Here is a 56,105-nt window from a genome sequence, read left to right as displayed (position 1 = left end):
CGGGCATCTCGCAGACGACGCCCTCGGCCTTCTTGCCGAGCCCCCTCGGCGCCGGCGAGCGCGATTTCCGCGGCTCGGTGGAGTCGCAGGGCCGGTTCTACATCAACCCGCGCTGGCGTACGGGCTGGGACCTCGTCGGCGTCACCGACAAGTGGTTCCTCGACAATTACCGGATCCGCAACCAGAACATCACCACGGACTATTTCCGTGAGGCGACCTCGACGGCGTACCTGATCGGCCAGGGCGACCGCTCGTGGTTCGAGGCGCGGGGCTACTACTTCAAGGGCCTGTCGAGCTTCGACTGGCAGAAGCAGCAGCCGATCGTCGCCCCGGTCATCGACTACGACAAGCGGGTCAACGGTCCCTCGGAGATCGGCGGCGAGGTGCGCTTCCAGGCGAACATCACCAGCCTGACCCGCGAGACCACGCAGTACCAGGGCCTGCCACGGACCTCGAGCTACCTGTTCTCGCCGAGCGTCAACGGCGTCAGCTTCCCGCTCTACCAGACCTGCACGGTCTTCCAGCGCGGCCTCTGCGCGATCGACGGGCTCGCCGGCACCAACACCCGCGCCTCCGCGGAACTGTCCTGGCGCCGCAGCTTCATCGACGACTGGGGCCAGAAGTTCACGCCGTTCGCGTATCTGCGCACCGACGCGTTCTTCACCAATCCGAGCTTCTCCGGCTACCAGAACGATCTCGCGCCGCAGGTGGCGAAGATCGACGACGGCTTCGCCGGCCGGGTCATGCCGGCGATCGGCCTCGATTACCGCTACCCGTTCGTCGCCAATTTCGGCGCGCTCGGCGTCCACACCCTGGAGCCGATCGGCCAGATCATCGCGCGCCCGTCGGAGACCCGGATCGGCCGCCTGCCGAACGAGGACGCGCAGAGCCTCGTCTTCGACGACACGTCGCTGTTCGAATGGGACAAATTCTCGGGCTACGACCGGGTCGAAGGCGGCGTGCGCACCAATCTCGGCGGCCAGTACTCCGTCGTGACCCCGTCGGGCTGGTACGCGAACGTGCTGTTCGGCGAGTCGATCCAGCTCGCGGGCGTCAACTCGTTCCGTCGCGGCGACATCGCCAATACCGGCCTGGATTCCGGGCTCGAGACGCAGCGATCGGACTTCGTCGGCCGGTTCCAGGTCTCGCCGAACCAGAACATCACGTTCATCAGCCGTGCCCGGTTCAACCAGGCCGACTTCCACGTGGCGCGGTTCGAGACCGGCGTCACGGCACGGTTCGCGCCGTTCGCGCCGCTGACGCTGTCGGCCTTCTATTCCTACTACGAGGCGCAGCCGCTGCTCGGCTACAGCCATTACCGTGAAGGCGTCACGGCGTCCGCGACCTACAACATCACGCCGAACTGGTTCGTGTCGGGCTCGCTGCTCGTCGACCTCACGCACTACCTGGACGTGCGCAACACCTATACGGATGCCCTGAGCTCCTATCTGGCGAACCCGATCGGAACCGTGCCGATCTACCAGAACCCGGGGCGCTTCTATCTCTCGGGGGCGAGCTTCGGCGGCGGCTATCAGGACGAATGCACCACCGTCTCGCTGAACTACATCAATTCCCCGATCGCGACGGCCACCGGCGTCCGCGAGCGCAACCAGACCGTCCTGCTGCGGGTCGAACTCAAGACGCTGGGTGAGGCGGATCTGCGCCAGAACGTCGGCACCGCCACCACCGCGGACGGCATCGCCTCGGTGCGGTAAAGTCCCGCTCTCCGCGTCTGTGGGCCTCGGGAGCCACTATCCGTGGACCCGCGCTCCCCGGCGGCTCGGACCCGTGGCGCCGAGGATGCGCCCGCGGCCCGCCGGCGCTATAGACCGCCCATGCCGCCCCTCGCCCTCACCCTCGGAGATCCTGCCGGCATCGGTCCGGAGCTGGCGCTCAGCGCGTGGCTCGGACGGGGCGGCACGGAGCCGCTGCCGCCGTTCTTCCTCGTGGCCGATCCGGACTTCGTCGAGCGCCTCGCCCACCGCCTCGGCCGCCCCGTTCCGGTGGCCGAGGTCGATCCCGAGACCGCCGCCGAGGTGTTCCCGCGCGCCCTCCCGGTGGTGTCGCTGCCGAGCGGCGCCCGCGTCGCCGCCGAGCCGGGCGTGCCCGATTCCGTCAATGCCGGCGCGACCATCGAGTCGATTACGGCGGCGGTGGCGTTCGTGAAGGCCGGACGCGCGAGCGCGGTGGTCACCAACCCCATCGCCAAGTTCGTGCTGACCCGGACGGGGTTCGCCCATCCGGGCCACACCGAGTTCCTGGCCGCCCTCTCGGTCCCGCCCGGCCAGACGCCGCCCAGGCCTGTGATGATGATCTGGAGCCCGGAGCTCTCGGTGGTTCCGGTGACGATCCACGTGCCGCTGAAGGACGTGCCGGCTCTCCTCACCCAGGACCTCGTCGAGGAGACCGCCTTGATCGTCGCCCGGGACCTGCGCGACCGGTTCGGTCTGCCGGAGCCGCGCCTCGTCCTCGCGGGCCTCAACCCGCATGCGGGCGAGGCTGGGACGATCGGCCATGAAGACCGCGACGTCCTCGCCCCCGCGGTGGCGCGGCTGCGGGCACAGGGCATCGACATCCGCGGGCCGCTCCCGGCCGACACCCTGTTCCACGCCCGCGCCCGGACCACCTACGACGTCGCCCTCGCGCCCACGCACGATCAGGCCCTGATCCCGATAAAGACCATCGCGTTCGACGACGGCGTGAACGTCACCCTTGGCCTGCCCTTCGTGCGGACCTCACCGGACCACGGCACGGCCTTCGATATCGCCGGTCAGGGCATCGCCCGGCCCGACAGCCTCGTGGCGGCTTTGCGCCTCGCCGATCGGCTGGCCGCCAACGCGGCGCTGCGAAGCAGTCCGTTGGGCGGTGCCGAAATCATCCCGTTCAGCGTCTATGCCGGGCGGCCGCGATCCCCGGGCGCCCACCACTTCGACGCCGAGGACGAGCTGTGAGAGAGCCATCATGAGCGCAGGGGACGGTCTTCCGCCGCTGCGCGACGTCGTTGCCCGCCACGGCCTGGAGCCGAAGAAGGCGCTCGGCCAGAACTTCCTGTACGACCTCAACCTGACCGGGCGGATCGCCCGGGCAGCGGGTCCCCTCGCGGGTGTGACCGTGGTGGAGGTCGGCCCCGGTCCGGGCGGCCTGACGCGCGCGCTCCTCGCCGAGGGCGCCGCCCGCGTCGTGGCGATCGAGCGCGACCCGCGCGCCCTGCCGGCGCTCGCCGAGATCGCCGCCCATTATCCGGGACGCCTCGAGGTGGTCGACGCCGACGCCCTCGCCTTCGATCCGCGGCCGCTGGTGGGCGATGGGCCCGCCCGGATCGTCGCCAACCTGCCCTACAATGTCGGCACGGCGCTGCTCACCGGCTGGCTCGACGGTGAAGCCTGGCCGCCCTGGTGGGATCAGGCCGTGCTGATGTTCCAGCGGGAAGTCGCCGAGCGCATCGTCGCCAGCCCCGAGGAGCGGGCCGATTACGGCCGGCTCGGCGTGCTCTGCGGCTGGCGGACCGAGGCCGAGATCCTGTTCGACGTCAGCCCTTCGGCGTTCGTGCCGCCACCGAAGGTGACGTCGAGCGTGGTGCGGCTTGTGCCGCGGGCGGAGCCTTTGCCCTGCCGCGCCGGTGCGCTGGAAGCCGTCACCCGCGCGGCCTTCGGCCAACGCCGGAAGATGCTGCGTCAGAGCCTCAAGGCCTTGACGCCCGAGCCCGGCATCCTGCTGGCCGCGGCCGGGCTTGTCGAGACGGCGCGGGCCGAGGAAATCCCGGTGGCAGGCTTCGTCGATCTGGCGAACCGGTGGGACGCGCACAGAAAAGCCGGCACCGCGGGGGCGGCGCCGGCTTGAAAGCCTGCACGGCGGCTCCGGCCCGGAGGCCGGAGCGCGGCGCAATCAGCGGGTCTGCTGGATCGCCGAGAGCACCCAGCCGCGCCCGGGCTGGCGCAGGAAGGTCCAGAGCTCCGTCGCCTCGGACGTATCCGTCGAGACGACTCGTCCGCTGGCCCGCTCCACCATCACGTCCTTGAGGGCGTAGCGCATCGCCACGGTGGCGTAGTCGGTGCGATCCTCACCCCAGGCTTCCGCAAGGTCGCCCTGCAGCAGCTTCACGTCCGAGATCGTGTTCACCACACCGCGGGCCGCGTTGTTGCGCAGCTCCTCATCGAAGTAGCCGACCATCTCGGGCGTCGACAGGTTGCCCAGCGTCACCCGATCCTCGCGGGAATAGGCATCCTGAACGTCGCCGAGCAGCCGCTCGAACGCCTGATAGTCGGCCGGGCCGATCTGGACCGGGCGTGTCTGCGGCGGCCGCTGGCCACCGCCGAACATGCCGGCGGCGGGACCAGCCGGAGCAGCGCCCATCGGGCCGCGCGCGCCGGGCTCGTCGTTGAGCGACGAGCGGGCATAGGGGGCACCGGCGCCGGCCGGCTCGTTCCGGCGGCGGAAGAAGCGCAGTGCCAGCATCACCACGAGCACGACGAGCCCGACCTGGAACAGGAGGCCGATCATCGAGGCGAGGCCACCGAGGCCGCCGAAGAAGCCGCCGCCGAGGAGTGCGCCGATCAGGCCGGCACCCAGCAGGCCCGCGAAGAAGCCGCCGCCGAACCGCCGGCCGGGCGCGGCCGGAGCCTGCATGCCGGGGCTGCCCATGCCGGGGGACGGCGCGGTCTGCGAACGCTGCATGGTCATGCCGCCGCCCGGGGCCGTCGGCGTGGCCGAGGGGGCCGTGTAGGTGCGCGAGCCACGGGATCCGAACGATCCGCCGCCGCCCGGACGGGCTTCCGCGACGGGCGCCGCGACGGTCAGCGCAGCGGCCAGCGCCAGGAGGGCGGCCACACGCCGGCGGCGCGAAATCTCAGTAAACATGTACACGCCTCAGAGGACGAGAACCGAAGAGCGCGGAGCGCCAGTGACGATATGGGAACGGCCCGGCTCGGGTTTTAGTCCTGCCCGACGGCGCCGGGATGACGTTTTCCACGGGATCTCCCCCCGTCCATGGACGCGGTGAACGGCGATCCGGTCGAGCCGGGCACGCCGAACGCCCGCTGCCCGGGGTTGCGTTGCGCCGCGCGTCGGACCCGGCGGCTCAGTGGAGAGTGCGCTCGGGAGCCGCCGGAAAGACGAGGCGCACCTGGGTCCCCTCCCCGCTGCGGCTGTCGAGGGTGATGGTGCCGTTCTGGCGCTTCATCAGCCCATGCACGATCGCGAGGCCCGCGCCGCGCCCCGCCTCGTGACTGGTCTGAAACGGCGCCAGGGCCCGGGTGAGCATCTCGGGCGACATGCCCAGCCCCGTATCCCCGACCGCGATCCCGACGCTGCCGAGGCCCGGCTGCTGCAAGGACCGGTCGCCGGGATCGATCCGGAAGGTCGACAGCGTCAGTGTTCCCCCGGACGGCATGGCCTCGCAGGCGTTGGCGACGAGATGCCGCAGGGCGAATTCGATCTGCGTCGGATTGCTGATCGCCCGGGGCAGGCCCGGCGTCGCCGCGACGGTGAGACGGATGCCGGGCGGCAGATCGGGCTCGAGGCGGCCTGCGAGATCCGCCACGATCGCGTCGAGGTCCACCGCGCGGACGTCGGGCGCGATGCGTCGGGAGTACGCCAGCAGGTGCCGGGTCAGGATCGCCGCCCGCTCGGTGGCGTCGGCTGAGCGGGCGATCGCCCGCTGGATGAACGGCTCCTGCCGGTCTCCGAGGCGACGTTTCAGCCCGTCAATGTAGCCGATCAGGATCTGCAGGAAGTTGTTGAACTCGTGCGCCACGCTGTTGGTCAGCAGCCCCAGTGCCTCGCGCTGGCGGGAGAGGGCGAGCGCCCCCTCGGCCTCGCGGCGCGCCGTGACGTCGAGGATCTGGCCGATGCGGTTGCGGGTGCCGGGAAGCGGCGCCGTGTCCAGATGGGCCCAGAAGGTGGTCCCGTCCGCGCGTGCGGCCAGGAATTCCTGACTCGCGGGGCCGGCGGGATCGAGCGCCGTCGTGCGATGGGCCAGCATGAGGTCCAGACCCTGCGCGGCGAGCCGCTCGGCCGGATACCCGGCGAGATGCTCCAGGGCCGGGTTGGCGTGGAGGACACGGCCCTGCGGATCGAGCAGGAGGCTGGGCGTCGGCAGCGCGTCGAGGAGCGAGCGGGCCTCGCCGCCGAGCGGCTCCCCCGTGCCCGCACTGTGATCCGTCCCGGGCTGCACCATGCTGCGTTCGCGCTCAGCGGATGCGGAAGGTCCGCGACGGGCCAGCGATAGCGATGAACGGCGTCATGGCCAAGCGCCGGCCGCCGTGAGCACCGTCTACTGGCGCACCCACATGACCCGCGCCATCCAGGCGATCTCGCCGAGATTCAGGACCCGGTCCTCGTGTTCGGGGTTCAGGGAGGCCAGCTCCACGGTCCGGGCCGTGCGCCGCTTCAGCTCCTTGGCCAGGACCTCGCCGCCATGCAGGCGGACCACGACGCGGTCGCCCTTGCGGACGCTGGCCGTGGGCGACACGATCAGCACGTCGCCGTCCCGGAACAGCGGCAGCATGGAATCGCCCTGGATCTCCAGCGCGAAGGCCCGCTCCTCGCCGAGATCCGGAAACTCGATCTCCTCCCAGCCCGCGCCGCCGGTGGGCATGCCCTCGTCGGTGAACAGGCGTCCGGCGCCGGCCTGCGTCAGGCCGATCAGCGGAACCATGGTGCGGGCGGGAATCTCCCGCGCCTCGATGAGCCGCAGGAACTCGTCGAGGCTCGATCCTGTCGCAGCCAGGACCTTGGACACCGATTCCGTGGAGGGCCAGCGCTTGCGGCCGTCGGCGCCCACGCGCTTCGAGCGGTTGAAGCTCGTGGCGTCGAGGCCGGCGCGGCGGGCGAGCCCGGAGGCCGAGTAGCCGTGGCGCTCGGCGAGCCGGTCGATGGCGTTCCAGATCTGCTCGTGCGACAGCATCGCGGACTCGGAGGCTCACCCTCAGCGGGCCGGCACCCCCGTCTCACCAGCCGGGATCCGGCTGCCTCGGGGGCACGGAGACGGTTTGTCCGCCGGGTCCGTTCAAAACCCGCCGGGTACGCGCGGAGATACTTGACAATTTACTTTCCGGATCCGCTCTGCCGGTCCGGACAGGGCTGTGTGACGTCCAGCCTAGTTGTAGGAAAGTAGAACTACGGGCGTCAGATTGCAATCGCTCCTCGAATCGGCAGAGCGCATCGGTGTTGCCGCCGGCGCCCGGCGCCTCTATCGACGCGTCGGTTCCGGGGAGCTTCGATGCCGCTCATCTACAAGATCTGTCCGCGTGCCCTGTGGCGCGAGGCCGAGGCCGCGGGCCAATTCACGGGGGCGCCGATCGACCGCCAGGACGGCTTCATCCATTTCTCGACGGCCGCCCAGGTCGCCGAGACGGCCGCCCGACACTTCGCCGGACAGGACGACCTGCTCCTCGTTGCGGTCGAGGCCGAGGCGCTCGGCGACGGCCTGCGCTACGAGGCCTCCCGGGGGGGCGATCTGTTCCCGCACCTCTACGGTCCGCTGCCGCTCTCGGCCGTGGTCGCGGTGGACGAAATGCCGCTGGACGGCGACGGGCGGCACGCATTTCCGGCCGGGATCCTGCCGGCATGATCGACGCCGCCTTCCCGCTCGTCCGGCCGCTCCTCCATCGCCTTGACGCGGAGCGCGCGCACGACCTGACGCTGCGCGCCCTGGCGCTCCTTCCGGCGGCTGGCCCGCCGACGGAAGACCCGCGGCTCGCCGTCGACCTGCTCGGGCGCCGCTTCCCCAACCCGGTCGGCCTCGCCGCCGGCTTCGACAAGGGCGCGCGCGTTCCCGACGCGTTGCTGAGCCTCGGCTTCGGCTTCGTCGAGGTGGGCGGGGTGGTGCCGCGGCCGCAGCCCGGCAACCCGCGGCCGCGGGTGTTCCGCCTGACCGCCGACCGGGCGGTGATCAACCGCTTCGGCCTCAACAGCGAGGGGGTGTCGGTGGTGGCCGGCCGGTTGCGTGTCCGGAAAGGCCGCTCCGGGATCGTCGGCGTCAACATCGGCGCCAACAAGGAGTCCACCGACCGCCTCGCCGACTACGCGGCCTGCACTGCCGCCCTCGCGCCGCTGGTCGATTTCGTCACCGTCAATGTCTCCTCGCCCAACACCCCGGGCCTGCGCGACCTCCAGGGCGAGGCCTTCCTCGACGAACTGCTCGCCCGGACGGTCGAGGCCCGCGACGCGGCGGGTGCCGACGCGGCGATCCTCCTGAAGATCGCCCCCGACATGGCGTTGGACGCCCTCGACGCGGTCTGCGCAACGGCGCAACGGCGCGGCGTCCAGGCCCTCGTCGTGTCCAACACCACCGTGGCCCGTCCGGCGAGCCTCCGCGAGCAGGGGCTCGCCCGGGAGACCGGCGGGCTGTCGGGCCGGCCGCTCTTCGGCCCGGCGACCCGGATGCTGGCCCAGACGCGCCTGCGGGTCGGAGACACGATTCCGCTGATCGGCGTCGGCGGCGTGGATTCGGCGGAGGCCGCCTGGGCCAAGATCCGGGCCGGGGCCAGTCTCGTGCAGCTCTACTCCGCGCTCGTGTACGAGGGCCCGGGACTGGTCGGGCGCATCAAGGCGGGCCTGCTGGCGCAGATGGACCGGGCCGGCGTCACCAGCCTCGCCACGGTGGTCGGACGGGACGCCGCGGAACTCGCCCGCACCGCGTGAGAGGGGACGCGCCAGTTTAGAAAGGCTTTGCGGAGTGGGAGCTTAGCCTGTGCCCCATGCATGAGGGGCCTGCGCCCGCACGCCATTGTGAGGGACCTGGAGAGCCGCTTATCTCGCGTCTGCGAGACACGTCGCGTCAGCCAATCCAGGACGGTTCATGGCCCAATCTGAAGGGTCTTCCAAGCGCTCATCCGCCGCCGGCGGCTGGGGTGCTCTGAAGAGCTGCGGCAAGCACCTGCTCGGCAGCCGCGCGCCCCTCACCGGCGCCCGCGCGCTGTTGAAGGCCAACCAGCCCGACGGGTTCGACTGCCCCGGCTGCGCCTGGGGCGACCCGGAGCACGGCTCGTCCTTCGAGTTCTGCGAGAACGGCGTGAAGGCGGTCTCCTGGGAGGCCACCGACAAGCGCACGAAGCCGTCCTTCTTCGCCAAGCACACGCTGACCGAGCTGCGGGACTGGAGCGACTACGCCCTCGAGGGCCAGGGCCGCCTGACGCATCCGATGCGCTACGACGCGGCGAGCGACCGCTACCTCCCGGTGAGCTGGGACGCGGCCTTCGCGGAGATCGGCGCGACCCTGCGCGGGCTCGACCATCCGGACCAGGCCGAGTTCTACACCTCGGGCCGCGCCTCCAACGAGGCCGCCTACCTGTACCAGCTCTTCGCCCGGGCCTACGGGACCAACAATTTCCCCGACTGCTCGAACATGTGCCACGAGGCGAGCGGCGTGGCGCTGATCGATGCGATCGGCATCGGCAAGGGCACGGTCCTGCTGGAGGATTTCGAGAAGGCGGACGCGATCTTCTGCGTCGGCCAGAATCCCGGGACCAACCATCCGCGGATGCTCGGCGACCTGCGCCGGGCGGCCGAGCGCGGCGCCCAGGTCGTGGTGCTCAACCCGGTGCGCGAGCGCGGCCTGGAGCGGTTCGCCGATCCGCAGAACACCGTCGAGATGCTCCGCGGCTCGAGCCGCCCCATCGCCAGCCACTATCTGCAGCCGCGCTCGGGCGGCGACATGGCGGCCTTCCGGGGCATCGCCAAGATCGTGTTCGCCCGCGACGCCGAGGCCCTGGCGGCCGGCCGGCCGTCGCTCCTCGACCAGGCCTTCCTGGAGCACCACACCGCCGGTCTCGACGCCTATCGGTCGGCCGTTGAGGCGACCTCCTGGGACGCGATCCTCGACCAGTCCGGCCTCACGATGGACGAGATCGCCGCCATGGCGGACGTCTATCTCGGCGCGCAGCGGGTCATCGCCACCTGGGCGATGGGCGTGACCCAGCATCGGCACTCGGTGGCGACGATCCGGGAGATCGCCAACCTCCTGTTCCTGCGCGGCCATATCGGCCGCCCCGGCGCGGGCCTGTGCCCGGTCCGGGGCCACTCGAACGTTCAGGGCGACCGCACGGTCGGCATCAACGAGCGCCCCTCCGCGTCCTTCCTGGACGCCCTGGAGCAGCATTTCGGCCTCGCCATGCCGCGCCGGCACGGCCACAACGTGCTCGCGGCGATCCGCGCCATGCGGGACGGCACGTCCAAGGCCTTCATCGGGCTCGGCGGCAACTTCCTGCGGGCGACGCCCGACACGCCGGTGGTGGCGCAGGCGCTGGCGTCGTGCCGGCTCACCGTCCACATCGCCACGAAACTCAACCACGCCCATCTGGTGCCCGGCGCGGTCGGCTACCTGCTGCCCTGCCTCGGCCGCACCGAGATCGACCGGACCGAAGAGGGCAAGATCCAGATCGTGACCGTCGAAGATTCGATGAGCATGGTCCACGGGTCGGGCGGCATCAACAAGCCGGCCTCGAAGGAGCTGCGGTCCGAGATCGCCATCATCGCCGGGATGGCGCAGGCGACTCTCGGCGCCTCCGCCATCGACTGGGCCGGCTTCGCCGCGGATTACGACCGGATCCGCGAGGCGATCGCCGCCACGATCCCGGGCTTCACCGGCTACAACACCCGCGTGCGCAAGCCCCGCGGCTTCATGCTGCGCAACCTCGCCGCCGAGCGGGTATTCGAGACGGCCACCGGCCGGGCCAATTTCTCGGCGGATGCCCTTCCGGCCGAAACCGAACATCAGGCCGCCCGGAAGGCCCGCGACACGTTCGTGCTGCAGACGTTCCGCAGCCACGACCAGTACAACACCACGATCTACGGGATGGATGACCGCTACCGCGGCGTCTACGGCGAGCGCCGCGTCCTGTTCGCCCATCCGGACGACCTCGCGGCGATCCGCGACCGGCTCGGCGAGCGCGTCGACATCGTGGGCACGCACGACGACGGCATCACCCGCCGCGCGGAGAATTTCCGCCTCGTGCCCTTCGACATGCCGCGGGGATCGCTGGCCGGCTACTATCCGGAGCTGAACGTGCTGGTGCCCCTCTCGACCTTCGGCGAGAAGAGCGACACGCCGACCTCCAAATCCGTGCTGGTGACCCTGCAGGCGCCCGTGGCCGCGTGAGCCAGGGCCCCGACGAGGCGGCGTTCGTCGCCGCCCTCGACCGGGTTTCGGCCGCTCATCCCGGCCTCGACCCGCTGTCGGCGGGTCTCCTGGCGGCGCTGGATCTCGGCCTGCCGGGCGACAGCCGCGCCTTCGCCCGCACCTTCGGGGTGGAGCACGCCCTCGTGCTGCGGTCGCTGGTCGGCCTGGAGGAGGCGGGGCTCGTCGTGGTCACGGCGCGCGACGGGCGCACCCAGCGGACGCGCTACGAATCCGCCGGGTGCGCCACGTGATGACCGAGAGCGGACCCGTCATCACGAGGGTCGCGCGATGACCCAGGCCCGCGCGACACGGCAGAGGGTGGCGCTGCGGGCTGGAAGACGGTTCAGAACCCCTTCGCCTTGATCGCCTCGGCCCAGGTGACCGCCCGGCGGTTCACGCCGAGGTGCTGCCGCTCGTAGAGCCGACCCTCCAGCTTGATCGCGCCGCGCTTGGCATATTCCGGGCGCTCGAACGCCTCGATCACCAGCTTGGCCCGGCGCACCTCCTCCTCGGTGGGGGCGAAGGACGTGTTGGCGGGCTCCAGCTGCGTCGGGTGGATCAGCGTCTTGCCGTCGAAGCCCAGGTCGCGGGCCTGACGGCACTCTTCGCGACAGCCTTCGGTATCGGCGATGTCGTTGTACACGCCATCGAGGATGGCCAAGCCCTCCGACCGGGCCGCGGCCAGCGCCATCATCATCCAGGGCAGCATCGGCACGCGGCCGGGCACGATCTTGGCCCAGGTGTCCTTGGCGAGGTCGTTGGTGCCCAGCACAAGGCAAGTCAGGCGGTTGCGCGGATCGCGCTTGGCCCGTGCGATCTCCTGGATGTTGAGGATCGAGGCCGGCGTCTCGATCATCGCCCAGATCGCGATGCCCTCCGGGGCGTCGAGGGATTCGAGCCGGTCGGCGATGCTCTCTAGCACCGCCGGCGACGAGACCTTCGGCATCAGGATCGCGTCGGGCTTGGCTTCGATGGCGGCGTGGAGATCCGCCTCACCCCAGGGGGTCTGCGGGGCGTTGACCCGGATGATCAGCTCGCGGCTGCCGTAAGCGCCGCTCTTCACGGCTGCGCAGACCTGCTCCCGGGCGATCTCCTTTTCCTCCGGACCGACGGCATCCTCGAGGTCAAGAATGATGCTGTCCACCGGCAGGGTCTTGGCCTTGTCGAGCGCCCGCTGGTTCGAGCCGGGCATGTAGAGCACGCTCCGGCGCAGGCGCAGATCGGTCGTCGTGGCCATCGGCTTCTCCCTCCTGGGCCGTCGCGCGGCCTCCTGTCGTTGCACTGCACCCTAAAGCACGAAACCGGCCGCGCCACACCCTGACGATCGGGGCCGGTGAGTTCCCGGGCGGTTTGATACCGCGGCCTCTCTGCGCAGATCGAAGCCGCGGTTTGGTCATGTTCCGCCGCTTAAAGGCCGGACGAAACCAATTCTTGGAACCCGGAAACTCGACGATGCGCAAAGTCTTGGTCACCCTGGCCTTGCTCGGGACATTGGCGGCACCCGAGGCGGCCCGGGCCCAGAGCCGGACCACCCTCGGCGTCGGCTCCGGCGCGGTCGCGGGGGCGCTGGTCGGCGGGCCGATCGGTGCCGTCGCGGGCGCCGTGGTCGGCGGCTTCGTGGGGAACTCGACGGAGCGCGGGCGCCGCCATGTCCGCCGGGGCCGCCGCTACGGCTCCGCGGCGCCGCGCCGGTCCTACCCGCGTCGGGCGGAGGCCGTCATGCCGCGCACCACGGGCACCGTCGCCCGCGCCGCGCCGTCCGCCCAGCCCACCACCTGGAAGGATCCGCGCTAGCAGGCCGCTCGCCTCGCACGGACGCGGAATCCGCCTAGGCCGCCTGTTCGCGTGCGGAGGACGCAGACTCCCGGAACGTGTCCCGGGCGAGGCCCGGGAAGGCGATCGCCTGTCCGAGGCCCCGGGCGCCCAGGAAGCCCACGAAGGCGAGCCACAGCCCGGTATTGCCGAGGCCCAGGCTCTCGACCAGCACGAGGATCGCGCAATAGGCGGCGAGCGCGCACGCCATCAGGTTGCGCATCGCCCGGGTCCAGGTCGCGCCGATGTAGATCCCGTCATACGCGAAGGGCGCAGCGGCGGCGAGCGGCGCCAGGGCCGCGAGGACGAGGTAGGAGCGCGCCGCCTCGCGCACCGGCCCGTTCGTCGTCACGGCATCGATGAAGGCCGCGCCGCCCGCCAGCGACAGCAGGCTGACCGCGAGCCCGAAGCCGAGGCACCAGCGCAGGCACAGGGTGGCGGCCGCATCGAACGCGTCCGCGTCCCGGGCGCCCACCGCCTGGCCGCAGAGGGTCTCGGCCGCCGTGGCGAAGCCGTCGAGGAAGAACCCGCCGATCAGGAAGAGATTCCACAGGACCGAGTTCGCCGCCAGCACCACGTCGCCCTGCCGGGCGCCCAGCGCCGAGAACAGCACGATGCCGGTGATCAGGGCGAGCGTCCGCAGGATCACGTCGCCGTTGACGCTGAGCGTCCGGCGGAGCGCCGTGGCGTCGCGGAGATCGCGCAGCGGCACCCGGAACGGCCGCGCGCCGAGGCGCGCCAGGAGGACCAGCCCGAGGCCGAGCCCGAGCGCCTCGGCGCCCAGCGTTGCCAGCGCCGCCCCGGCGAGCCCGAGGCCGAAGCCCAGGACCAGGGTGAGCGTCAGCGCGACATTGGTCAGGTTGATCGCGACCTGCAGCAGCAGGCCGAGATCGGTGCGCCCGCGCCCCAGGACCGAGCCGAGCACGCCGTAGCTCGCCAGCACGAAGGGCGCGGACAGGATGCGGATGTGGAAATAGGTCGCAAGGCCCGCAATCACGGCCTCGCTCGCCCCGCTGATCCGGAAGGCGAGCTGGGCGAGCGGTTCCTGCAGGACCACCAGGACCAGGCCGATCAGGGCGCCCGCCGCCAGCGCCCGGGCCAGGATGCGATCGACCTCGGGCTCGTCTTGTCCGCCGACCGCCTGCGCGGTCAGGCCGGCGGTCGCCATGCGAAGCGCCCCGAACGACCAGAAGATCGCGTCGAAGATCACCGCGCCGAGGGCGATGGCGCCGAGCAGCGCCGCGTCGCCGAGCCGGCCGATCACCGCCGCCCCGACGAAGCCGAGCATCGGCGTCGTGACGTTGGCGACCGTCATCGGCAGCGCCAGAGCCAGGACGCGGCGGTTCGTCGGGCGGCCGGAACTGGCGGCGTGCATCAGGCCTCACGCTGGAAAGCTGCGCCGTCCGCGCAAAGCCGGACGAGGGCATCGGCGGGTCAGGCTCCCAGGCTCCGCTCCGCGGCGCCGGGATGACGGGCCTGACCGTGCCGGTCGGCCTCGGATTCGGTCAGCGCGAGACGGCGAAGAGGCGCGCGATCAGCCAGAGCGGCACGACCACGATCGCCCCGGCGAGGATCCAGCCGCCGAAATCGTGGAGCGAGGCGAGCCCGACATCGATCAGCGCCCGCGCCGAATCATAGACGTGCCAGAACAGCCGCCCGGGCGTGAGGCCGAGCATCGACATGAAGGCGCCGACCAGCACCGACAGGAACAGCAGGCGCAGGAACACGCCGGCGGGCGAGCCGCCGAGGAAGCGCCGGAGCGCCGAGGGTCGTGACCGGTAGGTCTCGGCCCCGTAGGGGGCGTTCGGCGGCGCGCCCTGCTGATAGCCTTGCCGGCGCCGGTCGTGATCGACGAGCATTGCGTCCTCGTGAAGCCTCAGGGCCTTCGGATCGGCGACGAAGCGGGCGGAACCGTGGCCGGCGCACCACACCGCGTCGAAACCGGAACGCGGATCGGGCGTTGGCGGGTTTCTCCTGCGCCGTGCAGATGGCAAGCGGCGACGCGCACGCCAAGATGCAGGGCCAAGATGCAGGACGGGGTGGGGCACGACGCCGGGTTGTCGCAGCGCCCCCTCGACCAAAGGGAGAACTCCCGGGATATGGGAGTGTTGTGAGAGGCTCGAGTGCCGACGGGACCATACGCACGATGATCGACCACGCCCTGTTCGACCCGGCGACGATCGATCCCGAGACGATCCGGATCAATGCCGAGATCGTGGCGGCGCATGCCGCCCTGCCCGATCCCTGGTCGCTGCCGATCGCCGAAGTCCGCGAGCGCCGCCGCCTGGGCACCAAGGCGGCGCCGGCCATGCCGCACAGCGCCCGGGCGGAGTGGCTGACGATCGACGGGCCCGGTGGTCCTCTCAAGCTCCGCGTGGTCCGGCCCAAGCCCGGTACGAAGCTGCGCGGCGCCTATCTGCACATCCATCGCGGCGGCTGGGTCTGGGGCTCCGCCGACGAGCAGGATCCCTGGCTGGAGCGGATCGCCGACACCTGCGGCTTCGTCGCCCTCTCGGTGGAGTACCGGCTCGCCCCGGAGCATCCCTATCCGGCGGCGCTGCACGATTGCGAGGCGGCGGCCCTCTGGCTGGCCGGCCCCGGCAAGGTCGAGTTCGGCATTCACGCCCTGACGATCGGGGGCGAGTCAGTGGGCGCGCACCTCGCCGTGATGGTGCTGCTGCGGCTGCGCGACAAGCACAACCTGCCGCGGGCCTTCCGGGGCGCCAACCTGAATGCCGGCTTCTTCGACCTCGGCCTCACCCCATCGGTCCGGAACTGGGGCGAGGAGCGGCTCGTCGTGAACACCCGCGACCTGACCAAGTTCGCCGACGGCTATGTCCGCGAGGGCATCGACCGGCGTCGGCCGGACGTGTCGCCGATCTATGCCGACTTGAAGGGGCTGCCGCCGGCCCTGTTCACCATCGGCACTGCCGATCCCCTCCTCGACGACACGCTGTACATGTCGGCGCGCTGGGCGGCGGCCGGCAATGGCGGCCACACTGCGGTCTATCCCGGCGGGTGTCACGTGTTCGCCCGCTATCCGAGCCCGATGAGCGAGAGGGCCCTGGAACTGATCGACCGTTTCCTGATGGCGCTCGCCTGAGCGACCTGTCCGAGGTCCTTCCGGAGCGGTTCCAGGCCTGGTTCGCGGCCCGCGGCTGGGCGCCCAGGCCGCACCAGCTCGATCTCCTGCGGATCGCCGGCGCCGGCCGTTCGGCCCTCCTCGTGGCGCCGACCGGGGCCGGCAAGACGCTGGCCGGCTTCCTGCCCAGCCTCGTCGCCCTCGCTGAGCGCGGGACGCAGAAGCTAAAGCCGGCGGGGCTCCACACCCTCTACGTCTCGCCGCTCAAGGCGCTGGCGGTGGACATCGCCCGAAACCTCGACGCGCCGATCGCCGAGATGGGGTTGCCTGTGCGCGTCGAGACCCGCACCGGCGATACCCCTGCGCACAAGCGCACCCGTCAGATCAGCCGTCCGCCCGACATCCTGCTGACCACACCCGAGCAGCTGGCGCTGCTGATCGCCCACCGTGAGGCGGCCGAGTTTTTCTCCGGATTGCGGTGCGTGGTGCTGGACGAGTTGCACGCGCTGGTGACGTCGAAGCGCGGCGACCTGCTGTCGCTGGCGCTGGCGCGGCTGCACCGGCTAAGCCCGGGGCTCGCGGCGATCGGGCTGTCCGCGACGGTGCGCGAGCCGGATGAGCTTCGGAAATATCTGGTGCCGCAGGGGCCGCTTCCCTTTCCCCCGTCTGCGGGTGCGCCTTGCAGATTGCAAGACGAAACGGCCGACACGGTTGTGGGACCCGGCGTGGGTCCTCTCTCCCGAGCGGGAGAGGGAGAGGGTGAAGAACGAGAACTTACAGAACCTGGCTCGACCGCGACGCCCGGCGCCGACGTGCCTGATCCTGAGACTCCTCGTCCCTCACCCCAGCCCTCTCCCGCTCGGGAGAGGGGGCAGGTCGCGCCCCCCATGGCCGATCTCGTCACGGTGGCGGGTGGCGCGAAGGCAGATCTGCGCATGCTCGATCTCGGCCGGGCGCTGCCGATCTCCGGCCACACCGCGTGGCACTCGATGCCGGCCATCTACGAGCTCATCAGGGAGCACCGGACCACGCTGGTCTTCGTGAACACCCGGCTCCAGGCGGAGTACACCTTCCAGGAGCTGTGGCGGCTCAACGAGGACGCGCTGCCGATCGCGATCCACCACGGCTCGCTGGACGCGCAGCAGCGCCGCCGGGTCGAGGCCGCCATGGCGGCGGGTCAGCTGCGGGCGATCGTCTGCACCGCGACCCTCGATCTCGGCATCGACTGGGGCGACGTCGATCTCGTGGTCAATGTCGGTGCGCCGAAGGGCGCGAGCCGGATCATGCAGCGGATCGGCCGGGCCAACCACCGCATGGACGAGCCCTCGAAGGCCTATCTCGTCCCGGGCAACCGCTTCGAGATGCTGGAGTGCCAGGCGGCGCTCGACGCCGTCGAGGAAGCCGCGCAGGACACCCCCGATGCCCGCCAGGGCGCCCTCGACGTCCTCGCCCAGCACGTGCTCGGCATGGCCTGCGCCGACGCCTTCGACCCGGTCGATCTCTACGACGAGATCGTCTCGGCGGTGCCTTATGCCGGGCTCACCTGGGAATCCTTCGAGCAGGTGGTCGATTACGTCGCCACCGGGGGCTACGCGCTGCGCGCCTACGAACGCTTCGCCAAGATCCTGCGCGGCCCGGACGGGCTCTGGCGCGTGCGCGACGCCCGCACCGCGCAGGCCTACCGGATGAATGTCGGCACCATCGTGGAGGCGGCGCGGGTCCGGGTCCGTCTGGGCCGGACGCTGCGCGGCAAGCCCGGCACGGTCCTGCCGAAATCCGGCCGGGTGCTCGGCGAGATCGAGGATGAGTTCGCCGAGACACTGACCGTCGGCGACACCTTCCTGTTCGCGGGCGAGACCCTCCGCTTCGAGGGCCTCGCCGAGGACGAGTGCCTCGTGACCCGCGCACCGCCCGGCACCGACCCGGCGATCCCGTCCTACGCGGGCGCGAAATTCCCGCTCTCGACCTTCCTCGCCGCCCGGGTCCGGGCACTCATCGCCGACCCGTTCGCGTGGGATCGCCTGCCCAAGCAGATCGGCGAGTATCTGGTCCAGCAGCGCCGCCGCTCGGTCCTGCCGGGTGAGCGCGATCTGCTCGTGGAGACGTTCCCGCGGGGCAAGCGCTACTATCTGACCGCCTTCCCATTCGAGGGCCGCCTCGCGCACCAGACGCTCGGCATGCTGCTCACCCGCCGGCTGGAGCGCGACGGCCTGCGGCCGCTGGGCTTCGCGGCCAACGATTACGGCATCGCGATCTGGACGACTCGGGACGTTTCCGAACGCGCCGCCCGCGATCCCGACTTCATCGGCGACCTCTTCGCGGTCGACATGCTCGGCGACGATCTGGAGGCGTGGCTCGACGAATCGGCCATGATGAAGCGCACCTTCCGGCAATGCGCCGTCATCGCCGGCCTGATCGAGCGCCACCATCCGGGGCAGAAGAAATCCGGCCGGCAGGTCACGATCTCGACCGACCTGATCTACGACGTGCTGCGCAAGCACCAGCCCGACCACCTCCTGCTGCGGGCTGCGCGGCAGGATGCGGCAACCGGACTCCTCGACGTGAGGCGCCTCGGCATGATGCTAGAGCGCATCCAGGGGCGAATCATCCACAGGTCTCTCGACCGGGTCTCGCCGCTCTCCGTATCCGTGATGCTCGAGATCGGGCGCGAGCGTGTCTACGGCGAGGGCGCCGACGAGATCCTGGCCGAGGCCGAGGCGGAGCTTCTCCAAGAGGCTCTGTCCTGACCGTCGATCCGCCCTCCCCCGACGACACCGAGGATGCGATCTTGGCGGCCGGCCTGAGACTCGAGAAGACTCACAAGCACCCCACCCTGATGCTCGCGGGCGAGACCCTGGTGCTCGATCTCTGCGGCGGCCTCTGGCTGCCGGAGCACCGGACGCTGATCGTGTCCGACCTCCACCTGGAGAAGGGCTCGTCCTACGCGGCCCGATCCGGCCAGTTCCTGCCGCCCTACGACACCCGCGAGACGCTCGCCTGCCTCCACGAGGCGGTGGCGCGTCACGAGCCCGCCCGCGTGGTCGCCCTGGGCGACTCCTTCCACGACGCCCGCGGGCCCGAGCGCATGGAGCCGGGCGACCGCGCCTTGGTGGCGGCGCTGCAGGAGGGCCGGGACTGGGTCTGGATCGCCGGCAACCACGATGCGGCCGTGAACGAAGGCGTCGGCGGGCGCTACGCCGACGCGCTGACCCTCGGCGGCCTCGTGCTGCGCCACGAGCCGAGCCCGGAGCCCGTTCCCGGCGAGATCGCCGGCCATCTCCATCCCTGCGGGAAGGTCGCGATGCGGGGGCGGGCCGTCCGCCGCCGCTGCTTCGTCACGGATGGCACGCGGCTGGTGATGCCGGCCTTCGGCGCCTACGCGGGCGGGCTGAACGTGCGCGACAAGGCCATCGAGGGCTTGTTCCCGAAGGGATTCACCGCCCACCTCCTCGGCGACGGCCGGGTCTTCGCCATCGGCCGGGCGCAGCTCGCCCGGGACTGAGCGCGCCCGTCATCCCGCGCACGTTCGCGCGGCGCGTCGTTTCGATGCGCCGCGCCGACGGGATCGCCTCGCTTCGTTCGCCAGGACGGCGCCGCGGCGAGGCGCCCGGTCTGATCCGGCCTCAGGCCGTCTTCATGAACCGGGTCACGCTGTCCGACAGGCTTGCCGAGTGGCCCGCGAGGCTCTCGGCGACATCCTGGACGGCCCGGGCGAGCTGACCGGTGGCATTGGCGGCCTCGGAAACACCGCCGATATTGCCCGCCATCTCGTGGGTGGAGACCGCCTGCTCCTCGACGGCGCTCGCCATCGCCAGGGTCAGCTTGGACAACTCGCCCACCGCCGCGGTGATCATCTCGATCGCTCCCACCGCCTCGCCGGTGGCGCTCTGGATCGCCGAGACCTGCTGTGTGATCTCGCCGGTCGCCTTGGCGGTCTGCTCTGCGAGCGCCTTGACCTCGGAGGCCACCACCGCGAAGCCGCGGCCGGTGGCCCCTGCCCGCGCCGCCTCGATGGTCGCATTCAGCGCCAGGAGATTGGTCTGGTCGGCGATCGACTTGATCATGCTGACCACCGCGTCGACCTTGCGGGCATTCTCGGCGAGCTGGCGCATGGTCGCATCCGTGGTCCCGGCCTGCGCGGCGATCTGCTGCGCGCGCTCCGAGACGCGCCCGACCTGACCGGAAATCTCCTGGATCGCGCCGTTCATCTGCTCGGAATTCGCCGCGACCGACGAGGCCTTGTGCCGTGCGGATTCGGCGGACTGCATCAGCCCTTCGGCCGAGTTCTGCATCTCCTGGATGGCCGAGCCCACCGCCTCGACCACCCGCTTGACGTCGGTCTCCATGTTCACCTGCGCGGTGACCACGGCCCAGGTCAGCATCGGCCCGAGATACTGACCCTTCTCGTCGTTCACGGCCGTGACGCGCAGGTTCAGGGTCTCGGGTCCGACCTTGATCTTGGTGGAGTGCGGCAGCCGGCTCGCATCCGCCAGCATGGTGCGCTGGTGGCTCGGATTCTTGTGGAAGATGTCGAACGACCGGCCGAGCATGTCGTCGACTTTCACCGGCAGATGCTGGTCGATCGTCCCGAGGGTCCGGCGCGAGGTGGCGTTCATATAGTCGATCTTGAAGTCGTTCTTGAGGTCGGCCGTCATGACGGCCACCGGAACGTTATCGATCATGGTCAGGAGCCGGTTGATCTCCTTCTTCTTGGCGGAGATGTCCGAGGCGAACTTGACCACCTTCACGGGCCGGCCACGGGCGTCGAGGACGGGATTGTATGTCGCCTCCAGCCAGACCGAGTTGCCGTCCTTGTCCAGGCGGAGGAACTCGCCGGTGACGTACTGGCCGACCTTCAGCTTGTCCCAGAATTCCGTATACTCCGCGGTCTCGGCATAAGCCCTATCGACGAAGAGACGGTGGTGCCGGTTCTGAATATCCGGCAGATCATACTTCATCAGCTTCAAGAAATTCTTGTTCGCATGGACGACGTTTCCGTCCATCGAAAACTCGATGATCGCGAGCGAACGATCCAGGGCATCAATCTTGGCCTGGGCTTCGTTGAAAGTCGTACGGTTGAACATTTCGACACTCGCATTCCTCGCCCGCGGGTATCGCATCGCAGCGTTAATGAACTCTTTCTTGCTGGGTTATGTTGGTCTTCGTTTGGCGGTATGAAATCGAAGACTTTCGATCGCGATGACGAAGTTCCTCTGGGGTCGGAGTGGACGATTTCCGCGCTATTAAAACTTGGTGATATAATTTTTGTGCTGTTAAACCGGTCTGAATATCAGAACCATCCGCGCATTCGAAAGTATACTATAGGCGCTATGGCGCTGAAAAGGATCAGGCCGAGCGCGTAGGGATAGCCAAGAGTCCAGTCCAGCTCCGGCATATGCTTGAAGTTCATGCCGTAGATCGACGCGATCAACGTCGGCGGGACGCCGACCACCGAGACGACGGTGAGCACCCGGAAGACGTTGTTCTGCTCGATGGTGATGAGGCCGAGGGCCGCGTCGAGCAGGAACTGCACGTTCTCAGCGAGGCGCGTCTCGAACTCGTCGAGGGATTCGATGTCCCGCTTGATCGTCTCGAAGCGCGCGTCCTCCGGCAGGCCGATGCCGTCGCAGGCTGCGGCGACGAACGGCACGATCCGTTCGAGCCCGAGCAGGCTGGCGCGGATCTTCCCCAGAACCTTTCCGCGGTTGCTGATGCCTCGCAGGATCCGGCGCAGGGCGAGGTCGCGGCGCCGGGGCGGCGGGCTCTCCAGGCGCCGCCGCTCGGCACCCCGGACGTCGAAGTCAAAGATCCGGGTCGAGAGCGTGTCGAGTTCCGATCCCATGTCCTCCAGGGCGTCCGCGAGGCTGTCGACCAGCTCCTCCAAGACGACGAGGAAGATCTCGCTCGGGGTCGTGCTGCCATCGCCCTCCGCGATGCGCTTCGCGGAGGAGTCGAAGGCGCGCAGGTCGTGAAAGCGGATCGTGACGAAGTGGTCCTTGGTCAACAGGAAGCCCAGCGGCTTCACCTGCGACGCGCTCTGCTCGAAGGTGATCATCGGCGTCGAGAGCGACAGGCCGCCCTTCACCCGGCGCAGGCGACTCGACGTCTCGACCTCCGACAGCGCCGCCCGGGACGGCACGCGCAGACCGGTCGCCGCCTCGACCGCTTTGGCTTCCTCCGGGCTCGGGTCGTTCAGATCGAGCCATACCGTATGGCGCGCGATCGGGCTGCCGGGTTGCAACGCCACCGGGCCTTCGGGTCCGTGCAGGCTCAACATGACGGCGCATTATCCATGGGGCGAGAAGGAAGGCCGCCGGCGCGTCATCGCACCGTCGCGCGGGGGTGCGACAGCCTTGACTCGGAACCGCAGCGAGCCTATCTCGCCGCCGTCTTTGGCACTCGCCGAGACAGAGTGCTAACAGTCGAGTTCGCGAGCGGTCCCGCCGGCCGCATCAACGCCAACTCCAGACCTGAAGCAAGAGGGCAGCTCATGAAGTTCCGTCCGCTGCACGACCGCGTGGTCGTCCGTCGCATCGAGAGCGAGGAGAAGACCAAGGGCGGCATCATCATCCCGGACACCGCCAAGGAGAAGCCGCAGGAAGGCGAGATCGTCGCCGTCGGTCCCGGCGCCCGCGACGAGCAGGGCCGCGTCAACCCGCTCGACGTCAAGGCCGGCGACCGCGTCCTGTTCGGCAAGTGGTCCGGCACCGAGGTCAAGATCGACGGTCAGGACCTCCTGATCATGAAGGAATCCGACATCATGGGCGTCGTCGCCGTCTGATCGGATCACCTCTCACCGCCCTTTGAGACTTTCCACAGTCTTGGGGCGCAACCCAACCAGATAAGAGGCACACAATGGCAGCGAAAGACGTTCGTTTCTCCGCCGACGCCCGCGACAAGATGCTGCGCGGCGTCGACATTCTCGCAGACGCGGTGAAGGTGACGCTCGGCCCGAAGGGCCGCAACGTCGTGATCGAGAAGAGCTTCGGCGCCCCGCGCATCACCAAGGACGGCGTCACCGTCGCCAAGGAGATCGAGCTCGCCGACCGCTTCGAGAACATGGGCGCCCAGATGGTGCGCGAAGTGGCCTCGAAGACCAACGACATCGCGGGTGACGGCACCACCACCGCGACCGTGCTGGCCCAGGCCATCGTCCGCGAGGGCGCCAAGTACGTCGCCGCCGGCATCAACCCGATGGACCTGAAGCGCGGCATCGACCTCGCCACCCAGGCTGCGGTGAAGGACATCATCGCCCGCGCCAAGAAGGTCTCGACCTCCGACGAGGTCGCCCAGGTCGGCACGATCTCCGCCAACGGCGACAAGGAGATCGGCGAGATGATCGCCCACGCCATGCAGAAGGTGGGCAACGAGGGCGTCATCACGGTCGAGGAGGCCAAGACCGCCGAGACCGAGCTCGACGTCGTCGAAGGCATGCAGTTCGACCGCGGCTACCTGTCCCCGTACTTCATCACGAATGCGGAGAAGATGGTCGCCGAGCTGGAAGACCCCTACATCCTCATCCACGAGAAGAAGCTCTCCTCGCTCCAGGCCATGCTGCCGGTGCTCGAGGCCGTGGTCCAGACCGGCAAGCCGCTCCTGATCATCGCCGAGGACATCGAGGGCGAGGCGCTGGCCACCCTGGTGGTGAACAAGCTGCGCGGCGGCCTGAAGGTCGCGGCCGTGAAGGCGCCGGGCTTCGGTGACCGCCGCAAGGCGATGCTCGAGGACATCGCGATCCTGACCAAGGGCCAGATGATCGCCGAGGACCTCGGCATCAAGCTCGAGAACGTGACGCTCCCGATGCTCGGCCGCGCCAAGCGCGTGCGGATCGAGAAGGAGACCACCACGATCATCGACGGCGTCGGCGAGAAGGCCGACATCGAGGGCCGGATCAGCCAGATCAAGGCGCAGATCGAGGAGACCACCTCGGACTACGACCGCGAGAAGCTCCAGGAGCGTCTGGCCAAGCTTGCGGGCGGCGTCGCGGTGATCCGCGTCGGCGGCGCGACCGAGGTCGAGGTCAAGGAGAAGAAGGACCGCGTCGACGACGCCCTCAACGCCACCCGCGCGGCGGTCGAGGAAGGCATCGTCCCCGGCGGCGGCACCGCGCTCCTGCGCGCCAAGAAGGCGGTCGCCGCCCTGAAGTCCGACATTCCGGACGTCCAGGCCGGCATCAAGATCGTCCTCAAGGCCCTTGAGGCCCCGATCCGCCAGATCGCCCAGAACGCGGGCGTCGAGGGCTCGATCGTGGTCGGCAAGATCACCGACAAGGCGGACTCCGAGACCTACGGCTTCAACGCCCAGACCGAAGAGTACGTCGACATGATCCAGGCCGGCATCGTCGACCCGGCCAAGGTGGTGCGCACCGCCCTGCAGGACGCGGCCTCGGTCGCCGGCCTGCTGGTGACCACCGAGGCGATGGTCGCCGACGCCCCGAAGAAGGATAGCCCTGCTCCGGCGATGCCGGGCGGCGGCATGGGCGGCATGGACTTCTAAGTCCACGCCACCGCGCATACGGAGGAAGGGGGTCGCCGAGAGGCGGCCCCTTTCCTTTTGGCGCTGCCGCGGCTGCTCGGTGCGCGCGGCGGAGTCCGGTCGGTCTCAGCGGCCTTGACGCGACGCCGGGGCCTGAAGGCGGGCTCGCACGGTGGCGATCAAGGATTGCCGGACACGCTCGGTCGCCTGGAATGGGATGTCGAAGTTCAGGCTGTGGTAGATCAGGTCGCGGATACCGTCTTGATCGGGGTCTCCGCCGCCGCCCTCGATGACGTCGAGGATCCAGGCATGGATCGCCGCGTGATCCGACGGATCGGGATCCGCGGCGAGGACCAGATGGCCGCCGTGCATCCAATCATCGCGCAGGGCTGCGGATTCTTCGGCGGCTGTTGGCATGACCTGACCTTGCGGCTCTGATTGGCGCGGCCGCGACAACAGAGTATCCGCGCGCCGCGATGGAGTTCTTCCACATCAACGGCGGAGCCTCGACGTCGGCGGCGCCGCCGCGTCACCGGTGCGACCGCGCCTCACCCTGCCGCGACGGCGCACAGCGGTCGAGGGGAGGCCGACGTCTCGGGCTCAGTCCGCGCGTCCGCGGTCGCGCGCGCCGACCGTGACGCGTCCAGCGCGCCGGCGCCCGAAGCCCCGTCTCAAGGCGGTTCGAGTGGCAGGCGACGAACGAAAAACGGGACGGCTTTCGCCGTCCCGTTCAAAGGCTTACCTATCGGCCAAGGAAGATCGAAGCCAGTCGCTGGAGCAGGCCCCGCGGTGCGGGCGGAGGCTCGCTCTGCCCAGGACCGTCCCCGATCTAAGCGTTGGCGGCGAAGGGGTGCTGCGCCGAGTTGCGCTGCTCGGTGACCGTCGAAGCCTTCGGCTCACCGTTGACGGCGCGCTGGATCGACAGCTTGGTCGCCTCGTAGTTGTACTTCTGGATCTTGGCGTCGTCGGCCGCCTCCCAGTGGATGAACACGCCGACCAGGATGTACAGGTCGTCGGCCTCGTCCGCCGGGATGATGCCCTCGGCCACCGCGTCCTGCACGGCCTTGGCAACGCCGTGCTGGGCCGGGCCGAACATCTGGACGGCCTGACGGGCGTCGTTGATGGTGACCTTGTTGAACATCAGGGTGTTCGGCTTGCACGGCAGGTTCGGCGCGATGACCGCGAGCAGGCTGGTGAAGCCGTGCTTGTTGTTCACGAGGCCGTTGCAGAAAGCCGTCTCGGCGGGCGAGCCGCGCGGTCCGATGATGAGATCGATGTGGGCGACCTCGTTGCCCTCGCCGACGAGCGCTTCGCCGACCTGAACCTTGGTGATCTTCGCCATTCGGTGTCTCTCCCTGGATTCCGAAATAGAGCCGCGCGCCGGGCGGTGCCGCGGCCGGGAAGCCATCCTTGTTATCGGCGCCCGACCATGCCGGCCGAGCCGGATGAGCCGAGCCGGTTGGGCCGGACAGCGCGGCGGACCCTACAGCGGGGCCCAGCGGCTCACAACCCGCGCAAGGCTCTGACACGAAGGAATTTCCAACTGTCCGGTGCCGTGATCCCCGGATCGTGCACCCGGGTCAGACCAGCCGTGCGCCGGCAGCCGCAAGGGCGTCCCAGAACAGCGTCGCGACCGTAAAATCGGCGCTCGTGCCAGGATTGATGGCCCGCGCCTTCAACGACGCGTCGAAGGCCAGCAGCGCATCGACCGGCCGTGCGGCGAGGTCGATCCCGGCGCGAAGGGCCTCGGCCTCCCGGCGGATGCGTTCGGCCGCCGCGGCGCCGTGCTTGCGGGCGACATGGCTGTCGGGAACCGCCTGGAGAAAGGCGAGATGAATCGCGGTCGTACACCATGTGGGGTCGAGCCCCCCGGCGCGGGCCTCGGCCAGGGCCGCGAGCCCGATCGCCGGCACGTCCGCGAAGTCCGTCACGTAGGCGCGGGCGATCCGGTCCCGGTTGGCGGCCTCCGCCATCGCATCGTACAGGGCGGCGGGCGCCGCGAGGGCGACGTCGTGGTGCTCGGCTTGGCCGAGGCCGCCCGGATTGGCGAGGCGGATGGCCGCGAAGACGGCGTCCGCATCCGTGGCGTTCAGCGTCTCGAGCGCCGACGCGACGGTCAGGCCCCGCTCGGCCGCGACGGCCAGGGGGGCGCAGAGAAGCAGGATGCCGAGATTGGTGTTCTGGCCTACCGCCGCCATCGTGGCGGCGACGCCGTCGCGGATCCGCATGCCCACGCCGGTGCCCGCCCAGGCCAGGGCCGGCGCCGAGACATCGGCGCTGGTGACGAAATCCGCCAGTACCATGCGATGGCCGGGCGCGTAGGCGTGGACATTGCCGGGCTTGAGGGCGTCGAGCTCCGCGAGGCAGGCGGCCCGGTAGAGCGTGCCGATCAGCGCCGCGTCGAGGCCGCTCGTGCCGGGTCCGCTCATCCCGGTTCCGCTCGTGCCGGGTCCACTCATGCCACCACGAGCCGGGGATGGCTGGCGCCGCGGGCCGCGGCGAGGAAGCCGCGCACCACCGCGGCAGCGATATCGGTCTCGCACACGGTCTGGAGGCCCGACCAGGCCGGCATGGAATTGACCTCCAGGACCGAGAACCCGCCCTGCCCGTCTTCGACGAGGTCGACGCCGGAATAATCGACGCCGACCGCGGCGGCGGCCGCCTCGGCCAGCTCGGCGGCGGCGCGCGGCATCGCCCAGGGGAGCGGCCGGCCGCCCCGGTGGACGTTGGTGATCCAACCGTCGCCCTCGCGGATCATGCCGGCGATGGCCCGTCCGTCGCAGACGAACACCCGGTAATCGCGCCACAATCCGTCCCGGCGGGGAACGTAGCGCTGGAGATAGTAGACCCGCGCCACTGCCTCCTCGTCGGGAAGGTCTTCCGGGCGCTCGATGAGGGCAAGTCCCTCGCCTTGCGACCCGAACAGCGGCTTCAGCACCAGGGGCGCACCCGGCCGTGCCTCGGCGGCAACCAGGGATGCCGCCGCCTCGCGCTTCGAGAAGACCCAGGTCTCCGGCGTCGGAAGCCCGGCCCGGTCGATGAGCAGGGACGTGGCGGCCTTGTCCACCGAGCGCTCGATCGCGGTCGGGGCGTTCCAGACGGTGACACCCGCGGCGACAAGGGCGTGCAGCACCCCGAGCCGCATCGTCGTCGCCTCGAAGGTGCCGCCCGCGATGGTCCGCATCAGCACGCCGTCCGGCAGCGCGTCCGGGAAGCCCGGCACGCGCAGGGGCTCGCTGCCGCCCGTGACCACGGCGACGTCCGCCAGGGAGAACAGGACCGGCTCCACCCCGCTCGCGCGCAGGGCCGCCAGCAGGCGGTTCTTGTGCCAGGTGCCGTTATCGGCCGCGAGCCCGATGCGCATGGGGGTCCTGATCGTCACGCTGCCACCCGCCTGCGGGGGGGCCAGGAAGATGTCGCCGTCCGGATCCGGTTGGGGCTCCCTCTCCCGCAGGGGAGAGGGAGCCCGGCGTGCTTCAGGCGAAGGACGCGTCGACCAGCGTCGGCTCCAGACGGCCGCCGCGGTAGGTGACGCCGGTGCGCACCGACGTGACGATCGCCTCGGCCGGCGAGAACAGGGCGCCGTCGATCTTGTAGAAGTCGCCGTTCACCCGGCCGAAGATGTCGGCGAAGGGCGCGCCGTGGTCGCTCGACGTCGTCGAGGGCAGCTGTTCGGCGAGCTGCCTGGCATCGGCATCGTCGGCATCCACGAAGAGCTGCACGCGTCCGCCGTAGATGATCGCGTCGTTGGTGCGGCCCATCGCCTTGATGAAGTCCGGGTGCGGGGGCGACAGCGGCGCCGAGCCGATCCCGTCCACGATGGCGTGCAGGTCGAAGCCGACCGTGTGGGCCTTGTGGAGGGCCACCTCGAGGACGCGGGCCACGACCTGGGTGGAGCCGGCGAGGCTCTGGGTCGGCGCGAAGATGAAGGTCAGGTCCTCGGGCTTCAGGCCGGAGGCCTCGGCGACCTTGGCGACGACGCTCTCGGGCGGCCCGCCCGCCGCTTCCAGCACGAGGGCGGTCTTCGTGGCGGAGTCGCGGAAGCCGAGTTCCTGGTACAGGTCCTCGACGGCCGCCACCGCCCGGCCGGGCCCCGAGCCGAGGGCGAAGAAGCCGGAATCACCGGTCTCGTCCGCGAGGCTCCAGCCCGCATACTGGCTCCCCAAACAGGCGAGGACCGGGTCGACGGCGTGGACCGTCACCGAATAGGGCCACGAGGCGATCGGTCCGGTCGGCGCGATCGTGACGGTGCCGAGGCCGCCGAGGCAGATCTCGGCGATGCGCCGCCCGGCTTCGATCGACCCCCTCGCCTGCGCGCCGGCATCGACCATCCGGGCGCCGCCGGCCGCCTGCGTCACGGAGAGCCGCAGCGTCGCGGCATCCGCCACGAGCCGCTCGACGAGGGGCGCCGCGAGCGCGTTGATGCTGGGATAGGATTGGCTGGCACTCATGACAGGGCTTCCTCGGGGTGAGTTTTCTTCGCCGCGCAGACGGCCCGCAGGCGCGCCGTGTGCGTTTCCAACAGGGCGAGCACCTCCGCCCGGTCCGCGCCTTCGGCCAGCACCGTGCAGAGCGGCGCGTCGCGGCGGACCACCGAGCCGGGGCACGGACGGTCGCGCACGCAGTCCGGCCACTCGAGGTCCGGAACAGGCGCAAGCTCCCGGTCCGCGTAACAGATCTGCGCGGCCGCCGCATCCGCCGGATGCGGCCCGGGGTCCGGCATCGTGCCGAGGCTGGCCGCGATATGGGCGGGAAGCAGCGGAATCCCGCGCCGGTCGAGGATGTCCAGCGTCGCGCCGGGCCGGGGATTGATCTCGGTGAGCCACCACGCCGAACCCTCGACCAGCAGGTCGGCGCTGGCGAGCCCCCGCAAGCCGGTCGCGGCGACGATCCGCTCGGTGCCGGCGGCGATGGCGTCCACGAGCGCAACGGGGAGAGCCGGGGCTTCCCCGGCACCGCGGGCCAGGGCCCCGGCATAGCGGAAGGGACGGATCGGCGACGGCGAGCACCATTGCTCGGTGACGGCGAGGATGCGGATCGTCCGGCCGTCGGCGAGGAAGTTCAGGGCGTGCGGCCGGCCCGGTACGCGTTGCTGGAAGTAGTGGCCCTGCGGTGCCGGCGACCGGGTCGCAGCCCGGATGTGGTTGCCGCCGCTGCCGCCCGCGCGCTTGAGCAGCCACGCCCGCGGATCCGGCGGCGGGTCGGTTGCCACCGCGGGATGCGGCACGCCGAGGCGTGTGCAGAGGGCCGCGAAGGCCAGGGGCGCCTTGAGGGTCGAGACGGTCTCGGCCGACGCGCCGATCAGCCGGTGCCGCGCGGCGAGGCGCCCGATCAAGTCCGGCGCGTCCTCGAAGCCACTGCCCAGAATGAGCCCGATCGGGCGGCCGGCGGCTCCGGCCAGATGGTCGAGCGCGGCCACCGTCGCGTCCGCGGCCGGCGCGGTTCCGAAGCGGCCGGGCAGCGGCCGGTAGGCCTCGGCGGCGGCGAGCGTATCCGCGTCCCCGAACAGATCGGCTACGTAAGGACGAAGCCCGGCACGCCGCGCCGCCTCGGCCAGGGCGCGCCCGGCCTGGGCGGCGATCAGGACCGCATCCGCCATCCGGGGCCGGCTCGTATCGGACTAGCCGGCGATCTCCACTGCGAGCGCGTAGGCGTCGCGGAAGTCGAGGCAGAGCGGCGTGTCGGAGGCGAGCATCCGGTCGAACAGGCGCCGCTGCGTCTGGTACTTCACGTTGCCGACTGCCAGCGCGCCGATGCCGACGCCCTTGCCGGTGGGCAGGGCGACATCGACCGCGTTCACGTCGATCCCCGCGATGCCGGCAGGCGGCACGGCGTTGACGTCCGAGGCGACGAGCAGCTTCGGCGCCGACTTCAGGTCCTCCGCGGTGAGGATCGGGATGCCCGCCGGCCCGGCGGAGAGGATGACGTCGGCGTCGCGGATGGCGGCGCGGCGATCCTCGGGGGTCGTGCCGTCGACAGCGCCGACCTCGATGCCGAAGCGCCACTTCATCGTGAAGGCGATCTTCGAGACCCGCTCCTCGCCGTCGTGCCCGACCAGAACGGTGGTGGCGCCCTGCAGGGCGCCGATCACCGCGGCCACGTAGGCGACGACGCCGGCGCCGCCGAAGATCACGATGCGCTTGCCGGTGAGGTCGGTGTTGAACTTCTGCCGCAGGGCGCGGGAGACCTGGGCCACCATGGCCGCGCCGGTGGTGAACGAGCCGGCCGGATCTGCGAAGACGTGATTCACGAAGGGCGGCACGAAGGCCTTCTTGGCGCGGTCGACCATGTCGAGGGCGTCCTCGGCGTTCTTGCCGCCGATGAAGATGCCCGTTCGCGTCCCGTCGGCCGGCGACCGCGAGAAGATCGAATCCTGGGTCAGCGAGACAACGTCGGCGAGGCTGACCTCGGTGTAGGTCACCACCGTCTCGAACCCGGCATCCACGGCCATGTTCACGTCGAACGGGCTCATGTGCCGGAGCGGCGTCAGCATGTGGAGGATCGAGCGGGCCATAGAATCCTCATGCGGTGCGCGACAGATGCGCCTGTCCACCGTCCAAACCCGGAGCGGTGCCCCGGGTCAAGTCCGGGGTGGGCGGCTCACGCCGGACCGGTTACCGAAGCGCCACTGTTGCGGCCCCGGGCGATGACGAACCGGAGCGGACCGCCGCGGTCGAGGCCGGCCACCAGGGCGCGGGCCTCGGCCTCGGACGCCATCAGGGCGAAGCCGGTCGGCCCCCAGGAGGACTGCCCGTAGCCCGGCACGCCCTGCGCGGCGATGCTCGCCAGCGCCTCCGCCACCGCGGCGCTGGCGTAGCGGCCCCCCTGATGGGGCGCGAAATGGTCGCCGATCAGCGTCTGGATACGGGTGATCCCGGCACCGAAGCCCTGGGGCTCGGCCAGGGCGACCGCGGGCAGGACCTGCATCAGCGCGATCCGGCAGATCTCCGCCGCCTGGGCCTCGGGAAAGCGCGGCAAATCGCGGAACGCCTCGACCTCGCGCGTCCCGTGCACGCCCGCCATGCCCGGATCGAGGATCAGGACGATCCGCCAGGCCTCGGGATAGGGCAGACGCGCGATGACCGGAGGCGGGCCCCCGTCCGCGCCGCGGCCGCCATCGACGATCAGGCCGCCCTCCGTGAAGGCGCGCAGTCCGACGCCGGACCGGTTGCCCCGGTCCAGGGTTGCCGCGAAGGCATCCGGCGCGAAGGGCTCGCCGCTGAGCCGTGCCATGGCTGCCGCCACCGCGAGGGCGAGCTGCGTGCCCGAACCGAAACCGGCATGGGCCGGGATGACCCGCTCCACCGTCACCGCCACGTCTTCGCCGTGCCCGAGATGGGCGGCGGCGGCACGGACATAGCCGCGCACGCGGTCGGCTTCAGGGCCCTCCACGGAAGGCCGCGCTGCCCGACGGGCGCTCAGGGCGAGGGACGGCGCATCGATGGCGAGCCCGATGCTGCCGAACCGGCGGCCGAGACCGCCGTGCAGGTCCAGGAATCCGAAATGCAGCCGTGCCGGGGCCTCGACCCGCACGGCACCGTCCGCTGCCACCTCGTTCCTTTCAGGGACCTCGCCCAACACAAGTCCCTCGAATCCCGCAGGCCCGGCGCATGCGCGGCGCGCTTTTCACACGTGGCCCGGGGCCAGGCAACTTGGACAGGCCCGGATCGCACCGCCATCACGGCAATTCCGGCGCTCGGTTCCAGTTCAGGTTGCGCGGTCGCTCGGCCTGTCCGCACAAGGTGTCCGCAGGATCGCGGGGCGGCGCCGGCCCATCCGCGCAATCCACCTTGCGAACCACCTTGCAAACCCCCTTGCGATCCACCTTGCGATGCGGATCGCCGCCGGACCCCCCTTGCCGCGGTGCGCGGATGAATGCAAACCTAGGGGTTGCGACGGCGCGCCGAGTTTGCCGCTGCCCGGACATGCCGGGCGGATGCGCCATTCCGATTCGGTGGGGAACCCTCATGCTGAGGCGCACCTGCTTCGTCCGGTCTTACGGCCGTCGCCCGCTCCGAAACCAAGCAAGAACGTTGCGAGAGGGAGCATGGCAGCCTGGGTGAAGGGTGGCGCGACGGACGCGGGCACCGCCGTCGAGGCGGCCGCATCCCTGCTCGCCAAGGCGCGCGCGCCGGTGATCGCCGGCCTCAGCGCCGACGTGGCTGCGATCCGCGCAGCCTATGATCTCGCGGGGCGCATCGGCGCCTCGGTCGATACCGCCGGCGCGGCCGGGACCTATGCCGAGCTCGGAGCGCTGAGCCGGGTCGGTGCCCTCACGACGACGCCTGCCGAGGCCGTCGGACGCGCCGACACGGTTCTCGTCGTCGGTGCCGCCCCCTGGCAGGCGCCGCTCATGAAACGCCTGATCGACGCCAAGCCCACCCGTGGGCGCGCCGCCGGATCCGACAGGGCCCTCCTGGCGGTGGGTGCGAACGCCGGTGCGGCGCTGGCCTGGCCCGCCGATGGCGGGCTGCCGGAGGCCGTGGCCGAGCTGCGGGCCTATGCCCGCGGGCATCTCGCCGGTGACGCCTTGCCGGGTCAGATCGCGTCCCGGCTCGCCGCCGCGCAGTACGGCGTGCTGCTCTACGATCCGGCCGAACTCGGCGAGTTCGGTGTCGAGATGCTCCAGGGCCTCGCCATGGAGCTGAGCGAGACCACACGCTGCTTCACCCTGGCGGTCGGTGCGGCCGGGCAGGACCGGGCCGTCGTGCCGGTCTCGGCCTGGACGACCGGACAGGCGCCCCGCAGCGGCTTCGGGCGCCGCGTCCCCGAGCATGATCCCTGGCGCTTCGACGCCGCCCGGCAGGTCGCTGCCGGCGAGGCCGACGCCGTTCTCTGGCTCGGTGCCGTCCCGGTGGCGCGCCCGGACTGGCTGTCCGCGGTGCCGTCCGTGGCTCTGGTCGCGGAAGGCGAGGCGCAAGCTGCCGAGGTGGTGATTTCAGTCGGCCAGCCTGGCCGCGACCACGGCGGCGTCCTGTGGAACGAGCAGCGCGCCGCCCTGACCTTCTGGCCGGCCACTGCGCCGTCGGATCTACCGTCGGCCGCGTCGGTGCTGGCCGCCCTCAAGGAGCGTCTGGCCACGGTGCAGGCCGCGTCGAGGAGTGATTCCGCATGCTGAGCGTGATCCGGGGCGGGCGCGTCGTCGATCCGACCGCGTCCCGCGATTCTGTCGGTGACGTCTGGATCGAGGATGGCCGCATCATCGAACCGCCGGGCCGCGAGCCCGACGCCGTGATCGATGCGGCGGGCTGCGTGGTGATGGCCGGCGGCGTCGAGGTGCATTCGCACATCGCCGGCGGCAACGTGATCACCTCGCGGCTGCTCCTGCCCGACCTCTACGTGAGCGAGGCGGCCCCCGACGGCCATCCCTTCGCCCATGCGGGCGGGGCCGCGGCCTGGATCGGCTCGACCTACGCGCGGATGGGCTACACCACGGCCGTCGAGCCGGCGATGCCGCCGACCCACGCCCTGGGCACGCAGCTCGAGCTCGCCGACATCCCGCTGCTCGACCGCGGCGCCCTCACGGTGATGGGCAACGACGACCAGCTTCTGGAGATGCTGCGCGAGCGCCAGGGCGGCAACGCCGTGCGCGACCTCGTCGCCCTGTCGGTCGCCCAGTCCCGCGGCCTCGGGGTGAAGTGCATCAACGCGGGCGGCGCCTCCGCCTTCAAGGACGGGGCGCTGCGCCTGTCGCTGGACGACGAGATCCCCTGCTACGGGCTCTCGACCCGGCAGATCATGGGCTCGCTCCTCGACGCGGTCGAGGAGATCGGCGTCCCGCACCCGCTGCACGTCCACTGCAACAACCTGGGCCTGCCCGGAGCGGACGACAGCTTCATGGCGACCCTGGATGCAGCGGAGGGCCGGCGCATCCACTTCGCCCACGCGCAGTTCTACGCCTACGGCGCGGTCGATCCGGCCAATCCCGCCACCGGCGGTTTCCGCTCGGCCGCCGAGCGCATCGCGCAGGCGATCGCCGACAATCCGAACGCCACCCTCGACATCGGGCAGGTGGTGTTCGGCCAGACGGTGACGGTGTCCCTCGACATCCTCCGTCAGTTCGCGGGCCGGAAGGGCGCGAAGCCGAAGAAGTGGGTGCTGAACGCGGGCGACGCCGAGGGCGGCGGCGTGGTGCCGTTCCTGTACCGGCCCCGGGGCCCGACCAGCTCGCTGCAATGGGCGATCGGCCTAGAGATCATGCTGCTCTCCACCGACCCGGAGCGGACGATCCTGACGACCGACCACCCGAACGGTGGCCCGTTCACCCAGTACCCGCGCATCATCCACCTGCTGATGGACAAGTCGGAGCGTGACCGCGAGATCGCGACGCTGCCCAAGATCGTGGGCGAGCGCTCCGGCCTTCCGGGCCTGGAGCGCGAGTACACGCTCTCGGAAATCGCGCAGCTGACCCGGTCGGGTCCGGCCAAGCTGCTGGGGCTGGACGACCGCGGCCATCTGCGGGCCGGTGCCCGGGCGGACGTGGCGGTCTACCGGGACGACACCGACCGAACCGCGATGTTCACCGCCGCCAAGCTCGTCCTCAAGGACGGCGTGCCGATCGTCGAGGACGGCGAGGTGGTGGAATGGCGGGCCGGCCGGACGCTGTCGCTGACGGTCGAGTCCGACAAGGCCATGGCGAAGCGCGCCGACACCTACCTGACGGAGCGGTTCGGCGAAGGCCTCGACAGCTTCGCCGTGCCCGACGCGGCCTTCGGCGACGGTCCGGACAATTTCGAGGCGGTGCCATGCCGGGTGTGATCAGAGGGGCGAGCCGCGGGAAGAACGATGTCTGACCTCTCCCTCAACGGCATCCCGGTCATCGACACCTTCGCGGAGGCGTTCGATGTGGCCGGCACCGCCATCATCGTCACGAACGACACCGCCAAGTGGGCGATGATCGCCGCCACCACGATGACGGGCTTCGCCACCTCGGTGATCGGCTGCGGCGCCGAGGCGGGCATCGACGCCGAGCTGTCGCCGGAGGAGACTCCCGACGGGCGGCCGGGCGTGCGCATCCTGCTGTTCGGCTTCGAGCCGAACGGCCTCAAGGACCAGCTGATCAAGCGGGTCGGCCAGTGCATCCTCACCTGCCCGGGCACCGCCTGCTACGCCGGCGTCGACGGGCCGACCAAGATCAAGCTCGGCGGCGCGATCCGCTATTTCGGTGACGGCTTCGCGGTGGCCAAGCGCCTGCCCGACGCCACCGGCAAGGCCCGGCGCTACTGGCGCATACCGGTGATGGACGGCGAGTTCCTCTGCGAGGACACGGTCCGGGCCGTGGACGGCGCGGTCGGTGGCGGCAACCTGCTGTTCCTCGGCCGCAACCACGCCGAGACGCTGAAGGTCGCCGAGATCGCCGTGGAGGCCGCCAAGGCGGTGCCGGGCGCGATCCTGCCGTTCCCCGGCGGCATCGTCCGTTCCGGCTCCAAGGTCGGCGGCCGGACCAAGGGCATGATGGCCTCGACCAACGACGCTTACTGCCCGACCCTCAAGGGGCGCGCCGGCTCGGCGCTCCCGGCCGAATGCGGCGTGGTGCTGGAAATCGTGATCGACGCCCTGACCTCGCAGGGCGTGTCCGACTCGATGCGCGCCGGCCTGCACGCGGCCACCGAGATCGGCGGCAAGCACGGGCTGATCGCGGTCACGGCCGGAAATTACGGCGGCAATCTCGGCCGCCACCACTACCATCTGCGCGACCTGATCGCGCGCGACGACGCCAAGACGGAGGGCTGAGCCGTGAGCACCCTCACCCTGCGTGCGGCTCCGCCGGAGCGCCTGGACTTCCTCAACATCAACCCCGCGGCTCTGAGCCGCCTGTCGCAGGGCGAAGCCGAGCGCCTGGAGGTCGGGACCACCCGGACCGGCGTGCGCCTCGGCGACTGCTTCGCCGTCTCGTTGGACGGCTCCGACACCCTGACCCTCGAGGGCGGCCACGAGCGTCTCGACCGGGTCGGCGCCTCCCTGTCGGCGGGCACGATCCGGGTCACCGGCGATGTCGGCCAGCGCCTCGGCGCCGGCATGGCGGGCGGCCGCGTCACCGTCACAGGCCATGCCGGGCCCTATGCGGCCTCCGGCGCCACCGGCGGCACGATTACCATCGAGGGCGATGCCGGAGATTACGCCGGCGGTGCGGTCTATGCCGCCAAGGCCGGACTCGACGGTGCGATCCTGATCATTCGCGGCACGGCGGGTGCCCATCTCGGCGACCGGATGCGGCGCGGGACGATCGTGGCCGGACGCGCGGGGGCCTTCGCGGGATCGCGCATGATCGCCGGAACCCTGGCGGCCCTCGCGGTGGGCGATCACCCCGGTCTCGGCATGCGCCGCGGAACGCTTCTCCTGGGTGCGCACGGCCGGATGGCTTCGACCTTCGTGGAGACGGGGACGCACGATCTCGTGTTCCTCCGGCTCCTGGCGAAGGCGCTGCGCGGCCTCAGCGCCGAGCATGCCGACCTGCTCGCCAAGCCGCTGCGTCGCTACTCGGGCGACCTCGCCACCATCGCCAAGGGCGAGATCTGGGTCGCGGCCTGACGCCGCCTGGGCAAGGGGCGTGGACGCGTCCTATGCTCTCCGCCAAGCCGGCCCGATCGAGGCCGGCAACCCGGGGACGCGCCCATGTTGCTGCTGCTGTCGATCTGCCTCGTCGCCCAACCCTCGACCTGCCGCGAGGACCGGATCGAGATGTCGTTCGAGAAAGCGAGCCCGTTCGTCTGCCTGCGCAACTCGCAGAGTGCGCTGGCGACCTGGCAGGCCGCGCATCCCGAATGGCACGTGGAACGCTGGCGCTGCGCCGCCAAGGGCAGCCTGCCGAAGGATCTGTGACGGCACCTTGGCTCAGCGGCCGGACGGTGACATGCTCGGTCCCGCATTGACGGCGCGACGACCACGATGCGCTCGCTGAAGGTCCGCTTCGCCCTGTTGCTCGGGGGCACCGCCATCGTCGTGATGCTGGCGGCCGCGGCCGCGCTGGCGGCGATCGGGGCGGCGGAACGGACCGTCGACCGCACCCTCGAGGCCCAGCGTCGCCTGGAACTTCTGGCCGAGCTGTCGGGCCGCCTCACCCAGTTCGGCATGGCGGCCGTGGAGACCGTTGGCAATCCCGACGGCCAGCCTGAGGCGATGGCGATCGCCCGAGACAATGCCGACCGCGCCCTGACCACCGTGGATGAGGCGCTCGCCAAAAGCTTCCCGCCGAGCGACGACCCGGCCGACCGGATGCAGTACGCCGCCCGTACGCGCCCCATGGCCCAGCTGCGCGCGGCCCGCGCCGTCCTGGACCGGCAGGTGTCGCTGATCAGCCGGCAGACCGATCCGGAGCGGCGCCAGGACGCGATCAAGGGGGCGCTCAACGGCTTCGGCGCCATGACCGGCCAGCCCCTGTCCTTCCTGATCGAGGCCGAACGGCGCAGCATGGCCCTCGGCTCCGAGCAGGCCCGGGCGCTGTCGGAGCGCCTGCGTCTGGCCGCCGCCGCCGCGGTGGCGGCGGCTCTCGTGCTGCTGGCGATCCTCTACCGCGGCGTCACCCGGCCGACTCTGGCGCGGATCGAGGAGGTCCGCAGGGCCGCGAGCGCCATCGGCCACGGCGCCCTCGACACCCGGCTCTCCGTCGCCACGCGCGACGAACTCGGACTGCTGATGACCAACGTCAACCGCATGGCCGCCCGTCTCGCCCGGCGGGAATCGCGGGTTGCGGCCGACCGGGCGGCGCTGGAGGATACCGTGGCGGCACGCACGGCCGATCTGCGGGCCGCCAACGCCCGCCTCGAAGCCGTCGACCAATCCCGGCGCCGCTTCTTCGCCGATGTCAGCCACGAGCTGCGCACCCCCCTCACGGTCATCCTGGGCGAGTGCGACCTCGCCCTGCGCGGCGCATCCCGGGGCGCCGACCCGAATCCGGTTTTCGCGACGATCAAGAAGCGGGCGCAGCGTCTCAAGCTGCGGGTCGAGGACCTGCTGCGGGTTGCGCGCTCGGAATCCGGCGAGATCGAGTTCGACAAGCGCCGTCTGGGACTCGCTCAGCTCCTCGCGGAGGCGGTGGACAACATGAGCTCCGAAGCGGCCCGCCGTCGCGTCGGCCTCGGCCTCGATCCCGGCACCCGGGACGTCGAGTGCCTCGCCGACCGCGAATGGATCCGCCAGACCGTCGAGAGCCTCGTGGACAACGCCCTGCGTCATGCCGCCGGCCTCACCCGCGTCGAGGTCGCCCTGGCGGCAGGCCCGGGACCCGTCGGGCGGATCACCGTCACGGACGACGGTCCGGGCTTCAATGCATCCGAAGCCGACCTGTTCGAACGTTTCAGGCGTGGATCGGGGGCGGGTCCCGACGAGACCGGGTTCGGCATCGGCCTCGCCCTGGCGCGCTGGATCGTCGAGCAGCATGGCGGCACGATTCGGCTCGGTGCCGGGCCCGACGGGCGCGGCGCCCGCGTGACCCTGGACATCCCGGCCCTCGATCCGGCATGGGATGCGGGGCCGGTCGACGGCGCGACCGGCGGGCAGGTGAAGGAGTCGGCCGCATGACGCGGATCCTGATCGTCGAGGACGACATCGACATCCGCGGCCTACTGGCTCGGGGCCTGGAAGCCGAGGGATTCGAAGTCGGGACGGCAGCCTGCGTGGACGAGGCGCTCAGGGCCGCCCACGATCCGGCCCCCGGCGCCGTGCTCCTCGACATCAACCTCCCGGACGGGTCGGGGCACGACGTCTGCCGCTCCCTGCGGGAGGGCGGCTTTCCCGGGGCGATCCTGTTCCTCTCCGCCCGGGACGAGATTCGTGACCGGGCCGAAGGGCTGGCGCTCGGCGCCGACGACTACATCATCAAACCCTTCGAGTTCGACGAGCTGGTCGCCCGCCTGCGGACCCATCTGATGCGGCGCGAGCAGGCGGAGGCACCGCGGTCGCGCATCACCGTCGGCAAGCTGATGCTGGACCTCGAGACCCGGCAGGCCAGCTGCGGCGAGGCCAGCGCCCGCCTCACCCCCCGCGAGGCCGACCTGCTCGGCATGTTGATGGAGAACATCGGCAAGCCGGTCTCCCGAGCCGATATCTTCGACCGGCTCTGGGCCAGCCAGGGTGGCCTCTCGCTCAACGTGGTCGACGTCTATATCGGCTATCTGCGCTCGAAGATGGCGGATTTCGTCCGCTACGGCGGTCCCGGCCTGGTCACGGTGCGGGGCAAGGGATTCATGCTCGAACTGCGCGGTCCCGACTTTCGACAGTGAGCCACTGTACTTTAGTCGCAGGGCGGCGCGTTTCGTGATGGTTTCCGGGCGTTTAGGAAGTCTCTCACGAAAAATTTGGGAGGATCCGGCAACTTAGTGCTTGAAGCCCGCGCCTGAATCGTCGATACCTCTCCCGCGCCAGAAATGAGAGCGCCATCAGTGTCTTAGGGTCCTCTTAGGATCCGCGTGACGCTCGGTGAAGATATCGCCTGAGGAGAAACACCATGAAGTGGGCTGCCCCGATCGTGTCCGAGATCTGCGTCGGCATGGAAGTGACGAGCTACGAGTCGGCCGAGATCGACACCTTCAACTGAGTTTTACGGACCGGGGATCTCGGGAGCCGCACATGCGCGTCGTGATCCTCGGTTCTGCGGCTGGCGGCGGCCTTCCCCAGTGGAATTGCCGTTGCCCCATATGTTCGCTGGCACGGTCCGAACCGGACCGGGTACGCCCTCGGACCCAGTCAAGTATCGCGGTCTCCGCCGACGGGTCTGATTGGCTGCTCATCAATGCCTCGCCGGACATCCGGCAACAGCTCTTCGACAATGCCCAGATGCACCCGCGCGAGGGCCTGCGCCATTCGCCGATCAGGGCGGTGCTGCTGACGAACGGGGATGTCGACCACGTTGCAGGTCTCCTGACCCTCCGCGAAGGCCAGCCCTACACGCTCTACGGCACCCGCGGCATTCTCGAATCGGTGAATGCCAACCGCGTGTTCGACGTGATGGCCGAGGGCGTGGTCGCCCGCCAGCCGATCGGGATGGATCAGCGTTTCGAGCCCCTGCCCGGCCTGTCGGTCACCCTTTTCCCCGTTCCCGGCAAGGTTCCGCTCTGGCTCGAGGACGAGACCCTGGAGATCGGCGCCGAGACCGAGACCACGGTCGGCGCATTGATCGAGGCCGGTGGCCGGCGCCTCGCCTACATCCCCGGCTGTGCCCGGGTAACGGACGGGCTGCGCGCCCGCATCGCCGGCGTGGACGCGCTGCTGTTCGACGGCACCGTCCTGCACGACGACGACATGATCCGGGCGGGCGTCGGCACCAAGACCGGCTGGCGCATGGGCCATGTGCCGATGCGCGGTGAGAACGGCTCGATCGACGCCCTGGGGGCCGTCGAGATCGGGCGCCGTATCTTCGTGCACATCAACAACACCAATCCGGTCCTGGTCGAAGGTTCTCCGGAACGGGCGGATGTCGAGGCCGCCGGCTGGACCGTGGCGCATGACGGCCTGAGTCTGTCGCTTTGAGGCTGTGACGACAGTGGAGCGCTCGTAGAATCCGGTCGACCCCTTCCGCATCCTCATCCTGAGGCGTCCGAGGAGGACTCCGTCGCGGCATCGCCGCGCCCCAGGCTGAGGTCGGGCCTTGAGTCTCCGTCGCATCGGGTGAGGTGCCTCGGCGACCGAGAGACCGGACGGGTTTCGTACGCGCCCTGTGTCGCAGGCGCTGGCCGCGCGAATGGGGCACGCGTCCGGGTCATCCGGTTGGGCCTGGAAGCCGCCGGCACTATATTGTCGTTGAAGCACGGCATTCGCCCCGTTGCCGAGGGCGGAACGACCGCACAGGAAACGCGACCCGAGTACGGACGCCGGAAACGCCATGAACGCAGTCTTCCCGACCCCCGACACCGCCGACAGCCAGCGTCTCCTGAGCCCCGCGGAGCTGGAAGCCGCCCTGCGCGACATCGGCGCGCGCCGCTACCACAACCTGCATCCGTTCCACCGCCTGCTCCATGACGGCAAGCTGTCGAAGGATCAGGTCCGGGCCTGGGCCTTGAACCGCTACTACTACCAGGCGATGATTCCGGTGAAGGATGCCGCCGTGCTGGCGCGCATGACCGACGCGGCGCTGCGGCGGATCTGGCGCCAGCGCATCGTCGACCATGACGGCGACCACGAGGGTGACGGCGGTATCGAGCGGTGGCTCAAGCTTGCGGAGGGCGTCGGCTTCGACCGCGACTATGTCCTGTCGACCCGCGGCATTCTCTCGGCCACGAAGTTCTCGGTCGAGGCCTATGTGCACTTCGTCACCGAGAAGACGCTCCTGGAGGCGATCGCCTCGTCGCTGACCGAGATGTTCTCGCCGACGATCATCTCGGAGCGTGTCGCCGGGATGCTGAAGAACTATGACTTCATCACCAAGGAGACGCTGGCGTATTTCGACAAGCGTCTCACCCAGGCGCCGCGGGATGCCGATTTCGCCCTGGACTACGTCAAGCAGCACGCGACCACGCCGGAGCTGCAGCGGAAGGCCATGGCGGCGCTGACATTCAAGTGCAACGTCCTCTGGACGCAGCTCGACGCCCTGTACTTCGCCTACGTTTCCCCCGGGATGGTCCCCCCGGACGCGTGGCGACCGGGCGAGGGCCTCGTGAACGAGGCATCTCCGGCCCGGGTGGGCGGGAACCGGAAGATGGCGGCCGGCGACCGTCCGCGGCTGCCGCGCGGCGTCCGGCTGCGCAACGACGAAACCCGCGGCAAGTGGGTTCTGCTCGCCCCCGAGCGCACCTTCGATCTCGACGACAACGCCGTCGCGGTGCTCAAGCTCGTGGACGGCGCGCGCAGCGTCGCCGACATCGCGGACGAACTCGGAAAGACGTACGCGGCCGAGCCGCGGGCCATTGAGGCCGACATCCTTGTGATGCTCGACGGCCTCGCGGAGAAACGGGTTCTTGAGCGATGAATGCGCTGACGCCGAACCGGCCCGATGCGCCGGCCCCGGTGGGTCTGCTCGCTGAGCTGACCCATCGCTGCCCGCTGCGCTGCCCTTATTGCTCGAATCCGCTGGAACTCGACCGCCGGTCGGGCGAGCTCGACACGCAGACGTGGCAGCGCGTGCTCGGGGAGGCCGCGGCCCTCGGCGTCCTGCACGTGCACCTGTCCGGCGGCGAGCCGACGGCACGCAACGACATCGTCGAGATCACCAAGACCTGCGCCGATCTCGGCCTCTACTCGAACCTGATCACCTCCGGCGTCGGCGGGGCGCTCGCGAAGCTCCAGGCGCTCTACGATGTCGGGCTCGACCACGTGCAGCTCTCGGTGCAGGGCGTCGACGCGCAGAATGCCGAGAAGATCGGCGGCCTCAAGAACGCCCAGCCGCAGAAGTTCGAGTTCGCCGCCAAGGTTGTCGAACTCGGCCTGCCCCTGACGCTGAATTCGGTGATTCACCGCGGCAACATCCACGAGGTGGCGGGCTTCATCGACCTCGCGGTGAAGATGGGCGCCAAGCGGCTCGAGGTGGCGCACACGCAGTATTACGGCTGGGCCTACGTCAACCGCGCGGCGCTGATGCCCGACAAGGCGCAGGTGGACGAGTCGATCCGGATCGTCGAGGCAGCCCGGGAGCGCCTGAAGGGCCAGCTCGTCATCGACCTCGTCGTGCCGGACTATTATGCGAAATATCCCAAGGCCTGCGCGGGCGGCTGGGGCCGCAAGCTGATGAACGTGACGCCCCAGGGCAAGGTCCTCCCCTGCCACGCGGCGGAGACGATCCCGGGGCTGGAATTCTGGAACGTCAACGATCACACGCTGGGCGAGATCTGGCGCGACTCGCCCGCCTTCACCGCCTATCGCGGCACCGACTGGATGAAGGAGCCCTGTCGCTCCTGCGACCGGCGCGAGAAGGACTGGGGCGGTTGCCGCTGTCAGGCCCTGGCCCTCGCCGGGGACGCGGCCGCCACCGATCCTGCCTGCTCGCTCTCCCCGCTCCACGCCAAGGTGCGGGCCCTTGCCGCGGAGGAAGCTGCGGAAAACCCGCCGGATTACATTTATCGGACGATCGGCAGCAACGTTCGGTCGCCGCTCAAGGAGGAAGTCCACTCGTGAGAGGTCTTGTCGTAAAGGGTCTTGCTACGACGTCCGTCGCGCTCGGGCTGGCCGTGCTGCCGGCCCTCGCCGAGGATGCGTCGAAGCCCGCCATCGTGACCCAGGCCAACGCGGCCGCTGCGCCGTCCGCCGCGGATCTGCTGTTCGACCAGCCGCATATGAAGAATGCGGCGCCGGGGTCGACGCTGACCTATGATTATCTGCGCCGTTCGGGCATCGCGAAGGGGCCGTTCGGGGCGCCGCTGGAAGACACGGTCCAGCTGAAGGTCGAGCCCGGAAAGAGCGCGGAAGGCCGGGATATCAGCGTCGTGATGTTTTCCGGGCTGAACCGTGTGCCGGCCGGCCCGTTCGAGGACATGGCGGGTAACCCCATCGTCTCCCTGTTCCTGGAGAACCACCTGCGTGGCTTGGCCAAGGTGTTGGAGGCCAATCCGCGCTACCTCAAGCTCGCCATCCGCAAGGGTCTGCGTGAGAAGGCGACCGTGACGCCGACGAAGGTGACGGTCGGCGGCCGCGAAGTCGACGGCTGGCGCGTGGTAACGAAGCCCTTTCAGGGTGACTCCATGGCGCAGCGCATGCGCGGCCTGGACGACATGACCTATACCTTCGTCACTGCCCCGTCCGTCCCGGGTGAGATCGTCTCGATCGAGGCGTCGTCGAAGAGCGCGGATGGCGGTGAGTTGCTTGAGGAGAAGCTGAACTATGATCAGAAGGCTGGCTGAACGGGGCGCCCTGGCTGCCCTCGCCCTGACGCTGTCGGGCTTGGCCGGCTGGGCCGCCGAGGAGAATGATTACCCGACCGACGCGCGGGTCGATTACGTGTTCGGCTGCATGGCCGCCAACGGCCAGACTCGCGAGAGCCTGCAGAAATGCTCCTGCTCGCTCGACCAGCTCGCCGCGATCCTGCCGTACGACAAGTACGTCCAGGCGAGCACCATCCTGTCGATGCGACAGGGCATCGGCAACCGGGCGAACGAGTTCAAGTCGACCAAAATCTTCGACGACAAGGTGGCGGACCTGCGCCGCGCCCAGGCCGAAGCCGAGATTCGCTGCTATCACGGCTGAGTTGCGAGGCGAGGCCGGCGTTGCGCCGGCCTCGCGATTCGCGCACACCGGCTCCCGAACCGCGCTCGTGAACGGGACCCGCACCGTGACACCCTCCTCCAGCCTGTCCGCTCTGCTGCCTTCTCTGGGCGGCCGCACGCTGGTCATGGGCATCCTCAACGTCACGCCCGATTCCTTCTCGGACGGTGGGTTGTTCGCCGGGGAGGCCGAAGCCGTGGCCCAGGCCGAGCGCCTCGTCGCAGAGGGCGCGGCGATACTCGACATCGGTGGGGAGTCCACCCGGCCCGGTCACGTTCCGGTCCCGGCCGAGGAGGAGCAGGCGCGCGTCTTGCCGGTGATCCGGGCAATCGCGCCCCGTCTGCCGGTGCCGATTTCCATCGACACCTACAAGGCGTCCACGGCCCGCCTCGCGCTGGAGGCCGGTGCCCGGATCGTGAATGACGTCTGGGGGCTCCAGCGTGAGCCCGACATCGCCTCCGTGGCGGCGGCGCACGGCGCGCCCGTGATCATCATGCACAACCGGGAGACGATCGACCCGGATCTCGACATCGTGGCCGACATGCTCGCCTTCTTCGAGCGGTCCCTCACCATCGCCCATCGCGCCGGCCTCGCCGATTCCGAGATCGTGCTCGACCCGGGTGTCGGCTTCGGCAAGAGCTGGAACCAGCATCTCGAGGCGCTGCGGCGGCTGCCCGAGATCCGCGCCCTCGGGTTTCCGGTCCTGGTCGGTGTTTCCCGCAAGTCGCTTCTCGGACGCCTGCATGATCGCGAGACCCGGCCGGCGGACCGTCTAACCGGCTCCCTCGCGGCCCACGCCGTCGCGGCGACGCTCGGTGCCGACATCGTGCGCGTGCATGACGTTGCGGCGCATGTCGACGCGATGCGCGTCGTCGATGCCGTGATGCGGCCGGAGGCGCGCTGAGCATGGCCGGCGACCTGATCCGCGTCACCCGCATCGCGGTGTTCGGCCGACACGGCGTGCTGGCCGAAGAGGCCGTGCTCGGCCAGCGCTTCTACATTTCCCTCGAAGCGCAGCTCGACCTCGGCGCGGCGGGCCGCTCGGATGATGTGGCCGGCACGGTGAGCTACGCCGATCTCACCGCGGTGGCGGTCGCGATCGCCACCGAGCATCGATTCAACCTGATCGAAGCCCTGGCCGAAGCCATCGCCGCGGAGATCCTGGCGCGTTTCACGCTGATCGACGCCGTCACGGTCCGCGTCGACAAGCCGAGCGCTCCCGTTCCCGCCATTCTGGACAGTGTCAGCATCGAGATCATGCGTCGTCGCGGAGCCGGCCGATGAGGGCCTATCTCGGTATCGGCAGCAATGTCGGCGACATGGCCGCGATGCTCGACCGCGCGGTCGCGGGCCTCGCGGCGGATCCGGGCATCACCCTCATCGCCCGGTCCTCCGACTACCGCACGCCGCCCTGGGGCAAGACCGATCAGCCTTGGTTCCTCAACGGGGCCGTGGCGGTGGAGACGAGTCTCGATCCGCACGGCCTGCTCGACGCCTGCCTCCGCGTGGAGCACGATCTCGGCCGGGTCCGCGAGGAGCGCTGGGGGCCGCGGGTGATCGACATCGACGTCCTGGCCTACGAGGGCGCCGCCGTCGACGACGCGCGTCTCGTTCTGCCGCACCGCTATGTCCGTGAACGGGCCTTCGTGCTGGTGCCGTTGGCCGAGATCGCACCCGACCTCGTGATCGGCGGCGAGCGCGTGGTGGATGCCTTGGCGAAGCTCGACCGAACCGGCATCGCGCGCGTCTGAGCCGACCCGGCCGGGTCGCCGTCGAGCGGCGACCCGCAACGGTGCATCAGCGCTCGGCCGGCTCCGCGAGCTTGTTGTCATCCTCTTCGAGGAGCGGCACGTCGTAGGCGCGCAGGACCGCGTCGATATCGGCCTTACGCTTGCGCAGGACGGTGTTCAGCGAGCGCTTCCAATCGTTCTCGCCGATCCGCACGCCCATGGCGATCCGGTAGGCCATCGGCGGCCGCTCCGGCTCCTTGAGCAGGGGCACGACATTCATCGCAACGCCCGATTGCTTGGCGAGCCAGCCCGCCGCAGGCCCCCACAGCACGGCCGCGTCGATCTCCTTGGCGGCCAGCGCCGCGATGATCTCGGCGGCAACCGTCTGATGCTTGCGGGCCGGGTCGAGCTGATAGGGGGCGTAGGCCTTCATGGTCGAGACGAGGCCGAGATCTCCCATGCGGTTGACCGGCGGCGTCCCGGCGATCACGCCGATGCTCTTGCCTTTCAGGCGCGGATCGTCGAGGGCGGTCACGCCCTCGTACTCACCCTTGCGCGTGACCAGCGTATAGGCAGACCGATAATAGGGATTGGTGGTCTGGACGAGGTCGCTGCCGAAGGCCTGACCCATGATCAGATCGCAGAGGCCGGTCCCGAGCGTATTGCGCACGAAGCCGGGACCCTGGGTCAGCCAGTAGTAGCGGACCTTGATCTTCAATTCGTCGGCGATGATCGCCGCGATCTTGTTCTCGAAGCCGTCCTCCTTGCGTTCGGAGAACGGCATGTTGCCCGGATCCCCGCAGACGCGCAGCACGTCCGTGGTGACCGTATCCGGCAGATGCTGGGCGAGAGCCCCCTGTGCCCCGGTGAATGTCAGGGCGCAGAGGACGGCGATCCGGGCAAGAGACGACATCAGCCGCCCATGCATTCCTTCTCGGCCTTCTTGGCCGTGTCGGGCTTGTCCTCATGATCCGACGGACGGATACGTCCGATCGCCCCGGCGGCGCGCGCCTTGAGGTAGACGTACAGGTCGTCCGAGTAGCACATGACGTTCTTGTTGTCGCCGAAGGCCGGCATCACCTTCTGCTCGGCGGAGTTCACCTCCTGCTTGCCGCCCGCCAGGATGCCGATGAACTCCTCGTAGGAGAGGTGCTTCAGCGAATCCTTCAGCGCCGGCGCGTAGGTCGAACCCATGCCGTCCGGACCGTGGCAGACGTGGCACTCGGCGTGATAGCGGCGGTAGCCCGAGTAGGTGTACCAGTCGAGCATCTTGCCGTCCTGGGTCACGTGGAACGTCGGGTGGCCGTCGGCATCGAAATACTTGCCGTCCTCGACCTTCGTCGCAGCATCCTGCTTCAGCAGCTTGGGATCCTGCTCGGCGGTCTTGTCGTTCGCGTTCAAGGAATTGGCGAGCTTGGGGTCGGCGGGCTTGGCATCCTCAGCATGTACGGCAACCGTCGAGACGGTCGCTAGGGCGAGGGCGGCGATAACCGGCCGCGTTACGATCTTGCTGAGGTTGAGCAACGCATGTGTCTCCCTGGATCGAGGCTCTTCGTCTCCCTCGAGCCGCAGCCTCTTGCGAGAAAGTCTAATCACAAGGATGCCGGCGCGGGAACCCGCGCCGGCACCGTTTTTCACGTCTAACCCTGCGGCCGATTAGTTCGGCAGGGCGAAGACCGTCAGCTGGCCACCGAGGTTGGTGTACTGCGACAGAGCCGCGTAGCCACCCACCGCGCCGAGGCCGGCGTTCGGGTCGGTCAGGCCGGCCGCGAGGCCGATGCCAGCCCAGCCGCCGACGCCCGACAGGACGCCCACGTACTGCTTGCCCTTGTGCTGGTAGGTCATCACGTTACCGATGATGCCCGACGGGGTCTTGAACTTGAACAGCTCCTTGCCGGTCTTGTCGTCGACCGCCTTCAGGTAGCCCTCAAGCGTGCCGTAGAACACGACGTCGCCAGCGGTGGCCAGAGCACCGGACCACACCGAGAACTGCTCGGCGTTGGACCACTTGATCTTGCCGTTGACGCCATCCCACGCGATGAAGTTGCCCATGCCGCCGTGCGAGTTCGGGGCCGGGTACATCGAGAGGGTCGCACCGACGTAGGGCTGGCCCGGGGTGTAGGTCACCCGGAACGGCTCGTAGTCCATGCAGACGTGGTTGGTGGGCACGTAGAACAGGTTGGTCTTCGGCGAGAAGGCCGCAGGCTGCTGATCCTTGGTGCCCAGCGCCGCCGGGCAAATGCCCTTGGAGTTGGTGTCCTCACCGTTCTGCTCGGTCGAGTACTTCGACACGACCAGCGGACGGCCGTAGTTCTTCGAGCCCTTGTCCATGTCGACCTTGGACGCCCAGTTGACGGCCGGGTCGAACTTCTCGGCGACGAGCAGGGCGCCGGTCTCGCGGTTCAGCGTGTAGCCGAAGCCGTTACGGTCGAAGTGGGTCAGGAGCGGCTGGTCCTTGCCGTCAACCTTCTGATCCGTGAGAATCATCTCGTTGATGCCGTCGTAGTCCCACTCGTCGTGCGGGGTCATCTGGTAGACCCACTTGGCCATGCCGGTATCCGGGTTACGCGCCCAGATGGTCATGGACCACTTGTTGTCGCCCGGACGCTGCTTGGGGTTCCAGGTCGAGGGGTTGCCCGAGCCGTAGTACATCAGGTCGAGCTTCGGGTCGTACGAGAACCAGCCCCAGGTGCAGCCGCCGCCGGTCTTCCACTGATCGCCTTCCCAGGTCTTCAGCGAGGAGTCCTTGCCGATCGGCTTGCCGAGCGACGTGGTCTTCTCCGGGTCCACGATCATCTGATCGTCCGGGCCCTCGGAGTAGCCGCGCCACACCTTCTTGCCGGTCTTCAGGTCGTAGGCGGTGACGTGGCACTGCACGCCGAACTCGCCGCCGGAGATGCCGACGATGACCTTGTCCTTCACGGGCAGAACCGTGGCGGTGTTGGTCTCGCCCTTCTTCGGATCGCCGTTCACGACCGACCAGTTGACCTTGCCGGTCTTGGCGTCGAGCGACACGAGGGTGGTGTCGGCCTGGTGCAGGAGGATGGCGCCGTCGGCGTAGGCCAGGCCACGGTTGACCGTGTCACAGCACATGACCGGGATCACGGACGGATCCTGCTTCGGCTCGTACTTCCAGATGATCTTCGCCTCGTGGTCGAGGTCGAGGGCGTACACGATGTTCGGGAACGGCGTGTGCACGTACATGATATTGCCGACGACGAGCGGCGAGCCCTCGTGGCCGCGCAGAACGCCGGTCGAGAACGTCCAGGCAACCTGGAGATCCTTGACGTTCTTGGCGTTGATCTGGTCGAGCTTCGAATAACGCGTATTCGCGTAATCTACCGTCTGAAGAACCTGTTCCGCCGGGTTGGCGATGCCCTTCATGACGCTTTCATTGGCCAGCGCCGGCGCGGCGACGGCCGCGACACCTGCGCCGAGCGCAAGGAGATGTACCGCTCTCATGGGTTCCTCCGACAAGTCTTGAGAGTATTTGCGACGCGCAGCGATAACGGCGTCACGCGGACTCCGACCTGACTGTTTGCGACAGGGATGGACGCCTCGGTAGCGGGCATAGTGGACTTCGAGGAGATCTACTGATCCCCTAGCCAGGAACCGCCATCCCTGAGGCGGCTCCCTCGAAACCGAGGCTTGAACGGACCTTAAGAGATTTTTGAGCGCCGTCAACTCGCCGTTCGAGGGCTGTGGTCACACGGTGAAAGCTTCTCTTCGCATGACAAAGGCACGGTCGATGTCATGCGTTTGCGAAAAGAAATGCTGCGATGCACAAGGAGCTTGCCGTTCTTTGAGGCAGAACTGACGGAGACGTCGGCGCCTCCCATGCGGATCTTGCAAACGAACAAGCTTTGCTGGGTGTCTGCATGCGCCGCCCGCTTGGTCTGGCCGCATGGCGGGTCGAAACGAACGCGCGGGACTTCGGCGAGTCAACTGCACTGCAGAATGGTCCGAAGCCCGTTCATTGCCGAATTTTCCCGGTTTGCATGTCTGCGCCCAGTCGCCGCATCCGAATTTTTCGCGGATCCGGTCCGTCGCAGCCGGCGTCAGGCGCGACAAATTGCCGAATCGTCCCGGGTCCGGAACGATCGGTTTTCGGCCGGGCCGATGCCGCCGGGGGGCCTGATTGTCAGGTGTGCTGTGTTGGACGGGGCGTCAGAGCCCGCCGACCGGTCCCGTGCTCTCGAACTCGGCGACGTCGCCGACCAGATCCGTCACGGAGATGTTGAGCCGGCGGCCATTGGAGAGCCTGAGCTGGGCATCCGGTTCGAGCCATATCGGCCGGAGGCCTGCTGAACTGCCGTAGAGGTTGCCGTACGCGACGATGCCGCCTTCGCGCCGCTCGACCACGAGCCGGTAGCGGACGCGGGCCGGTTCACAGCCCTCCGCCGATACGAGACCGCGCCCCGTCAGCGTCTTCAGGATCTCGTTGGATTCGAACATACGCGGGGCGCAAGGGCGGGACTAAGCGGCAATCCGATTGCCATTTAATCCCGGCCCTTCTGCGAGTCACGCCCGAGCGCGTCATTTGTCCCGTTGCAGGCTCGGCGCTGTCATCCGGCCCGCTCGACGCCGTCCGGCGCGGTGTCCCCCTGGGGCGGGCGCACCACGATGCGGCCGGCCTCGACGGAGAGCGCCAGACGTCCCTGCTTCAGAGCCAGGGCCTTGTCCCCGAACAGGGTCCGGCGCCAGCCCTGGAGGGCCGGAACCTCGGCGGTATCGTCATCGGCGATCGCCTCCAGGTCGTCGACCGTCGCGATGATCTTGGGCGCGACGCCCTCCGTCTCGCAGACCGCTTTGAGCAGCACCTTCAGCAACTCGACGATGGCCCCGTTGCCCCCGCTCCGCCGCACCCGCTCGGGCATCCGGACGGCGCTGGTGTCGCGAGCGAGGCCGCGCTCCACGGCAGCGACGATGTCGGCCCCGGTCCGGGACCGCTCGAAGCCCGCCGGGATCGTCCGCAGCCGCCCGAGCGCCTCGGCGTTCCGAGGCGCCGCGGATGCGATATCGATGACCGCTTCGTCCTTCAGGATCCGCCCGCGCGGAACGTTGCGCGCCTGCGCCTCGCTCTCGCGCCACGCGGCCACTTCCATCAGCACGGCGATTTCCCGCGGCTTGCGCATCCGCCCGGAGAGCCGCCGCCACGCCTGGGCGGGATCGGCACGGTACGTCTCGGGCGAGGTCAGCACCGCCATCTCCTCGTCGAGCCACGCGCCCCGGTCGGTGCGCAGCAGCTCGGCCACGAGAACCTCGTAGATCCTCACGAGGTGGGTGACGTCCGACAGCGCGTAGCTCAACTGCGCCTCGGAGAGCGGTCGCCGCGACCAGTCGGTGAACCGCGAAGACTTGTCGATCTTGGCCTTGGCGACGTCGTTGACGAGCTGCTCGTACGAGACGGAATCGCCGTAGCCGCAGACCATGGCGGCGACCTGCGTATCGAAGAACGGATGCGGCAGAATCCCGCCGATCAGCCAGATGATCTCCAGATCCTGACGGGCGGAGTGGAACACCTTGACCGTACGCTCGTCGGCCATGAGCGCGATGAAGGGTTCGAGGTCGATTCCCGGCGCCAGCGGATCGACCAGGACGCCTGTGCCGTCCGGGGCCGCCATCTGGATCAGGCAGAGTTTCGGATAGTACGTCGTCTCGCGCATGAACTCCGTGTCGACGGTCACGAAGGGTTGCTCGGCGAGACGTGTGCAGATCTGGCGCAGCGCGTCAGTGGTGGTGATCAGGTCCATGCATCGGCTATACGCAACCGCAGCCGACATGGGGAGACGCACCCGCTCGGGTCCCCATCTTTCGCGCGCGTTCCGTTACCGCCGCGCGACGTTCGTCACGCCGGAGACCCCACAGCCGCCTTTCGGCGCAGCCGCGTCTGCCGGCGGATCCGCAGGGCGTCGGCCCGTCGCTGCGCCTCCGCGCGCCCGAGCAGACGGTCGAGGATCCCGGTCTCGATACGCTCACCGGTCGCCCCATCGACGAGCCGGCGGATCCGGTCGACCCGGAACCCGCGATAGCCGCCGCGTCGCGCGTCGATGCCGCCGAGCAGTGTCCGGCCCGGACCGAGCCTCAGCTCGCGCGCGTCGAGGGAGCGGTTGCTCCAGGCGCCGGCCGCGTCCTCGTAGACGAGGCTGAAATGGCCTGCGAGGGGCAGGGTCCGCCACCCGACAGGAGCGCTTCCAGGCGCGGGCCTCGCGGGTCGCTCCGGCGCGAAAAAAACGTTTTCTTTCATGAACATCATATGGGGATTCGAGGGTCCGCCCGGTAGGCCGCACGGCGATTGCGGCGCGGCTTTCGGAGCGGTCCTGCTTGCCGCGCGCTTGACTTGGGGGGCCTTGCGTGAATGGTGCCGGCCTTCCCTCAGAAGAAGCCCATCATGCACCGTTACCGTTCCCACACCTGCGGGGCGCTCCGCCCGTCCGACGTCGGGCAGAGTGTCCGCCTCTCCGGCTGGTGCCACCGCATCCGCGACCACGGGGGCGTGCTGTTCGTGGATCTGCGGGACCATTACGGCCTGACGCAGTGCGTGATCGATTCCGATTCCCCGGCCTTCAAGGCCGCCGAGGCGGTGCGCTCGGAATGGGTCGTGCGGATCGACGGCCGCGTCCGCACGCGCCCGGCCGGCACCGAGAATGCCGAGCTGCCGACCGGCGCGGTCGAGGTCTACATCGACGACCTCGAGGTGCTCGGCCCGGCGGGCGAGCTGCCCCTGCCGGTCTTCGGAGACCTCGAATACCCCGAGGAGACGCGGCTGCGGTACCGCTTCCTCGACCTGCGTCGGGAGAAGCTCCACGCCAACATCATGAAGCGTGGCGCGATCATCGATTCGCTCCGCCGCCGGATGCGCGACGGCGGCTTCTTCGAGTTCCAGACCCCGATCCTGACCGCCTCCTCGCCCGAGGGCGCCCGCGACTACCTCGTGCCGTCGCGGGTCCATCCCGGCAAGTTCTACGCCCTCCCGCAGGCGCCGCAGCAGTTCAAGCAGCTGACGATGATCGCGGGCTTCGACCGCTATTTCCAGATCGCGCCCTGCTTCCGCGACGAGGACGCCCGGGCCGACCGCTCGCCGGGCGAGTTCTACCAGCTCGACATCGAGATGAGCTTCGTCACCCAGGAGGACGTGTTCCAGGCGGTGGAGCCGGTCCTTCGCGGGGTGTTCGAGGAGTTCGCCGACGGCAAGCGCGTCACGAAGGAATTCCCGCGCATCACCTACGCGGATTCGATGCTGAAATACGGTGTCGACAAGCCGGACCTGCGCAACCCGCTGATCATCGCCGACGTCACCGACCTGTTCGCCCGCGATGACGTGGCGTTCAAGGCGTTCAAGGGCGTGATCGCCTCCGGCGGCGCGGTCCGGGCGATTCCGGCGACTGGCGCGGCGGCGCAGTCGCGCTCGTTCTTCGACAGGCTCAACGACTGGGCCCGCTCCGAGGGCGCGCCGGGCCTCGGCTACGTCGTGTTCGAGGAGGAGAACGGTCAGCTCTCCGGCAAGGGGCCGATCGCCAAGTTCATCCCGGCCGAGGTTCAGGCGCTGATCGCCGAGCGGGCGGGCGCGAAGGCCGGCGACGCGGTGTTCTTCTCCGCCGGTCCCGAGGCCAAGGCTGCCGGCCTTGCCGGCAAGGCGCGCATCCGCATCGGCGACGAGCTGGGCCTCTGCGACAAGGACCAGTACGCGTTCTGCTGGATCACCGACTTCCCGATGTACGAGTGGAGCGAGGAAGAGAAGCGGATCGACTTCTCCCACAACCCGTTCTCGATGCCGAACATCGAGCGGGAGGAGTTCCTGGCGCTCGACCTCGAAGCCCTCGCCAGCGAGGATGAGAACGGCGCGAACACCAAGCGGATCCTCGGGATCAAGGCGTTCCAGTACGACATCGTCTGCAACGGCGTTGAGCTGTCCTCGGGCGCGATCCGCAACCATCGCCCGGACGTGATGGAGAAGGCCTTCGCCATCGCCGGCTACGGCCACGAGGTGCTGGAGCAGAAGTTCGGCGGCATGCTGAATGCGCTCCGCATGGGCGCCCCGCCGCACGGCGGCATCGCGCCGGGTGTGGACCGCATCGTCATGCTCCTGTGCAACGAGCCGAACATCCGCGAGGTGGTGCTGTTCCCGATGAACCAGCGCGCCGAGGACCTGATGATGGGCGCGCCCTCGGAGGCGACCCCGAAGCAGCTGCGCGAGCTGCACATCCGCCTCAACCTGCCCGAGAAGAAGGCCTGAGGTCCGCTTAGACCGGCCGCGGACCGGCCGCGCGGTGCCGAGCCTCGTCGCGATCGTCGTCGCCCACGACAGCGCCGCGGTGCTGCCCGGCTGCCTCGCCGCGCTCGCCGGTCAGCACGTCCCGGCGATCGTGGTCGACAATGCCAGCCGCGACGCCTCCGCGGCGGTCGCGGAAGCCGCCGGCGCGCAGGTGATCCGCAACGCCCGCAACGAGGGCTACGGCCGCGCCAACAACCGGGGCGTCCGGGCCGCCGAGACGGCGGAGCACATCCTGATCGTCAACCCGGACGTGGTCCTGCGTCCGGGGGCGGTGGATGCCCTGCTGGAGGCCGCCCGGATGTGGCCCGATGCGGGCCTTCTGGCCCCGCGCCTCGTCGAATCCGATGGGCGCTTCTTCTTCCAGGCACGCTCGCTGCTGGCGCCCTATCTCGCCAATCCCGGCGGCCGGCCCGCGCTGCCCCAGGGCGATGCCTGCGCACCGTTCCTCTCCGGGGCCTGCCTGATGATGCCGCGCGCCCTGTTCCTGGATCTCGGCGGCTTCGACGAGAACATCTTCCTGTTCTACGAGGACGATGATCTCTGCCGGCGCGTCGCCGATCGCGGCCGAGCGCTGATCCACGTCCACGGTGCCGAAGCGCTGCACGGTCGCGGCCGGTCCTCGGCGCCGGAGCCGGGCCGCGTGTTCCGATCGCGCTGGCATCAGGCTTGGTCGCGCGCCTATGTCAGCCGCAAGTACGGCCTTCCCGACCCGAGCCGCGCCACCCTGATGACCAACGTCCCGAAGGCGCTGCTGTCGGCGCTGGTTCTGCGCCGGTCGGGCATGGAGCGCTACGGCGGCTCGGCCGCGGGCGCCCTCGCCTTCCTGCGCGGCCGCGACGCCCTGGCCCAAGAGGGCCTGACCGAATGAGCGCCTCGACGATCGCGGCCGCACTCGAAGCCCAGCGCAACGGCTTCACCGGCCTGCGGCTGATGCTGGCCCTGGCGGTCGTCGTGTCCCACGGGTTCAGCGTCGCGACCGGCGCGGCCGGCGACGAGCCTCTCGCCCGTCTGACCGGCTACACGCTCGGGGAGCACGCGGTGAACGGCTTCTTCGCCGTGTCGGGTTTCCTCGTCACCATGAGCTGCGACCGCCGCGGCATCCGCGACTACGCCATCGCCCGGACCCTGCGGATCCTGCCGGGACTCGTGGCGGCGACGCTGGTCGTATCGCTGGGGCTCGGCGCGGCCATGACCCGCCTGCCCGTCTCCGCGTATCTGGGCGACCCCGGCCTGTGGTCGTTCATCCGTGGGACGCTGACGACCTTCAAGAGCAACGCCGCCCTCCCCGGCGTCTTCGAGAGCAACCCGTACCGGGCGCCCCTCGGAACGGTCTGGACGCTGAAATACGAGGTGCTGTGCTATCTCGGCGTTCTCGTTGCCGCCCTGTGCGGTCTGCTCCGGCGGCGCTGGTCGGCCCTGATCATTGTCGTGGGCCTGGCGCTGGCGCTGGTCGTCATGGGCGCCCTGCGGGGCCTCGACCTGCCC

At 69.7% G+C, this 56,105-nt stretch carries 54 protein-coding genes (2 of these 54 running past the window's edge); 32 read left to right on the top strand and 22 right to left on the bottom strand.

Annotated elements, in window-relative coordinates; all coding sequences use genetic code 11:
- From ABIC70_RS13830 to rsmA, 3 genes are all read left to right on the top strand, one after another.
- Positions 1-1,715, top strand: the 3' portion of a protein-coding gene (locus ABIC70_RS13830; RefSeq protein ID WP_051976088.1) for an LPS-assembly protein LptD. The gene continues 865 nt to the left of window position 1, outside the view; 1,715 of the gene's 2,580 nt are visible here — the last part of the coding sequence; its start codon lies off the left edge, out of view; its stop codon occupies positions 1,713-1,715.
- Positions 1,716-1,835: 120 nt separating this feature from the next.
- A complete protein-coding gene (gene pdxA, locus ABIC70_RS13825) occupies positions 1,836-2,951 on the top strand; it encodes a 4-hydroxythreonine-4-phosphate dehydrogenase PdxA (RefSeq protein ID WP_053610019.1) in 1,116 nt (371 codons plus the stop codon).
- Positions 2,952-2,961: 10 nt separating this feature from the next.
- Positions 2,962-3,840, top strand: coding sequence for a 16S rRNA (adenine(1518)-N(6)/adenine(1519)-N(6))-dimethyltransferase RsmA (rsmA, locus tag ABIC70_RS13820; protein WP_053610020.1), 879 nt, complete (start codon positions 2,962-2,964; stop codon positions 3,838-3,840).
- Between the two features lie 45 nt (positions 3,841-3,885).
- Here the strand turns inward: rsmA and ABIC70_RS13815 are convergent, their stop codons facing one another.
- The 3 genes from ABIC70_RS13815 to ABIC70_RS13805 all read right to left on the bottom strand — a co-directional run bounded on the left by ABIC70_RS13815 (position 3,886) and on the right by ABIC70_RS13805 (position 6,904).
- Positions 3,886-4,857 carry a TIM44-like domain-containing protein gene (locus tag ABIC70_RS13815; RefSeq protein WP_354439929.1) on the bottom strand — a complete coding sequence of 324 codons (972 nt, stop codon included), beginning with the start codon at positions 4,855-4,857 and terminating at the stop codon, positions 3,886-3,888.
- Between the two features lie 220 nt (positions 4,858-5,077).
- Positions 5,078-6,175 (bottom strand): two-component system sensor histidine kinase NtrB, encoded by a 1,098-nt coding sequence (locus tag ABIC70_RS13810; protein ID WP_354439928.1) that lies wholly within the window; start codon positions 6,173-6,175, stop codon positions 5,078-5,080.
- Positions 6,176-6,271: 96 nt separating this feature from the next.
- Positions 6,272-6,904, bottom strand: coding sequence for a S24 family peptidase (locus tag ABIC70_RS13805; protein ID WP_043355978.1), 633 nt, complete (start codon positions 6,902-6,904; stop codon positions 6,272-6,274).
- A 315-nt stretch (positions 6,905-7,219) separates the two neighbouring features.
- Between ABIC70_RS13805 and ABIC70_RS13800 the strand changes: the two genes are divergently transcribed.
- The 4 genes from ABIC70_RS13800 to ABIC70_RS13785 all read left to right on the top strand — a co-directional run bounded on the left by ABIC70_RS13800 (position 7,220) and on the right by ABIC70_RS13785 (position 11,370).
- Entirely contained in the window at positions 7,220-7,570 is a 351-nt protein-coding gene (locus ABIC70_RS13800; protein ID WP_278306584.1) for a DUF952 domain-containing protein, read from the top strand.
- Positions 7,567-8,643 (top strand): quinone-dependent dihydroorotate dehydrogenase, encoded by a 1,077-nt coding sequence (locus ABIC70_RS13795; protein ID WP_354439927.1) that lies wholly within the window; start codon positions 7,567-7,569, stop codon positions 8,641-8,643. The genes ABIC70_RS13800 and ABIC70_RS13795 overlap by 4 nt, the downstream gene beginning before the upstream one ends.
- Positions 8,644-8,800: 157 nt before the next feature.
- Complete coding sequence (locus ABIC70_RS13790) at positions 8,801-11,098, top strand: FdhF/YdeP family oxidoreductase (protein WP_043383213.1); 2,298 nt, start codon at positions 8,801-8,803, stop codon at positions 11,096-11,098.
- Positions 11,095-11,370, top strand: a complete 276-nt coding sequence (locus tag ABIC70_RS13785) for a hypothetical protein (RefSeq protein ID WP_043351746.1) — start codon at positions 11,095-11,097, stop codon at positions 11,368-11,370. The genes ABIC70_RS13790 and ABIC70_RS13785 overlap by 4 nt, the downstream gene beginning before the upstream one ends.
- Before the next feature lie 92 nt (positions 11,371-11,462).
- On the opposite strand, the gene ABIC70_RS13780 is transcribed toward ABIC70_RS13785, so the two are convergent.
- On the bottom strand, positions 11,463-12,356 hold the full coding sequence (locus ABIC70_RS13780; RefSeq protein ID WP_043383208.1) for an HpcH/HpaI aldolase/citrate lyase family protein: 894 nt from the start codon (positions 12,354-12,356) through the stop codon (positions 11,463-11,465).
- Between the two features lie 215 nt (positions 12,357-12,571).
- Between ABIC70_RS13780 and ABIC70_RS13775 the strand changes: the two genes are divergently transcribed.
- Positions 12,572-12,913: a YMGG-like glycine zipper-containing protein gene (locus ABIC70_RS13775; protein WP_043383204.1), complete on the top strand. Its 342-nt coding sequence runs from the start codon at positions 12,572-12,574 to the stop codon at positions 12,911-12,913.
- Between the two features lie 34 nt (positions 12,914-12,947).
- Here ABIC70_RS13775 and ABIC70_RS13770 read toward each other — a convergent pair whose 3' ends face one another.
- Together ABIC70_RS13770 and ABIC70_RS13765 are read right to left on the bottom strand one after the other, a co-directional pair.
- On the bottom strand, positions 12,948-14,306 hold the full coding sequence (locus tag ABIC70_RS13770) for an MATE family efflux transporter (protein ID WP_354439926.1): 1,359 nt from the start codon (positions 14,304-14,306) through the stop codon (positions 12,948-12,950).
- 130 nt (positions 14,307-14,436) lie between these two features.
- Entirely contained in the window at positions 14,437-14,790 is a 354-nt protein-coding gene (locus tag ABIC70_RS13765; protein WP_043351744.1) for a DUF6460 domain-containing protein, read from the bottom strand.
- 287 nt (positions 14,791-15,077) lie between these two features.
- Between ABIC70_RS13765 and ABIC70_RS13760 the strand changes: the two genes are divergently transcribed.
- Genes ABIC70_RS13760 through pdeM form a run of 3 tightly spaced genes read left to right on the top strand, consistent with a single transcriptional unit; the run spans position 15,078 to position 19,515 of the window.
- Positions 15,078-16,034 carry an alpha/beta hydrolase gene (locus tag ABIC70_RS13760; protein WP_043383200.1) on the top strand — a complete coding sequence of 319 codons (957 nt, stop codon included), beginning with the start codon at positions 15,078-15,080 and terminating at the stop codon, positions 16,032-16,034.
- Positions 16,031-18,760, top strand: coding sequence for a ligase-associated DNA damage response DEXH box helicase (locus tag ABIC70_RS13755; RefSeq protein WP_354439985.1), 2,730 nt, complete (start codon positions 16,031-16,033; stop codon positions 18,758-18,760). The genes ABIC70_RS13760 and ABIC70_RS13755 overlap by 4 nt, the downstream gene beginning before the upstream one ends.
- Positions 18,761-18,801: 41 nt before the next feature.
- Complete coding sequence (pdeM, locus tag ABIC70_RS13750; RefSeq protein ID WP_043351737.1) at positions 18,802-19,515, top strand: ligase-associated DNA damage response endonuclease PdeM; 714 nt, start codon at positions 18,802-18,804, stop codon at positions 19,513-19,515.
- A gap of 121 nt (positions 19,516-19,636) precedes the next feature.
- Here pdeM and ABIC70_RS13745 read toward each other — a convergent pair whose 3' ends face one another.
- Together ABIC70_RS13745 and ABIC70_RS13740 are read right to left on the bottom strand one after the other, a co-directional pair.
- Positions 19,637-21,097, bottom strand: coding sequence for a methyl-accepting chemotaxis protein (locus tag ABIC70_RS13745; protein ID WP_354439925.1), 1,461 nt, complete (start codon positions 21,095-21,097; stop codon positions 19,637-19,639).
- A 206-nt stretch (positions 21,098-21,303) separates the two neighbouring features.
- Positions 21,304-22,290, bottom strand: coding sequence for a CorA family divalent cation transporter (locus ABIC70_RS13740; RefSeq protein ID WP_043351732.1), 987 nt, complete (start codon positions 22,288-22,290; stop codon positions 21,304-21,306).
- 213 nt (positions 22,291-22,503) lie between these two features.
- Between ABIC70_RS13740 and groES the strand changes: the two genes are divergently transcribed.
- Positions 22,504-22,794 (top strand): co-chaperone GroES, encoded by a 291-nt coding sequence (gene groES, locus ABIC70_RS13735; RefSeq protein WP_010682002.1) that lies wholly within the window; start codon positions 22,504-22,506, stop codon positions 22,792-22,794.
- A gap of 74 nt (positions 22,795-22,868) precedes the next feature.
- Positions 22,869-24,509 (top strand): chaperonin GroEL, encoded by a 1,641-nt coding sequence (groL, locus tag ABIC70_RS13730; protein WP_182591989.1) that lies wholly within the window; start codon positions 22,869-22,871, stop codon positions 24,507-24,509.
- Positions 24,510-24,614: 105 nt separating this feature from the next.
- On the opposite strand, the gene ABIC70_RS13725 is transcribed toward groL, so the two are convergent.
- From ABIC70_RS13725 to ABIC70_RS13690, 8 genes are all read right to left on the bottom strand, one after another.
- Complete coding sequence (locus ABIC70_RS13725) at positions 24,615-24,905, bottom strand: hypothetical protein (protein WP_354439924.1); 291 nt, start codon at positions 24,903-24,905, stop codon at positions 24,615-24,617.
- Positions 24,906-25,317: 412 nt separating this feature from the next.
- A complete protein-coding gene (gene fae / locus ABIC70_RS13720) occupies positions 25,318-25,830 on the bottom strand; it encodes a 5,6,7,8-tetrahydromethanopterin hydro-lyase (protein WP_043353182.1) in 513 nt (170 codons plus the stop codon).
- A gap of 238 nt (positions 25,831-26,068) precedes the next feature.
- Positions 26,069-26,917 carry a triphosphoribosyl-dephospho-CoA synthase gene (locus ABIC70_RS13715; RefSeq protein WP_354439923.1) on the bottom strand — a complete coding sequence of 283 codons (849 nt, stop codon included), beginning with the start codon at positions 26,915-26,917 and terminating at the stop codon, positions 26,069-26,071.
- A gap of 26 nt (positions 26,918-26,943) precedes the next feature.
- Complete coding sequence (locus ABIC70_RS13710; RefSeq protein WP_354439922.1) at positions 26,944-27,852, bottom strand: ATP-grasp domain-containing protein; 909 nt, start codon at positions 27,850-27,852, stop codon at positions 26,944-26,946.
- 112 nt (positions 27,853-27,964) lie between these two features.
- A complete protein-coding gene (gene mch, locus ABIC70_RS13705; protein ID WP_354439921.1) occupies positions 27,965-28,939 on the bottom strand; it encodes a methenyltetrahydromethanopterin cyclohydrolase in 975 nt (324 codons plus the stop codon).
- Entirely contained in the window at positions 28,936-30,087 is a 1,152-nt protein-coding gene (locus ABIC70_RS13700; protein WP_354439920.1) for an ATP-grasp domain-containing protein, read from the bottom strand. Before ABIC70_RS13700 ends, mch begins: the two co-directional genes overlap by 4 nt.
- A 21-nt stretch (positions 30,088-30,108) precedes the next feature.
- Positions 30,109-31,002, bottom strand: coding sequence for an NAD(P)-dependent methylenetetrahydromethanopterin dehydrogenase (locus ABIC70_RS13695; RefSeq protein WP_043357114.1), 894 nt, complete (start codon positions 31,000-31,002; stop codon positions 30,109-30,111).
- Positions 31,003-31,088: 86 nt separating this feature from the next.
- A complete protein-coding gene (locus tag ABIC70_RS13690) occupies positions 31,089-32,066 on the bottom strand; it encodes a beta-ribofuranosylaminobenzene 5'-phosphate synthase family protein (protein ID WP_043383727.1) in 978 nt (325 codons plus the stop codon).
- 469 nt (positions 32,067-32,535) lie between these two features.
- Here ABIC70_RS13690 and ABIC70_RS13685 point away from each other — a divergent pair, with 469 nt between their 5' ends.
- The 16 genes from ABIC70_RS13685 to folK all read left to right on the top strand — a co-directional run bounded on the left by ABIC70_RS13685 (position 32,536) and on the right by folK (position 46,366).
- On the top strand, positions 32,536-33,606 hold the full coding sequence (locus ABIC70_RS13685) for a formyltransferase (RefSeq protein WP_279900243.1): 1,071 nt from the start codon (positions 32,536-32,538) through the stop codon (positions 33,604-33,606).
- Positions 33,600-35,246, top strand: coding sequence for a formylmethanofuran dehydrogenase subunit A (locus ABIC70_RS13680; protein ID WP_354439919.1), 1,647 nt, complete (start codon positions 33,600-33,602; stop codon positions 35,244-35,246). The genes ABIC70_RS13685 and ABIC70_RS13680 overlap by 7 nt, the downstream gene beginning before the upstream one ends.
- 27 nt (positions 35,247-35,273) lie before the next feature.
- Positions 35,274-36,221 (top strand): formylmethanofuran--tetrahydromethanopterin N-formyltransferase, encoded by a 948-nt coding sequence (gene fhcD / locus ABIC70_RS13675; RefSeq protein ID WP_043357106.1) that lies wholly within the window; start codon positions 35,274-35,276, stop codon positions 36,219-36,221.
- A gap of 3 nt (positions 36,222-36,224) precedes the next feature.
- Positions 36,225-37,019 carry a formylmethanofuran dehydrogenase subunit C gene (locus tag ABIC70_RS13670; RefSeq protein ID WP_354439918.1) on the top strand — a complete coding sequence of 265 codons (795 nt, stop codon included), beginning with the start codon at positions 36,225-36,227 and terminating at the stop codon, positions 37,017-37,019.
- A gap of 84 nt (positions 37,020-37,103) precedes the next feature.
- Positions 37,104-37,310, top strand: a complete 207-nt coding sequence (locus ABIC70_RS13665) for a hypothetical protein (protein ID WP_043357102.1) — start codon at positions 37,104-37,106, stop codon at positions 37,308-37,310.
- Between the two features lie 66 nt (positions 37,311-37,376).
- Entirely contained in the window at positions 37,377-39,008 is a 1,632-nt protein-coding gene (locus ABIC70_RS13660; RefSeq protein WP_182591993.1) for a sensor histidine kinase, read from the top strand.
- Entirely contained in the window at positions 39,005-39,709 is a 705-nt protein-coding gene (locus tag ABIC70_RS13655) for a response regulator transcription factor (RefSeq protein WP_287089639.1), read from the top strand. Before ABIC70_RS13660 ends, ABIC70_RS13655 begins: the two co-directional genes overlap by 4 nt.
- 224 nt (positions 39,710-39,933) lie before the next feature.
- Positions 39,934-40,023 (top strand): pyrroloquinoline quinone precursor peptide PqqA, encoded by a 90-nt coding sequence (pqqA, locus tag ABIC70_RS13650; protein ID WP_012317526.1) that lies wholly within the window; start codon positions 39,934-39,936, stop codon positions 40,021-40,023.
- A 32-nt stretch (positions 40,024-40,055) separates the two neighbouring features.
- Positions 40,056-40,955 carry a pyrroloquinoline quinone biosynthesis protein PqqB gene (pqqB, locus tag ABIC70_RS13645; RefSeq protein ID WP_354439917.1) on the top strand — a complete coding sequence of 300 codons (900 nt, stop codon included), beginning with the start codon at positions 40,056-40,058 and terminating at the stop codon, positions 40,953-40,955.
- Between the two features lie 352 nt (positions 40,956-41,307).
- Complete coding sequence (pqqC, locus tag ABIC70_RS13640; RefSeq protein ID WP_354439916.1) at positions 41,308-42,390, top strand: pyrroloquinoline-quinone synthase PqqC; 1,083 nt, start codon at positions 41,308-41,310, stop codon at positions 42,388-42,390.
- Positions 42,387-43,532 (top strand): pyrroloquinoline quinone biosynthesis protein PqqE, encoded by a 1,146-nt coding sequence (gene pqqE, locus ABIC70_RS13635; protein ID WP_053608688.1) that lies wholly within the window; start codon positions 42,387-42,389, stop codon positions 43,530-43,532. The genes pqqC and pqqE overlap by 4 nt, the downstream gene beginning before the upstream one ends.
- Entirely contained in the window at positions 43,529-44,254 is a 726-nt protein-coding gene (locus ABIC70_RS13630) for a hypothetical protein (RefSeq protein WP_043383720.1), read from the top strand. The genes pqqE and ABIC70_RS13630 overlap by 4 nt, the downstream gene beginning before the upstream one ends.
- Positions 44,235-44,597: a hypothetical protein gene (locus tag ABIC70_RS13625; protein ID WP_043383718.1), complete on the top strand. Its 363-nt coding sequence runs from the start codon at positions 44,235-44,237 to the stop codon at positions 44,595-44,597. Before ABIC70_RS13630 ends, ABIC70_RS13625 begins: the two co-directional genes overlap by 20 nt.
- 85 nt (positions 44,598-44,682) lie before the next feature.
- The gene (gene folP, locus ABIC70_RS13620; protein ID WP_053608703.1) at positions 44,683-45,519 is read left to right on the top strand and encodes a dihydropteroate synthase; all 837 of its coding nucleotides are present in this window, start codon (positions 44,683-44,685) and stop codon (positions 45,517-45,519) included.
- 2 nt (positions 45,520-45,521) lie between these two features.
- Positions 45,522-45,899 carry a dihydroneopterin aldolase gene (folB, locus tag ABIC70_RS13615; RefSeq protein ID WP_043383712.1) on the top strand — a complete coding sequence of 126 codons (378 nt, stop codon included), beginning with the start codon at positions 45,522-45,524 and terminating at the stop codon, positions 45,897-45,899.
- Entirely contained in the window at positions 45,896-46,366 is a 471-nt protein-coding gene (gene folK, locus ABIC70_RS13610; RefSeq protein ID WP_053608686.1) for a 2-amino-4-hydroxy-6-hydroxymethyldihydropteridine diphosphokinase, read from the top strand. The genes folB and folK overlap by 4 nt, the downstream gene beginning before the upstream one ends.
- A gap of 46 nt (positions 46,367-46,412) precedes the next feature.
- Here the strand turns inward: folK and xoxJ are convergent, their stop codons facing one another.
- From xoxJ to ABIC70_RS13580, 6 genes are all read right to left on the bottom strand, one after another.
- Positions 46,413-47,273 (bottom strand): rare earth element methanol dehydrogenase accessory protein XoxJ, encoded by an 861-nt coding sequence (gene xoxJ, locus ABIC70_RS13605; RefSeq protein ID WP_043356681.1) that lies wholly within the window; start codon positions 47,271-47,273, stop codon positions 46,413-46,415.
- Positions 47,258-47,869, bottom strand: a complete 612-nt coding sequence (locus ABIC70_RS13600; protein WP_043383711.1) for a c-type cytochrome, methanol metabolism-related — start codon at positions 47,867-47,869, stop codon at positions 47,258-47,260. Before ABIC70_RS13600 ends, xoxJ begins: the two co-directional genes overlap by 16 nt.
- Before the next feature lie 132 nt (positions 47,870-48,001).
- A complete protein-coding gene (gene xoxF1 / locus ABIC70_RS13595; protein WP_354439915.1) occupies positions 48,002-49,807 on the bottom strand; it encodes a lanthanide-dependent methanol dehydrogenase XoxF1 in 1,806 nt (601 codons plus the stop codon).
- 705 nt (positions 49,808-50,512) lie between these two features.
- Entirely contained in the window at positions 50,513-50,800 is a 288-nt protein-coding gene (locus tag ABIC70_RS13590) for a hypothetical protein (protein ID WP_053608684.1), read from the bottom strand.
- A 110-nt stretch (positions 50,801-50,910) separates the two neighbouring features.
- Entirely contained in the window at positions 50,911-52,098 is a 1,188-nt protein-coding gene (gene rnd, locus ABIC70_RS13585; RefSeq protein ID WP_043383710.1) for a ribonuclease D, read from the bottom strand.
- 95 nt (positions 52,099-52,193) lie between these two features.
- The gene (locus tag ABIC70_RS13580; protein WP_354439914.1) at positions 52,194-52,592 is read right to left on the bottom strand and encodes a hypothetical protein; all 399 of its coding nucleotides are present in this window, start codon (positions 52,590-52,592) and stop codon (positions 52,194-52,196) included.
- Between the two features lie 144 nt (positions 52,593-52,736).
- Here ABIC70_RS13580 and aspS point away from each other — a divergent pair, with 144 nt between their 5' ends.
- The 3 genes in view from aspS to ABIC70_RS13565 are tightly spaced (at most 34 nt apart) and all read left to right on the top strand, a layout consistent with a single transcriptional unit that may run on beyond the window.
- Positions 52,737-54,581 (top strand): aspartate--tRNA ligase, encoded by a 1,845-nt coding sequence (gene aspS / locus ABIC70_RS13575; RefSeq protein WP_354439913.1) that lies wholly within the window; start codon positions 52,737-52,739, stop codon positions 54,579-54,581.
- Positions 54,582-54,615: 34 nt separating this feature from the next.
- Positions 54,616-55,488, top strand: coding sequence for a glycosyltransferase family 2 protein (locus ABIC70_RS13570; RefSeq protein ID WP_053608682.1), 873 nt, complete (start codon positions 54,616-54,618; stop codon positions 55,486-55,488).
- Positions 55,485-56,105, top strand: the 5' portion of a protein-coding gene (locus ABIC70_RS13565) for an acyltransferase family protein (protein ID WP_354439912.1). It continues 456 nt past the right edge of the window; only the first 621 of its 1,077 coding nucleotides appear in the window; its start codon is at positions 55,485-55,487; its stop codon lies beyond the right edge, outside the window. Before ABIC70_RS13570 ends, ABIC70_RS13565 begins: the two co-directional genes overlap by 4 nt.

Source organism: Methylobacterium sp. 1973 (assembly GCF_040545035.1).
GTDB classification, from domain to species: domain Bacteria; phylum Pseudomonadota; class Alphaproteobacteria; order Rhizobiales; family Beijerinckiaceae; genus Methylobacterium; species Methylobacterium fujisawaense.
This window is presented reverse-complemented; position numbering and strand designations above follow the sequence as displayed.

Bases quoted from the DNA above. Each gene is read 5' to 3' on its own strand.
- mch (WP_354439921.1), bottom strand. From the start codon at position 28,939: ATGAGTGCCAGCCAATCCTATCCCAGCATCAACGCGCTCGCGGCGCCC.
- rsmA (WP_053610020.1), top strand. From the start codon at position 2,962: ATGAGCGCAGGGGACGGTCTTCCGCCGCTGCGCGACGTCGTTGCCCGC.
- ABIC70_RS13710 (WP_354439922.1), bottom strand. From the start codon at position 27,852: ATGCGCATCGGGCTCGCGGCCGATAACGGCACCTGGCACAAGAACCGC.
- ABIC70_RS13580 (WP_354439914.1), bottom strand. From the start codon at position 52,592: ATGAAAGAAAACGTTTTTTTCGCGCCGGAGCGACCCGCGAGGCCCGCG.
- ABIC70_RS13740 (WP_043351732.1), bottom strand. From the start codon at position 22,290: ATGTTGAGCCTGCACGGACCCGAAGGCCCGGTGGCGTTGCAACCCGGC.
- ABIC70_RS13655 (WP_287089639.1), top strand. From the start codon at position 39,005: ATGACGCGGATCCTGATCGTCGAGGACGACATCGACATCCGCGGCCTA.
- pqqC (WP_354439916.1), top strand. From the start codon at position 41,308: ATGAACGCAGTCTTCCCGACCCCCGACACCGCCGACAGCCAGCGTCTC.
- fhcD (WP_043357106.1), top strand. From the start codon at position 35,274: ATGTCTGACCTCTCCCTCAACGGCATCCCGGTCATCGACACCTTCGCG.
- pqqE (WP_053608688.1), top strand. From the start codon at position 42,387: ATGAATGCGCTGACGCCGAACCGGCCCGATGCGCCGGCCCCGGTGGGT.
- ABIC70_RS13815 (WP_354439929.1), bottom strand. From the start codon at position 4,857: ATGTTTACTGAGATTTCGCGCCGCCGGCGTGTGGCCGCCCTCCTGGCG.
- ABIC70_RS13775 (WP_043383204.1), top strand. From the start codon at position 12,572: ATGCGCAAAGTCTTGGTCACCCTGGCCTTGCTCGGGACATTGGCGGCA.
- ABIC70_RS13745 (WP_354439925.1), bottom strand. From the start codon at position 21,097: ATGTTCAACCGTACGACTTTCAACGAAGCCCAGGCCAAGATTGATGCC.
- ABIC70_RS13725 (WP_354439924.1), bottom strand. From the start codon at position 24,905: ATGCCAACAGCCGCCGAAGAATCCGCAGCCCTGCGCGATGATTGGATG.
- ABIC70_RS13665 (WP_043357102.1), top strand. From the start codon at position 37,104: ATGTTGCTGCTGCTGTCGATCTGCCTCGTCGCCCAACCCTCGACCTGC.
- aspS (WP_354439913.1), top strand. From the start codon at position 52,737: ATGCACCGTTACCGTTCCCACACCTGCGGGGCGCTCCGCCCGTCCGAC.
- ABIC70_RS13695 (WP_043357114.1), bottom strand. From the start codon at position 31,002: ATGGCCCGCTCGATCCTCCACATGCTGACGCCGCTCCGGCACATGAGC.
- ABIC70_RS13810 (WP_354439928.1), bottom strand. From the start codon at position 6,175: ATGGTGCAGCCCGGGACGGATCACAGTGCGGGCACGGGGGAGCCGCTC.
- ABIC70_RS13715 (WP_354439923.1), bottom strand. From the start codon at position 26,917: ATGAGCGGACCCGGCACGAGCGGCCTCGACGCGGCGCTGATCGGCACG.
- ABIC70_RS13765 (WP_043351744.1), bottom strand. From the start codon at position 14,790: ATGCTCGTCGATCACGACCGGCGCCGGCAAGGCTATCAGCAGGGCGCG.
- groES (WP_010682002.1), top strand. From the start codon at position 22,504: ATGAAGTTCCGTCCGCTGCACGACCGCGTGGTCGTCCGTCGCATCGAG.
- ABIC70_RS13680 (WP_354439919.1), top strand. From the start codon at position 33,600: ATGCTGAGCGTGATCCGGGGCGGGCGCGTCGTCGATCCGACCGCGTCC.
- ABIC70_RS13780 (WP_043383208.1), bottom strand. From the start codon at position 12,356: ATGGCCACGACGACCGATCTGCGCCTGCGCCGGAGCGTGCTCTACATG.
- ABIC70_RS13805 (WP_043355978.1), bottom strand. From the start codon at position 6,904: ATGCTGTCGCACGAGCAGATCTGGAACGCCATCGACCGGCTCGCCGAG.
- ABIC70_RS13795 (WP_354439927.1), top strand. From the start codon at position 7,567: ATGATCGACGCCGCCTTCCCGCTCGTCCGGCCGCTCCTCCATCGCCTT.
- fae (WP_043353182.1), bottom strand. From the start codon at position 25,830: ATGGCGAAGATCACCAAGGTTCAGGTCGGCGAAGCGCTCGTCGGCGAG.
- ABIC70_RS13625 (WP_043383718.1), top strand. From the start codon at position 44,235: ATGATCAGAAGGCTGGCTGAACGGGGCGCCCTGGCTGCCCTCGCCCTG.
- groL (WP_182591989.1), top strand. From the start codon at position 22,869: ATGGCAGCGAAAGACGTTCGTTTCTCCGCCGACGCCCGCGACAAGATG.
- ABIC70_RS13770 (WP_354439926.1), bottom strand. From the start codon at position 14,306: ATGCACGCCGCCAGTTCCGGCCGCCCGACGAACCGCCGCGTCCTGGCT.
- folB (WP_043383712.1), top strand. From the start codon at position 45,522: ATGGCCGGCGACCTGATCCGCGTCACCCGCATCGCGGTGTTCGGCCGA.
- ABIC70_RS13790 (WP_043383213.1), top strand. From the start codon at position 8,801: ATGGCCCAATCTGAAGGGTCTTCCAAGCGCTCATCCGCCGCCGGCGGC.
- xoxJ (WP_043356681.1), bottom strand. From the start codon at position 47,273: ATGCATGGGCGGCTGATGTCGTCTCTTGCCCGGATCGCCGTCCTCTGC.
- ABIC70_RS13800 (WP_278306584.1), top strand. From the start codon at position 7,220: ATGCCGCTCATCTACAAGATCTGTCCGCGTGCCCTGTGGCGCGAGGCC.
- rnd (WP_043383710.1), bottom strand. From the start codon at position 52,098: ATGGACCTGATCACCACCACTGACGCGCTGCGCCAGATCTGCACACGT.
- pqqA (WP_012317526.1), top strand. From the start codon at position 39,934: ATGAAGTGGGCTGCCCCGATCGTGTCCGAGATCTGCGTCGGCATGGAA.
- folK (WP_053608686.1), top strand. From the start codon at position 45,896: ATGAGGGCCTATCTCGGTATCGGCAGCAATGTCGGCGACATGGCCGCG.
- ABIC70_RS13660 (WP_182591993.1), top strand. From the start codon at position 37,377: ATGCGCTCGCTGAAGGTCCGCTTCGCCCTGTTGCTCGGGGGCACCGCC.
- ABIC70_RS13685 (WP_279900243.1), top strand. From the start codon at position 32,536: ATGGCAGCCTGGGTGAAGGGTGGCGCGACGGACGCGGGCACCGCCGTC.
- pdxA (WP_053610019.1), top strand. From the start codon at position 1,836: ATGCCGCCCCTCGCCCTCACCCTCGGAGATCCTGCCGGCATCGGTCCG.
- ABIC70_RS13700 (WP_354439920.1), bottom strand. From the start codon at position 30,087: ATGGCGGATGCGGTCCTGATCGCCGCCCAGGCCGGGCGCGCCCTGGCC.
- xoxF1 (WP_354439915.1), bottom strand. From the start codon at position 49,807: ATGAGAGCGGTACATCTCCTTGCGCTCGGCGCAGGTGTCGCGGCCGTC.
- ABIC70_RS13590 (WP_053608684.1), bottom strand. From the start codon at position 50,800: ATGTTCGAATCCAACGAGATCCTGAAGACGCTGACGGGGCGCGGTCTC.
- ABIC70_RS13760 (WP_043383200.1), top strand. From the start codon at position 15,078: ATGATCGACCACGCCCTGTTCGACCCGGCGACGATCGATCCCGAGACG.
- pqqB (WP_354439917.1), top strand. From the start codon at position 40,056: ATGCGCGTCGTGATCCTCGGTTCTGCGGCTGGCGGCGGCCTTCCCCAG.